This window comes from Amphritea sp. 1_MG-2023, assembly GCF_030547545.1.
Taxonomy (GTDB): Bacteria; Pseudomonadota; Gammaproteobacteria; order Pseudomonadales; family Balneatricaceae; genus Amphritea.
The window spans coordinates 57,672-115,342 of sequence record NZ_JAUOQE010000005.1 but is presented as its reverse complement, the minus strand read 5'-3'; the positions used below and the strand labels follow the sequence as shown (position 1 = coordinate 115,342).

Here is a 57,671-nt window from a genome sequence, read left to right as displayed (position 1 = left end):
ATTTCAAATCCATACATTACTCATCTTCCTTAAATTGAGACACGAGGGCACGGTTAATCAAACACGATGCCAATCTAGTGTTAATAGACGCCAATCATAGGTACACAGCATAACGACACGGAGAATGCCTAGCGAAAAGTCCGCTTTAGTCGTCCCTATAACCACGAAAAGCACCGTTAGCAACATCATTCCGTCTTTAAATACTTCATCATGATCAAGCGATCTTCAGATATCCGTTGCAGTGCCTGTTGTTCCAAATGCCAGTCTTGATTCAATAAACTGTGTTTCAGTAATATTGAGAGTTGTTGCAACTCAAAAAAAGTATCGAATACGCCATTTAACTGATGACGGTAAATATACGCTTTCTGATTGAACAGTGTTTTATCATAGCCTCTTTTGCTGTCAATATACGCGGGAGTCCAATGATTATTGCGAAAAAGAATGAATCCATGCGCATCATCTTCCGCTTTATAGCGCTGATACTGCATCACCAGCTCATCGCTAAGCGTTAGGTATTCGGACACGATATGTCGCACAAACACCTGCGGATTAGCCTTATCAATTAGAACAATGGCGGTATTTTTTTGCTCTTCGGGAGATGGGCTGCAACCAGATAGCACCAACAGAGAGAGGCTCAATAACAAAGTCGACAGGGTAATCATCCACCGCCTCAGTGTGATTTTCATCGTTATGTTCCGTTTATGCCTGCTGCTTGAGCATATGATACGCTTCGTCCTTTACCTGCTCGTTCCTTAAACTCTCACCGATTAACGTTTCAGATTGGAGAAAATCGTGCTGATCTGCTCACTAAGACTTTCCGAGTTACGGCTAGTTTTCATATAGATCCGTAAACCGATCATCTGCACCTGCAAATACTTCCCCAAGATACGTGGATCGGCATGCTCGGCGATTTCACCGCGCTGTTTCGCTTGCAACAGAATATCCGCAAAACGATTCTCAGTGCATTTCAGTAATTCCCGCGTCAATGCCATCAGCTCGGGCTGATCATCATTGATTTCTGTGAGTGTTTTTACCAGCATACAGACCTCGCTGGGATCAGCATCGCATTGAACGATCACTATCGTGCGAAAAAACGCTTCCAAACCAGCCAGCGGAGAGTCGGCATCCGCCACTCGTTGCGCCAACATATCACCCACCTCTTGCGAATAACAGATCAACGCTTCGCGATAGAGCTGCTCTTTGCTGCCAAAAGCCGCATAAATGCTACCTGGGCGCATATCGATCGCCTGTTGAAGATCTCGGGTGGATGTCCCGTTATATCCCTTTTTCCAGAACAATAACATCGCCTTATGAATCACATCAGCACGATTATATTTAGCAACATTAGCCATACTCGGCACCTTTAACTGAACAGACGATCAAAGCTTAACGTGTACAACGACTCAGAATCAAATAATCCAGCAGTAAGACGCTCGATTGGTCGCAACACCCTCTGTGTATTTTAGTCGTTTCGCCCACAAGCACACCCGACTCAGATCATGAAACGAATAAGCCGCTAAGTAAGTCAGCGATAGGCATTGATACAATCAGGAGTGAATCAGCGCTGATGAGAGGTCATCAATGATTCGGTTGATAAAACAGATAGCAAAAGAGCTCAACAAGGACGAGACAGCGCTACATTGTATGATAATCGGGCCGGTCTAATTCAGTCATGACGACCTCAAGCAGCCGACATGCTGCACACTCACACAACAGAGACTACATAACGTTTATAACACGCATAAAAAAGGCCACAATATGTAGCCTTTTCTATTTTCAAGCGTGCGATTCAAACCCATCATTACTTCCTGACATCTTCATTCATCAATTTGCGAATTTTGATGAACGCCCAGATCATGGCGCCAGCCATTGCAGCAACGCCTAGCAGGCTAGGCCAAAGTGTTTCGAACGTATAAAGATCCATAACTGTTACCCTTTCTGTGTTCTATCTTGATGCTTATATTACGCCTGACGTCCTGAAAGAATATTGATATAACTCAATAAGAGCTCGTATTCACTCATATAGTGTTAAGCACCCCTATCGCTCCAGGCTGACATCATCAGTTTTCATAGCTCAGCATCTCTTGATTTCCACCGCGGTCAGTCTTAAACACTTGCACCTTCCCTAACACCGCCATCGCGGTTAAGACCACCAGCAATCAGAATATAATATAAACTCTGCCTTATGATATTTTGAATTATTAAAAATAATTAATGAATAATCATTAGTTATTAATGATAGTTAAAAGCACGATTCAATCCTCTTTACATAGAAAAATACAATCAAATTAAATAGAAAATAAATCCTTTATTATCAACAAGTTATGAAATAAAAATCTTAATTTATACCACCCCAACAGAAACAATAAAAAACCATTTAAAATCAACGTCTTATACGCACTGATAATTCTTTATTAATTTTTGATTATTAATAAAATATTATATAATTATCTTAATTAGATTTTAATATCACAAAAAAAGGTATTGAACATGCAAGAGCGAGAAATAAAACTTCTATTTAAGGCTGGCGTATTTGATTCCTGTCAGGCCGCTCCAGTCTCAATTGCGCGGGGCTGGCAACTAAAGTTCATTACAAAACAGCAAGATGTTCTAACGTTGGATCTACAACGCTCGCGTAAAGAACGCGAGTTTAAGAGTCTCGATGGCGCAGCCGCAGTCGCTCGACGCATCGGCTTTGAATGGCTAAACGTGCAGATTGGCGATATGGAATGGCAAGAAAAAGTTTAAGCATGAAGGCAAAGAGACGTGCGGACGCTTGACCGAAGCGATTATCGACTGATAAAAAACGGGAACCCATCAAGCCACGAGAAAATGGCTGCGGCGATACCCGCACGACCCTATACCGTCGTATGCAGCAGCGGATAATCAGAATATTGAAGACACTAACCGTAGGTGATGATTGATCACCGATCGCTGTGTTTATTTTTGCTCCGTTGTCTATCGGCTCAAGGCATATACCGACCCAATAACCGCCGGCAATCGATCCCCGACGGATAATGGGCGGTAACAGAAAATAATGCTAACAGTCGTCGTATTGTGAGTGTTACTTTTCGCTTTAAATAAGCGTTAAACAAAATTGACCCACAGAGCGGCTAAATCGATTTTCCTCGGGTAGCCTGACGGATAGCTACCCGATGAAGAAGCTCAAATCATTGAGCATCAATACCATCGCGTAGTTCGGCCTCGGTGGCCTCACGTACACGCATCACTTCGACTTCAAAATTCAGTGTTTGACCCGCGAACGGATGATTCGCATCGATCGTTACCTCACCTTCATCCTCATCTATATTGATAATCGTGACTAGTTGAGGCTTGCCATCTTCAGCTTCTACCTGACACAGCAGTCCTTCATGAATATCATCAAAGCCGGCAAAAGACTCTGCATCGATAATGCTGACTCGCGCGTCATCCCGCTCACCGTAGCCGAGTTCTGGCGCGATAGTGAGTGAAAATTTATCACCCGCTGTGCGCCCTTCCAGTGCTTGCTCTAGCCCCGGAATAATATTGCCCTTACCCTGAATATAAGGCAGGGGCTCTGCATCACGCGAGCTATCAACCACCTCTTGCGCCTCGTTATGCAGGGTGTAGTGAATTTCAACATAGCAGTTGTTACAGATATTCATTTAAATAGTTTCCGTGGTTAATAGTGTTGTCAGCCACACACCGATCGCTTCAATTTCATCTAAACACAAACCATGATCAACGGGCCAGCGTTGCCACTGAGGCTTATATTGCCATTGTTGCAATAGCTCATTGGCCTGTAATCCAAGCGACAGCGGTACAACATCATCGGCATCACCATGATGAATCGCCACCGGAATCGATTGATTCGCAACGCTGCGGTGCTGCTCAATCAGTTCTGCGGTAGCGATATAGGTCGACAACGTCAACAAACCCGCCAGCGGCTGTGGAAAACACAGTGCCGTATGATAAGCCACCGCACCACCCTGTGAAAAACCCGCCAAGACAATCTTATTGGCTGGTATCCCTCTGGCTATTTCTCGTTCAATTAACGCATTGATCTGCTGAACGGAAGACAGTAGGCCTGCCACATCAATTTTACGTTCTAACGTCATTTCGAGAATGTCATACCATGCCGGCATCTCCCAGCCACCATTAACGGTCACGGGCTGTATCGGCGCATTAGGAAAGACAAAGCGTACCGGCAAGGAGGCGGGTAACTTCAAAGCCGGAATCACCGCTTCGAAGTCATGACCATCGGCTCCCAAGCCATGTAACCAGATGACACTGGCGCTGGCCGGCTGTGTCGGTTCTACTTCGACACAGGTTAATAATTGTTCAGTCATACCAATAATATCCACTATATCTTAAGGAGAGAGCCGCTCGATCTGCCATTGTCCCTCTTTCAGGGTATAACTGAAGCGATCATGCAAACGGCTTTCACGTCCCTGCCAAAACTCAAAATGCGAAGGAATCAAACGATAGCCTCCCCAAAACTCAGGATAAGGGATATCGCCATCCGGATGCTGCTGTTGCAGCGCGATCACCGCTTGTTCTAGGCTCTCGCGACTATCGACAACCGCACTCTGATGAGAGATAGCCGCACTCAAACGACTGCCAACAGGACGCTCGTTAAAGTATTGACGTCCCTGTTCTGGCGACAGCTTTTCGACCCGTCCCTGAATACGTATCTGTCGTTCTAAACCATACCAATAGAACATCAGTTCTGCTTGCGGGTTTTCGGCGAGCTGTTGTCCTTTGTGGCTACGATAGTCGGTATACCAAGCAAAACCGTCCGCGCCAAAATGTTTCAGTAACACAATACGCGCCGATGGCATGCCTGCCGCATCGGCGGTTGCCAACGTCATCGAGGTCGCATCATCGGGACGATATTCACTGGCCGTTTTCAGCCAATCAGCAAACTGCTGTACTGGATCGATGGCCAGATCTGACCGGTTAAGAGGTTGCGCCACATATTCACGGCGCAGGGCTTTAAAATCACCCTGATCGGATTGATTCATAGATAACCTGAAAATTAACATAGGCTAATGGGATCATCTGTCATACAGCGCGCATATCGCCACCGCATCGCAGATTCTTTAGACGCTATAATACTGCACTCTGTCAATAACATCACGGAGATAAGCCACCATCAAGAGATACCCTGAAACCGCACGCAGGTAGACCGTTATCATGTTTCTCTTGGTATAACCTGGGCTTCTCTTGGTTTGCCTTCATAGATAACCGAGGTTTAAGCTATTCACCCGTCCATCCGCTCGTTTAAGTACACATCACTCACCGTCACACAGTATGAACGATCACATCTTATCATCAATGGACTATGGGTTAAGGGCGTAAATCTGGCATACTCTGAACTCTGTTTTTAGCAACGGTTTATATCGCAATGTCTGGCACACCGGAACAACTGATCGCTTGTCACGAATGTGATCTGCTGATGGAACGGGTCACAAATCAGCCCAATGAGGATGTTATCTGTCCTCGCTGTCATGCTCGACTCTATTACACTACCATCAACAGTATTGAACGCTTGCTGGCACTCTCGATCGCGGGCCTGATTTTATTTATCCCAGCGAATATTTTCCCGATTCTTAGCTTACAAGTGTTTGGTCAGAGTCAGAGTGAGTTGATTCTTCAGAGTGCGTTATCTCTGTTCGAGGGCGGACTCGTATTGGTGGCGATGTTGATTCTGCTATTCGCCATCGTCGTGCCTTTATTTCAATTACTGATACTGTTCTATATTAGCTTTACGCTACATTACCGTCGTCAAGGCCGACTACTGCTACACGCAATGCACAGTTATCAACATCTACGCGGCTGGGGCATGCTCGAAATTTTTTTGCTTGGCGTACTGATTTCCATTATCAAGCTGAAAGATATTGCCGATCTTCACATCGGCCTTGGACTCTATAGTCTGGCGGCACTGATTGTGATTACCACTCTCAGCAGTATTTTTTTCAATCCTCATCAGATCTGGCATCAAATCGACCTTCATCGTGACCAAGGTGTGATCCATGAGCGATAAACAACCGCTTTTTCAGAGCGCCCGGCAACAGGGCTATCTACTCTGTGTCGATTGTGAAAAGCTTCACTTACTGACTCAGGAAGGCCAACATTGTGATCGCTGCGGCGCCCGCCTCCACAGCCGAATCCCCAACTCCATGACGCTCAGTTGGGCCAGCCTCATCGCGGCAATACTCCTATTTTTGCCCGCCAACCTACTGCCGGTGATGACCTTTAAATCCTTTGGACAAGGAGAGCCCAACACTATTTTAGGCGGGATTATCCATCTCTTAGAACAAGATATGCTGCTCATCGGTCTCATCGTACTGATCGCCAGCATTGTTGTCCCGGCATTGAAGATGATCGCCATGATAATTTTACTCTGTACGGTGCAGTTTCGTTTACACACTAACTTACGTCAGAAGGCCCTGATGTTTCGTATCGTAGAATGGATCGGCCGCTGGTCGATGTTGGATATTTTTGTCATCGGCATTCTGGTAGCCCTCGTACAACTAGGTAATATTGCCCACATTGAAGGTAACGATGGTGCCACCGCCTTTGCGGTGGTCGTGTTGCTAACGATGTTTTCTGCTATCGTCTTTGACACACGAATGATTTGGGATAGTAGCGTGGCGGATTTAGCAACCGCTAAGCGTGAACAAAAGGATAATTCATGAGTACCCCCGACACGGATAAAACCACCGTAACACCATTGATTAAACGTCATCGTGCGCCCTCTGTAATCTGGTTGCTACCCTTCCTCGCTGCCCTTATTGCCGGCTGGCTGGTGATCAAAAGCTATCAAGATGCCGGTATCATGATCGAAGTACAGTTTGAAACGGCAGAAGGCCTCGAAGCCGGTGTCACTCGAATTATGTACCGAGGGCTGCCTGCGGGGATGATCAAAACACTCAAGCTCAATGAAGATTTAAAAAGCGTCACCGCCATGATTGAAATGGAGAAAGAGGCCGAAGAAATACTCGTCGAAGGGAGCCGCTTCTGGCTTGTCAAACCGCAGATCTCTCTCAGCGGCGTCAAAGGCTTGGATACACTGCTCTCGGGATATTACATCGAACTGCAACCGGGCAAGGGCAAAGAACGCTTTAGCTTTATCGCCGATAATGAACCGCCGCCCCCGTTAAAAAATCGACAAGGCCTCTACCTTTCGCTCCTCGCCGATTCAGCACAATCGATTCAACGAGGCGCAAAAGTTTATTACCGTCAAATTGAGGTAGGCGAAGTGATTAACTTCGGTCTCACCAACAGTGCAGAACGGATTCGCATTGAGCTATTTATCGAACCGGCCTATCGTCACCTCATCACCGATAACACGCGTTTTTGGAACGCCAGCGGTATTAGCTTGAAAGCCGATCTATCACATATTGATCTACGTTTTGGCTCGTTAGCCGCGATTATCGCGGGTGGCATTAGCTTTTACACCCCACCTGGGGATGAAAGTAAACTCACTCCCGATCAGAAATTCCATCTTTTCCCCGATTTTGAAGCGGCCGAAGATGGTATCGTCGTCAATGTTAAGTTTCCGGCTCGCACCTCGCTGCATAAAGGCACTCGCGTAATCAGTGAAGGCATTCGTATCGGTCGAGTACAACATCTGCGACTCAGCGAAGATTTACAAACCCTCAATGCCCGTCTGTTGATCGATCCCCGCGCGCGCCCCTTGCTACGTGCTGGCAGTCAGTTTTGGTTACCCACCCCTAAAGTGTCACTGAATCGGCTACAAAACATTGGTGATCTGATTCAAGGAGCACCGATCATCTTACAACCCGGCAGCGGTGAACCTCAGTCTGATTTTATCGCCTTGAATAGTCCACCCGCTCACCGACCGAGTATGTCTGGTTTAAATATCCGCCTAGAAAGTGATCAATTAGGCTCGCTCGATTACGGCTCTCCGATCATGTATCGTCAGATTCCCGTGGGTGAAGTGAGTGGCTATGAACTCAGCAGCGATGGTCATAAAGTCCTTATTTATGCCACCATCAAAGAGCAATATGCTTCGTTGATCAAGCATAACAGTCGATTTTGGGAAGAGAGCGGCATCAAAATCAAAGCCGGAGTTGATGGTGTCGAGCTCGATAGCGGTTCATTGAGTAGCATTATCAGTGGAGGCATCGCCTTCTTTACGCCCGATACTCAAGATCAAAAGGCAGTGACTCAGGAGCATCCGTTCCATCTGTTCCGTAACTTTGATAACGCCAGCCAGCAAGGACGACTGTTATATCGAGAAAACGCCGAGAAATTAGCCATTAGAGTCAAGGCCGATCGTCTGGGTTCTATTACCAACGGCGCACCAGTGCTGTATAAACAGCTTGCCGTGGGCGTTGTCAGTCATTATGCGTTATCCGCTGACGACAGTGTGATGATTCACCTATTAATCGACAAACCCTATCGACATCTCATCACCGATCAGAGCCGCTTTTGGAACGTCAGTGGTATTGATGCGAGCCTCAGCCGACAAGGCATTGAAATACACAGCGAATCCGTTCAGACACTCCTGCGCGGCGGCATTGCCTTTGCCAACCTCAACGAAGATGGGCAGGCGGCCAAACCCCGTCAGTTATTTAAGCTATATCCGCAACAGCACAAAGCCCTACAAGGCGGCCCCGATATCACCGTGACCTTCCCACCGGGGCCAGATATCAGCGTCGGTGCCCCCGTCTATTTCAAGGGAGTCACCCTAGGTAAGGTTGAGCAGGTCAGACTTCTCGACAGTCAAGGGACAGCAGAAACCCAGATTGCACTCACCCGCGAAGGCCGCCTACTGGCTCAACAAGGCTCACAGTTTTGGATTGCCGCCGCGCGTATTAATCTGTCTGGTGTTGATTATCCAGAAACGCTACTTGCCGGTAATCATATCGAAGCGTTACCCGGTGACGGTCAGCAGCAACTCCGCTTTAACGGCCTGACGGAAGCACCCGCACAGCGCAACTTAGCCGGGCTTAATATCGAGTTGCAAACAACGCAACTGGGGTCTATTGATATCAATAGCTATATTTACTTTCGCGGGATGCCGGTTGGCTATGTATCAGGCTATGAACTCAGCGATGATCATCAAAGCGTCAAGTTATTCGTCAATATTAAAACCCGTTATCGCAACCTCGTAACTAACGCGAGTCAGTTCTGGAATATTGGTGGCATTGACGCAGAATTTGGCATTTTTAAAGGCTTAAAAGTGGAAACAACCAATTTAGAAAGCTTGGTACAAGGTGGTATCGCGTTTAATACGCCCGCGGGTGATAGTCAGCCCGTCAAGTCAGGCTTTCAGTTTACACTCCATGAGCGGGAGCCCGAGCAGTGAAGCCGATGCACCCCCTAAAAATTGGCATCATTGCGCTACTGCTGCTGCAAACCGGTTGCGCAAACAATTCCGCTGCCAACTTCAAGCTTAGCCATCTCGCTAAAAGCGATATCGATAGTGTCACCGATATGCATATCCAAGAGGTCCGTAAGTTATCTCAAGAGTTGACCATTAAACTCTATAAGCGTAATCCACGAGAGCTGAGCAAAGCGCCGCCCGGTACCACTATCCAAAAGCGTTTAGATCAGATCTTCAGCGATCAGCGCTTACATGGGTATAGCGAACTCAATGGGGTTAAAAGTACCGCAGCGATTACGCTGAGTTTTAATGAAGCCTTCGAGGGAGATCGTGTGTTTGCCTTGATGGCGGGCATTAGTAGCATGCTCTATGCCGCGTATAATTATCAAGATGAGTTTTATATACTCGATGAGATTGATCAGCAAAAGCTTTATAACAGCGCACGGAACTTAGAATCCGTTTCTTGGCAACTGAATAATCGTAAGGATATCAACGGCGAACGCTACATACTCAGTAACGGTATCTCTGCTACCGGCATTCGTAATCTAAGCTATGAACGCCTGTTCGGCAAACTCATTAGCCTACAAGATATGATGGCGCTGTTGATTGCCGATACGACCAATCGCAATATTACTCGCGTCGTTCAAAGCGCCGCCTCGATGACCTTCCTCCCCATTTAAATACGGCGTCTGCCCCCCTCGTGAGATTACCTCGCTGTGGTGCCGTGATGTTACTGCTGCATTGCTTGAATAAACTGATCTGATGCCTGTATCGAGCGCTGCATCTCAGATAACAAACGCTCAATATCGCGCTTAATACCACCGAATTCGCCCTTCAAAGAGCCGATGGCGCGAGCATTCAGGTTATGCTTAAGAAACAGGGTATTATCCTTTAACGCCGCCAGCACCGGCTGCATTTTCGATTCCGCCTTTTTAAGCCGGCTATGCAGCGCCTCATAACGCGCCTGCGTTTGTTGCAGGCTTTGCGCACTTTGACGGCGCAGCTTGTTACTACTGTACTGTTGTAACTCATCTTGCCACTCATCAAACAGCGCTGCAGCGACCTCTTCCACCTGACGAATATGATCACTCACCGATTCGGCGGCCGCGGCACTATCATCATAAGCCGATTGCATATCGTTATAGACGGATTCTAACTCACCGCCCTCAAAATTCACGACTTGCCGGAACTGTTCCAATGCCGAGACGAATTCCTGTTGCGCATCATCTTGAGCACTGCGGGTATCTTCAACACGGTCGACCAAAATCTCCCGCTTATGGATGCCCACCTGCTCCATCGCGGAGTAATAAGCACTCTGACAACCACTCAACAATGGCAGTGATAACACACAGGCAAGCACTAAACGTTTCATCTATTTCCCTTACATCGAGTTAACGCGATTGATTAATACGGATATTAGCGATTTTATGGTTTTCATTCAGCTCTAAACACACATCGGCTCGCGCTGGCATCTCATCTAACATATTGCGGGTGAGCCGTTCATAGTGCTGAATAAAGCGCCGAATTTCCCGCTCATTCATAATCCGTAGATGTTCTGTGGGTTGCTGAGTATCGTAAAAATAACGGACTCGCTCCGCTAGTTTTTTCTCTTGCTGCGAGCGCCATTCAAACACCGACTCCATGCTCGGCACTTTGAGCATAATCAACACATCCATCATATCGAACAACTCTTTATAGCGACCATCGAGCTGTTGATTGACATAGCCACGCCAGAATCCCAGAGGATCTTCGCTACGCTCTAAGTCATTCACCGCTTCAGCCAACATCGCTTGCGGCTGAGCGGAAGCTCCGACACACCAGCCCTCCAGCACAATCACATCGGCTTTGCCATGCCATTCCTGCCATAATACCGGCGGACAGCGATCATCAATCGACTTATCAAACACCGGAATTTTAACATTACGGCCCTCATCGCCAAACTCACCTTTGAGCCCGCGAATCAGTTCAATCCCCAAATCGACATCATGAGTACCAGGCACTCCGCGCGTACTCAGCAGCGGATGAACCGAGTGAGCTAGCGCCTCACGATCCTCACGGGTTTTATACAGATCATCGATCGATAGGCCGACGACCTTGAGATCAAACCCCTCTTCAAGAATAACCTCTAACAAATTGAATAAGGTTGATTTACCGGCCCCCTGAGCGCCGTTAATACCCACCACCAGCGGCCCAACTTGCTGCTGTTGACGCGCCACCAGCCAAGCACCGAGCGGCACATAGATCGATTCCAGTAATTCAACCAGACCAATATCAACTTTCAACGATTCCAAGGTTGAGGCAAACGCCTTCTCAACGCGGCGTACCGCTGCTTTTCTTGCCTGTTCTGACAGACATAACTGATCCGTTGGCCAGCTACAAAGTGTGCTCATAATCCCGCTTCCTAAGAGGTGACTCGATTGTCGCGCAGCCATTGCTGTATCGCCGTGATCTGTTCAGTTTCCATCAGCGATGGCGCATGACTCATGCCCGGTATACGGTAAAGATCGAGATCTGCTCGATGCTGCTGCATCCGCGCCACCGTATCCGCGTTTAATACATCCGACTGATCGCCCCAAATTAATAACTGAGGACATGTTACCTGCCGCCAAAAGGGTTCCAGATCGATATCTTGATCTTGAACTGCCAGGCTTTGTTCGGCAATACGCGGATCGTAATGAAGTGCGTAGGGCTTATCAGCGCTCGATTCATCCATCACCAGACGATGACCAAACTTCACCAGGTGCTGCCATTGCTTATCGTTTAGCCCTCGATAAGCGCTGTAAGTCTGACGCATATACTGCTCGACATCCATCAACGAATGAAAACGATGATCACCTAAATACCGAGCAATCCGCTGCAAAGCGGTTTTATCGATGAAACAACCGATATCATTCAACACCAGTGAACGAATAGGCGAGCCCGGCAAAGCGGCCAAACAGATACCAATGATACCGCCCATGGAAGTGCCAACCCAATCGACCTGCTCAACATCCAAGCGAGCCAGTAACGTCACAATATCATTCATATATCCAGGAATATCATACGCCACCCCTGATGCTAACCAGTCGCTTTCTCCACGACCAGGCATATCCGGACAAACCACCCGATAGTCTCGCGCTAACGTAGCGGCCAAGTCATCGAAATCACGACTGTTACGCGCCAGCCCATGTACACACATCAAGACTCGATCGTTATCGACACTGCCCCACTCATGATACACCACTCGATGGAAGCCAGAGGCATCCAGCGCCATAACGGAGCGCGTTCGCATAAGTTTCTCCTGTCATCTAAAACGCCGCCAATGACGTAACGCTAACATCTACTGAAAAATTGTAAAGTGCAGCATAATGCTACTTACTCAACCAAACCGATGTATTATGATCACAGAGTCGATAACCACCGCTAACAACAGATGGACAAATCATGGCGCAACAGCAAGCACAAACTCGCGATCACAATGTTAAGCGTTGGCTCTTCCCGCTGTTGATATTGCTCGCTGCCGTGGCGATCTTTATGATTTTGAAAATAACCAAGCCCACCGCGCCATCAAAACCACCGACGGAGAAGGTTTGGACCGTCAAAGCGATTTCCGCAACGCCCGCGAGTTATGCACCGCAACTGTCACTCTATGGTCGTATCGAATCACCGGACAGTAGTACTCTCTCGGCATCGATCAATGCATTTGTCGAACAACGCTGGGTCGCCGAAGGGGATAGCGTCAAAGCTGGACAGCCGTTAGTCCAGCTCGATAACCGTGATGCCGTGCTCCTGCTAGCCCAGAGACAAGCCGACGTTGATAGAATCAAAGCCCTAATCGCTGCTGAAACCATCAACTATCAAGCCAATATTAAAGCCCTTAAAATAGAACAACAGCTCGTCAATCTGACACAACGGACGCTGAACCGCTATCAAGACCTGAGTCAGCGTAACTTAGCCAGTCAAAACCAACTCGATGACGCTCGACGCACGCAACAACAGCAAGCCTTATCACTCAATAATCGACAAAAATTGATTGATGATCACCCTAATCAATTGGCTCAGCTACAGGCACAATTAAATCAAGCCGTAGCCCTACGTGATAGCGCCGCGCTGGATCTTGAACGCAGTCAAATTCGCGCGCCTTTTAGCGGCCGCATTGCCGACATTCATGTGTCGGCCGGTGAGCGTGTCCGCAGTGGCGATACACTGCTAACCCTCTACAACACCGATGCCCTTGAAGTGCGTGCGCAAATTCCTAACCGCTATCTGCCACAGTTACATCAACAGCTGAATAAAGGTGAAACAATCACCGCCTCGGCACAACTCGATGGCCAAGCACTCAGCCTAACCCTGTCGCGCTTTGCCGCCGCCGTGAATAGCGGCAGCGCTGGCGTAGATGCACTGTTTCACATTAACAGCGATGATTATCGCGGCGAACCTGGGCGCACTCTCGCGCTCGATCTGACCATGCCAATACAACATAATCTTCTGGCGTTGCCACCGCAGGCTATCTTTGGTACCGACCGCATCTATACCATCGAAGCACAGCGTCTACAGGCTCACACCGTGAGCCGAGTTGGTGATAGACGTAGCCCTGACGGTCAACCTCAAGTCTTGGTTAGCCACCATCAGTTGCAACCCGGTGATCTGATATTAGCGACTCAGTTACCCAATGCCATGACGGGCTTACTCGTCGAGCAGGCGAGTAACACAGCGGTTTCAGCCACTGCAGCAGCGGAGTAAATGATGTCGATTCATCAAGGGCCATTAAAAAACCTGATTAGCCTATTTGCCGAGCATCGGGTTGCCGCCAATCTATTAATGATGCTGATGATACTGGCCGGCATTTGGGGCTTAAAAAAGCTCAATACGCAGTTTTTTCCAACCTTTGAACTGGACATCATCACCGTAGCCGTACCTTGGAGCGGCGCAGCCGCAGAGGACGTTGAGCTTTCTATTATTCTACCGATTGAACGAGAATTAAAATCGGTAAATGGCATCGATACCCTCTACTCAACCGCGACTCAAGGCGCCGCTTCAATCCGTATCGAGCTGGAAGAAAACAGTGATGTTGCTTACATTCTCGATGAGGTCAAACAAAAAATCGATGGCATTACGAATCTACCCGCCGATGCCGAAAAACCGATCGTGCAACAGGTGATTCGCTACGACAATATAGCCAGACTATTAATCACCAGCCCTACCGCTAACCCACAAGAGCTGCGTTCACTGGCGCGGGAGTATGAACGGGAACTACTGCAGCGCGGCATCCGTAAAATTGATTTTGTCGGTTTACCGGAAGAAGAGATTGCCATTCAAATTCCATCCAGTAGCCTCCATGAGCTGAATCTCAGCCTCAGTGACGTCGCCCAGATAATCAATCAGCGCAGCATCGATCTACCCGCCGGCACCGCCGCGCAAGGGGATGGTGCCAGACAGATTCGCAGTCTCAGCCAACAACGAGATGTCACAGGCTTCGCTCAATTACCCTTAATCACCGATACCGAAGGACGCTTACTACGTCTAGGCGATATTGCCACTCTTGATTGGCGCAACCAAGATAATCAGACCTATCTCAGTTATCGAGGTCAGCCCGCTGTTCAGCTCCTATTACGGCGTACAGAAAGTGATGATACGTTGAAAGCCGCAGCGATCATGCGCACATGGTTAGAAGAACGGCGTCCCACGTTACCGCCAGATATCCAACTCATCGCCTTCGATGAGGGTTATGAAGTGATTCAGGACCGCATCAATCTATTGATCAAAAACGGGCTCAGCGGCCTCGTACTCGTCATCGCGATCTTATTTCTGTTCCTTAACGCTCGGGTGGCCTTCTGGGTCACTATCGGCATCCCCGTCTCATTCATGGCCACCTTAGCGGTTTTATACGGTATCGGTGGCAGTATCAATATGATCAGCCTATTCGGCATGATTATGGCACTCGGTATCATTGTCGATGACGCTATTGTCGTCGGCGAAGATACCCTCACCCACCTACAGATGGGAGAATCCGGACTACAAGCAGCCATGGGCGGGGCGCATCGAATGCTCGCACCGGTCATGGCTTCGTCTTTAACCACCATTGCCGCCTTTCTGCCCTTACTCTTAATCGGCGGTATTATTGGTAATATTCTGATCGATATTCCAACGGTGGTTATCTGTGTCATTCTCGCCTCAGTGGTGGAATGCTTTTTAATTCTGCCCGGGCATCTCCATCACAGCCTCAATAAAGCCGCAGATCTGCGCCCCTCCGCCACGCGCAACAAACTGGATAGCGCGTTTAACAACTTTAAGCAGGGGCAGTTTCGTCGTTGGGTTGAAGCAGCCATCGAATTTCGCTGGATAACCATCACCATCGCCTTCGCCGCGTTTATTATTGCGATCGGCTTGGTCAGTAGTGGACGGATTAAATTCAACTTTTTCCCCGCCGTCGAGATGGAAACCCTCAACGCCAACATACAATTCACCTCTGGCAGTAGCCCCCAACAGGTCGATAACTTTCTCCAGCATTTAGATCAAACCCTACGGCAAACAGAACAAGAGCTGGGTGGCAATCTAATCAAAATGGCGCTCCAGATTCATCGTAAAACGAACAGCAGCCGCACCAGTGAAGGTGCCAGCCAAGGCGATGAATTTGGTGCTCTATATGTCCAGTTCACACCGATTGATAGTCGTACTATCAGTAACAGTAAGATCATTAATCAATGGCGTAATAAAATCATCCTGCCTGCGGGTATTGAAAAATTCACGATCGATCTGAATCGCTCAGGTCCCCCCGGAAAGTCACTGGAAGTGAAACTGGTTGGCACCGATGTCGGCAAGCTCAAGGCCGCATCACTCGCCGTGCAAGACGCGCTAAGGCAATACAACGGTGTCAGTAATGTTGATGATGATCTGCCCTTTGGTAAGTCGCAATTAATCTATCAATTGACTCCGGAAGGTAAAACCGCGGGCCTAACCCTGAACTCAGTCGGCCGTCAGCTTAGAGCGTCATTCGATGGTCAGTTAGTGCAAATTTTCAACCTCGGCGAAGACGAAATAGAGGTTCGAGTGGTGCTACCCGATGAGGAACGTGATCGTTTCAGCGCCTTAGAAAATCTACCGATTCTACTGCCAAATGGCGGCAGCGCACCGCTCGCGAATGTGGTTAAGTTCGCCGATAAGCAGGGACTTGATCGTTTACAACGCATTGACGGGCAACTGGCCATTAAAATCACCACCGATCTGGATGAAGCGGTCGCCAATGCCAATGAAATTATTGCTGATTTAAACGCGGGCAAACTGCAACAGATCACCTCAACCTACGGTGTGCAATCAAGCTTTGAAGGGCGCAACAAAAATCAACGAGAAACCCTCGCGGATATGCAGATGGGATTATTAATCGCGCTGCTACTCATTTTTATTATTCTCAGTTGGGTCTTTTCCTCCTATAGCTGGCCCTTCGCCGTCATGTTAGCGATTCCTTTGGGGCTGACTGGCGCGATTGCGGGCCATCTACTGACAGGGCAGAGCTTGACGATTCTATCCCTGTTCGGCTGTTTTGGCTTATCCGGAATCGTCATTAACGATTCCATCGTACTGATCACCTTCTATCAGAAACTGCGTCATAGCGGCATGGCGGTGCATCAAGCGATTGTCGAAGCCGCCTGTCAACGCCTACGTGCGGTGCTACTGACATCATTAACCACAATTGCAGGCTTGACTCCGATTCTGTTTGAAACCTCTCTACAAGCGCAATTCTTGATTCCCATGGCGACCTCGTTGGTATTTGGACTCGCCTTCGGTACCGTGCTGATTTTACTGGTGGTGCCCGCCTTGCTGGTGACACTGGAAAATGGCAAAGCCACACTTAAGAGCGCCATGGGACGTCAATCAGTCACCCCTCAAGCAGACTGAACTCATCGCCGCTAACGATGGAAAAACATAAATACCTTAAACCAAGATATTCAGAGCAACAGATTGAGATCGTTTGCGCTGATTTGTCACCGCAGATAAACAACAATTGCTACCGGGTTTCATTGGCCTGCCGCCTTCCATCCGGTATAATTTCCGCTCTTTTGATAGCGGCTAATTACAAGGCATTTCAATGAATCCAGATCTGCAGAAGCTTCAGCCATACCCATTTGAAAAATTGGCTAAGCTGAAAGCTGGGGTAACCCCACCAACTGAGCTCGACCATATCGCCCTTTCTATCGGTGAACCGAAGCATCCATCACCGGCATTTGTGATCGATGAACTGAGCCGCAATCTGGACAAACTGGCTAATTATCCAACCACCGCCGGCACCCTTGAATTGCGCCAAACCATCGCGACTTGGGCATCTCGCCGCTTTTCACTGAAGCAGGGCAGTTTAACGGGCGAACACAATGTGCTGCCGGTATTGGGCACTCGCGAAGCTATTTTTGCCTTTACCCAGTGCGCCATCGATAGAGCGCCAGCCAACCACGCGACACCGTTGCTACTATCACCCAATCCTTTTTATCAGATTTATGAAGGTGCGGCCTACCTCTCCGGTGCCGAGCCCTATTATCTTAGCTGCGTCGCCGAGAATAACTTCGTCCCCGATTTTGATGCCGTGCCTGAAGCCGTGTGGCAGCGTTGTCAGCTATTGTTCCTCTGCTCACCCAGTAATCCAACTGGGGCCGTCACTGATGCTGAGACATTAGCTAAATTGATCGCTCTCTCGGATCAGTATGATTTTGTGATTGCCTCTGATGAGTGTTATTCCGAAATCTATTTCGATGAAGCTCAACCCCCTGTCGGTTTACTCGAAGTCTGTGCGCAATTGGGCCGAGATGATTATAAAAACTGTATGGTCTTTCACAGCCTCTCCAAACGCTCTAACCTACCGGGTCTGCGATCTGGATTTGTTGCCGGTGATGCCCAGTTAATCAAACCCTTTACCAGCTATCGCACCTATCACGGTTGTGCCATGTCGATTCCAACTCAGTTGGCCAGTATGGCCGCCTGGAATGATGAGGCGCATGTGTTAGAAAACCGTGATAAATATCGCGAAAAATTTGCCGCCGTCGTAGAGATTCTTAAACCGGTGATGGATGTCGATTTTCCTGATGCCGGTTTCTACCTCTGGGCCGCCACACCGATCGCCGATGATCTATTCGCACAGGGACTGTTTGCCCAACAAAACGTTACTGTATTACCCGGCAGCTATGTTTCCAGAGCCGATCAACAAGGAAACCTTCCGGGCGCAGGTCGAGTACGCATGGCGCTGGTTGCCACTCTTGACGAGTGTGTCGAAGCGGCTTGGCGAATTCGTCGTTTCGTTGAATCACTACAAGACTAAAGAGACCTATCATGATCACCCTGTATGGTATTCCTAACTGCGACACCGTAAAAAAAGCGCAGCGTTGGTTAACCGCTAACCATCTCGACTTTAGTTTTCACGATTTGCGTAAAGATGGCTTAAGCGAACGTCAGCTACGCGAATGGGTATCGGCGCTTGGCTGGGAAGCCCTATTGAATAAACGTAGCACCAGCTGGCGCGCACTCAGCGATGAGATTAAAACTAACATCGATGAAGCCGCCGCGATACGTGAAATGCTGGCGACCCCCACGTTAATTAAACGCCCCGTGCTAAGCCACGACGGAAGCCTACTCGTAGGCTTTAAAGAGAGCGACTACGGCACACTGCTGCCCTAAATAAACCGCTTGCCTAACCGGCCTAAAATGACCATCAATCAAGGCAGGTTGGCACACAACAATTACTAAACACCTTACGTTAAGGTGTTACGACAAGTTCTATGGAGTTACACATGAGTACATTTGCATTCGGTCTGGGTATCGGCACGAAATCATCAGACGCTGAGTTACTTGAAGTTTACTACAATAACCCGCTGTTAAACCCCTCCGCCGCGCTGATTGAAGCGGTTACTGAGGCAACAGGTTACAGCGGTGGTAATCAGGCAATTGAACTCTCAGTCGAGCAACTGAGTGCCCTCGAAGCCGCTTTTCTCGCCATCGACGCGGAAGATCAAGCCGAAATTATCGAGATCTGCAAGGGCACTCATCAGCCGATGATTTTGACCATTCTGGCCACCGATACCGATCCGCAATCAACCGCAGAGGTTTACCTTAAGCTAGCCCTGCTATCTCACCGCTTGATTAAGCCTCACGGCCTCAACCTCAACGGTATGTTTGGTAAGCTGCCAAACGTTGCTTGGACTAACGAAGGCGCGATCTCTCTTGGCGACCTACCTAAACGTCAACTAGCGGCGCGCGCTCAGGGTCGTATCATTGATGTTCACTCGGTGGATAAGTTTCCTAAAATGGCGAACTACGTTGTACCTGCCGGCACACGTTTGGCGGCTACTTCGCGCATTCGTCTGGGTGCTCACGTGGGTGAAGGCACCACGGTTATGCACGAAGGTTTCATCAACTTCAATGCCGGCACGTTGGGCGTCAGCATGGTCGAAGGCCGTATTTCCGCGGGTGTTGTCGTCGGTAACGGCTCTGATTTGGGTGGCGGTTGCTCCACCATGGGCACTCTGTCAGGCGGCAATAATGTGGTCATCTCGGTGGGCGAAAACTGTCTGCTGGGTGCCAATGCAGGCTTAGGCCTACCGTTGGGTGATCGCTGCACCATTGAAGCGGGCCTGTACGTTACTTCCAGCTCTAAAGTGACCCTACTGGACGATCAAAATAACGAAGTTGCAACTGTTAAAGCTGCCGAGTTGGCCGGTAAACCCGATCTCCTGTTCCGCCGTAACTCGCAAAGCGGTCGTATCGAAGTGAAGACAAACAAGTCGGCGATCGAACTCAACGAAGAGCTACACGCACACAACTAAGCGCTGTGTGTCTCTGGGTGTTGCCATGAGTAACACCCAATTTATTCTCCTCACTCATTGCTCGACGTTAAGGTAATCCCTATGCCCCAACAATCTCCTACTATCGAACTGGCCACGCAGCTGATCTCACGTCGTTCCGTTACACCCGAGGATGACGGTTGTCAGGAACTGATGATCGAACGTCTGGAAGCGTTGGGCTTTTATATCGAACGCCTCCCGTTTGAGGATGTTAGCAACTTTTGGGCACGCCGTGGCACTCAAGGTCCACTGTTCTGTTTTGCCGGCCATACCGATGTTGTACCGACAGGACCCGAGGATAACTGGAGTCATCCACCATTCGATCCCATTATTGAAGATGGTTTCCTTTGCGGTCGCGGCGCGGCTGATATGAAAGGCAGCTTGGCAGCCTTTATTACTGCCCTAGAACGCTTTATCGCGCATCACCCCGAGCATGACGGTTCGATCGCCCTACTGATTACTAGTGATGAGGAAGGCCCTTTTGTTAACGGTACCACTCGCGTTATCGATCACTTAGAGGCCCGTAACGAAAAGATTGATTGGTGTATCGTTGGCGAGCCCTCTAGCACCGTCAATGTCGGTGATGTGATTAAAAATGGTCGCCGTGGCTCTATCAGTGGAGATCTCATTATTCGCGGGGTTCAAGGCCATGTTGCCTATCCTCATCTAGTGGAAAACCCTATTCATTTGGCGGCCCCTGCTCTACATGATTTAGCCGCTGAACAGTGGGATGAAGGCAATGCATTTTTCCCGCCAACGAGCTTCCAGATCTCCAATATACATGCGGGCACCGGTGCTACCAACGTCGTGCCGGGAGAGATCAAGGTACAGTTTAACCTGCGTTTTTCAACAGAAATCACCGCCGAACAGATAAAACAACGCACCTACGCGATTCTCAATCGCTATGGCCTAAACTTCGATATTAACTGGACCCTCAGCGGCCACCCATTTATTACCGATCGCGGCGATCTGGTCGATGCCTGTGTTGAGGCCATCCACTCTATCACCGGCCTAGACACCGAACTATCCACCTCGGGCGGCACCTCGGATGGACGCTTTATTGCGCCTACCGGTGCACAAGTGGTTGAACTCGGACCGATTAATGCCACCATTCATAAAGTCGATGAACGCGTAAAAGCAGCCGATCTTGATACCCTCTCGTCACTCTATGAAAACATCCTCGCTAAATTGTTAGCACGGTAATCTAAATGCCCTTTGATCTGAATTGCCCCGTCTGCTTGCAACCGTTACAGGGAGACCTGAAGCACCTCGAATGCCCAGAGCATCATAGCTATGATGCCGCCAAGCAAGGCTATTGGAATCTGCTCCTCGCCAATCAGAAGCGCTCCAAGGATCCCGGTGATAATGCCGAGATGGTGCAAGCAAGAGGTCAATTTTTATCCCTTGGCTATTACCAACAACTGGCACAGACCATCGCGCTGCGCTTAACCGAACGGGCGACAGCACATGCCGCCCCACGCATTGTCGATATGGGCTGCGGTGAGGGTTACTACACGCAACAGATGCAGCAACAGCTGCAGCAAAACATCAGTGACTATCAACTGGCCGGCCTGGATATATCCAAGCACGCGATTAAAGCAGCCTGTCGTCATAACAAAGACGTCACTTGGATGGTTGCTTCTGGAGCGCGCATGCCGATCGCCGATGCCTCTATCGACCTAATGACGGTGTTATTCAGTCGCTTGATGCCCGATGAATTCAGTCGCACCCTGAAGCCCGGCGCCGAACTCCTGATCGCCTATCCGGGTGACGATCATCTGATCGAACTGCGTACCCTGATCTACACTGAGGTACGGCACTCCGGTTTCACCCCCGAATCCGTCTTGGGGGAAGCCTTTGAAGCACGGCAGACTGAAACGATTCGTTATACCTTCACGTTAACCAATCAGAGCCAAATCAATGCACTGTTAGCCATGACGCCTCATGGCTGGCGCATTACTCAAGCGGCTCGAGAGCGGCTCGCTGCCTTACAACAGCTGGAACTCACACTGGATGTCTGCCTCGCGCGTTTCCGCCGAGCCTAAAGCATGCGTCACCGCAGCCTAAGACAACGACTCCGCTTACGTCTAATCCATCGCGCCGATAATATTAAGCAAAATTTAGCCATACTCATGAGCGGCCTAGGTCTGTTTATACTCGGTTTTATCACATTAGTGATGGCTCAATTTCTGTTAGCCGACAGCATGCAACGAGAAATTATCGCCTTAATCGGCCTAATTCTATTAATTGGCGGCGCAATTATTGCCGCCTTCGGCTATATTAGCCTGAGCATTCTGAGAGTTTTTCGCTTTCTATTAACCGACATTCAATCCAACAACACAGACGCTCATCATGACTGAAACGCAACGTCACCCCGATATTGAGATCTATATTAAAGACCGCTCACTCGAGCGGATCTGTCAATGGCTGGAGCACACCTGTAGCACATTTAAACGCGAATACGATCAGGGTCAAGTACATCACTTCATTGGCATGATGGATGGCGCAGAAATACCCATCATGATTCACGAAAAAGTCTCAGGCAAGGCCTGGACGAGTGTGTGGTTTAACTCGGATCAAACCCCATGGATCAAAGATCTCGACTGTGCAGAACAAGCAGCCCGTGAATTAGAGACTCAAATTCGCTGTATCGCGAGTGGCTGGACCGCCGGAGAGGATCCCGATGAATGGTGGAAAGTAGAACTCGGCAATGTCGAAAAAATTAATTGGCAAACCTAATGCTTAGGCGTCAATCGGTGATGTAATAGAAAGCCGTTAACAACACTGCTTAAGCCCGAGCACTCAACTGTCGCCCCGAGCGATCAATCTCTTCCAACATCATTCGCCCTGCCGATGCCAAGCCCATCTTGGCAAAATTATCACTCACGGCAACCGTACGCGAAGGTGTATGTGTTTGGACATCGAGATGACTAAGCAAATACGCCAAGTCCCCTCGCTTCGCCCCCACTACCGCCTGATTTAAACGTTCAGTCAGCGCGTCAGTATACAACGAATCAGGATCAGGATAGGCCGCTGACAGATCCGCCGGCAAACTAAAATCACTGCTCGATACGGTGTTTTTTTGCGTTTGATATTCGGTTGTATTGATCAGACTCAACAACATCGAGAATTGCGCACCCCGTCCCTCATTGACCGCTTGCGTCAATGATGAGGTGTAATTCTCGATTCGCTGTTCTAACTGTTCAAGCCTTTCTATCTGCATCAAACAACCACACATCAGGGTTAAAATAGAGTCTGTTATAGATCGGCTGACAGGCAAAATTCTTTAGGTATTTGTGAGCCTTAATCAGCGTAGAGCCGTCGTGTAGCGATCCCCCTGATAGTGCATCGAATTAATCGCATTTCAATTTCGAACCGGTAGCGACAAAAATTCCATAAACGCCTGCACCAAAGGGTTGCTATGCAGGTCCAAGGGCATCACTACCGACATCTGCCGTGATAATAACAATGGTGTCTGCAAGGCCACCAGCTCACCCCGCTGTAACTCATCAGCAACTGCTAATTGAGACAAACAGCCTAAACCTAATCCCGCTTTCACCGAGCGTTTAATCGCTTCTTGACGATTCAAAGCCATCACCGCCCCGATATGAGCGCCCGCCTGATGCATCGCCCGATCGAACACCGCTCGCGTGCCCGACCCTTGCTCGCGTAAAATCCAACGCTGCTGACTCATGGCCTCAATGGTTAAAATACCCTCCTGCGCTAAGGGATGAGAACTGCCGCAAAACACCTGTAGATGGTCTCGCTGCCAAGGAATGATCTGTAACTGATGATGCGACACAGGCCCTTCGATCAGACCGATATGCGCCTGACCTTTCTCTAATCGCGCAATCACCCCCTGAGTATTAGCGATCTGCAGATCGGGTTCAACATCGGCATAGCAAGCTAAGAAATCTGACATGAGCTGAGGAAACAAATAACAGGCAATCGTGACACTCGCAGCCACTCTTAAGGGGCCACTCACCCCGCTACTATAAGGTGTTTTCAGGCTATTGATATTAGCCAAGATATCTCGCACGCGCGGTAACACTAGCTCTCCGGCATCGGTTATCTCTAACTCACGACCGATACGACTAAACAGTCGATACTCGAGCATCGATTCTAACTCTTTTAACGCCTGACTCGCCGCTGACTGACTCAACGCCTGCTCATCGGCTGCCGCCGTGAGGCGTCCCAGTCGAGCAGTTGCTTCAAATATTTTTAATTGCCTTAATGAAATCGCCATTGTTCGGTTTTTCTTATATCTAATGTTAAAAACATCCATTTTACTAAACATTAATAACATTAGAAGATAGCCCTGTCACTCATCAAGATGGTCTGCAACCATGCCACGCATTATTTTACTACCTCTCATTGCCGCTCTTGCCCTCGGTCTTGCCAGCTTAGATCCCATTGCACAACTCGGCCTAAGCGCCCTTCCCTTGGCCATCTTGATGGGTATGGTCTGGGGCCACTTTGATCATCGCCCTCAAAGCCATAACGATCGACGTGTTAGCCTTTTTTGTCAGCAACGCCTACTACGAGTGGGTATCATTTTATTTGGTTTCAGCCTGAGCCTAGAACAGATCTTTGCCGTAGGCTGGCAGGCACTGCTGTTAGATGCACTCATGATCATGACGATTTTCTGTCTCGGCACCTGGGTCGGCATCAAGGTTTTCAAACTGCACCGAGATGTCGCCATGCTCACCTCGGTCGGTAGCGCTATCTGTGGTGCTGCCGCAGTGCTGGCGACCGAATCTGTCCTCAAACCAAAACAGCAACATGTCACCATCGCCGTCGCTACCGTGGTGCTATTTGGCACATTGGCGATGTTTAGTTATCCACTGATCTATCAGTTTGCTGGAATGAGCGAGCAAGCATTTGGTATCTATATCGGCAGCACCGTGCATGAAGTAGCTCAAGCCGTAGCGGCAGGGGAATCAATCAGTCCTGAAACCCTGCAAACCGCGGTGGTGGTGAAATTGATTCGCGTCATGATGCTCGCCCCCTTTATTTTACTGCTCAGCTCGCGCCTAAGTAGCCTCGGTGGCGATCTAACAAGCAAAGGGAAAGTCGTCATTCCATGGTTTGTGTTCGGCTTTATTGCAGCCACCGCCGTCAACAGCCTCATGATACTGCCTGATGCGGTTATCAATGTGCTAAAACTGACGAGCCAATTCAGCTTAGCCCTAGCGATGGCGGCATTGGGATTACAAACCCGTTGGCTGACGATTAAGCAAGCAGGCCCTAAACCGATGCTGCTGGCTTTCATTTTATTTATCGTATTAATATTAGGTGGTTATGCGCTAAATCGACTACTGATAGGCCTTTAAAAATGCCCCATAGACGGGTTATCAGTCACCTATCAAAGCGCACTTAAGCATGCCGGTAGTCAATCTGGTTAATATACCAATACGCCTCACCGGCGGGTGTTCGGATGACTACCTCGTCTCCGATGGTTTTTTTCAGTAGACCTCTGGCCATCGGTGAGTCGATAGAGATGTAATCCTTACGTTCAAAAATCTCATCGTAGCCCACAATGCGAAAACGTTTAACGTCACCCGCATCATTCTCAATCTCAACCCATGCACCGAAGAAGACCTTACCCTCTTGCTCTGGGGCATAATGTACAACCCCTAACTCATCAATACATTTACGTAGATAGCGAACCCGACGGTCGATCTCCCTTAAACGCTTTTTATTATATTGATAGTCCGCATTTTCACTACGATCACCCAAGCTTGCCGCCCAAGTCACTTTTTGCGTCACCTCTGGGCGCTCTGTACGCCACAAATAATCGAGTTCGGCTTTCAGCTTATCATAGCCTTCCGGTGTGATTAATCGTGCTTTCATCTACCAACATACCCTCGCCATCGCTGATCTACTCACAATAAACAATCTCTATGTTTGCTACGCTACCTGAAACGGCATGGGGCCCCATCGCGCGCCCAGCAGAGAGTGTTATCAACTGCAAAAGTTAATTAACCGCCGTTAGCATGTTATCCACAGCAGGGATAACCTGAGGTCGATTAAATCACGCTATTTGAGCAACGGGCCTAACGAAGATGGCGGTAATTGATCCAACGGTAGCGTCCGATATTTTTGCAATAATCGTCTTTTATCATTCAACTCGGGGGGCATCACCGTCAGCTCGATCAGATTAAGATAACGATCGACCATTTTCAGCCGCCCTTCTCGCCGCTCATGATCATCTCGCGCGGTTTCCAAAAACAGCTGAGCCAAATTCAATACCGCCGCGTGATTATTAAAATCAAAATCAACCGCCGCACCAAATGATTTAATCGCTAAACCCAGTTTGCCTGACAAGTAATGCTTAATCCCCAGACGATTGGCTTTATCGCTCATATCAGGGTTGAGCTGTTTAACCTCAGCATCTTCCTGATGAGCAATAGGCTGAGCTTTCTCCAGCACCGGCAGCGCTTCGCCCGACATCACTAGCTGTTCACGATCAAGATCAATTGGGTTTTCCAACTCACGATTAATTAATTTCGCATCACGCAGGAAGCGCTCTTTCTCTTGATCATCCCCTAAATCTTCGGCTAACTGACTGCGAATCAAAAAAGCCCGCACCTCCGCTTGTCGGTCTGCAGGAAACTGTTTGCGCGCATTAATCAGCAGACCATCGATTTCACGATCAATCTGTTCACGGGTAGCGACATCACTGCTTTTTACTTCCATCCGCCGCAGGTTGGCCAACTTAAGATACGGCTCGGCCGAACGATAACAACTATGTTGCCCCAATGAGATGGAGCGTCGATAGGCGCCTTTGGCTAAATCTAGCGCTTGTGTCTGAACCGCTACACGGCCTAACTCCATCTGCCGAGGGACGGCCAAAGGCGCACGAGTCGTCGCTTCTTTCAGCGTTTCCCGTGCCTGAACCAGATCCCCCATTTTCTCATGCACCACCGCTAACAGATCATACGCGGCGATCAATAAGGGGTTATCGGTAATCAGTTCTTGCAGCAGTTGCTCTGCCGCGCTGAGATCATCCAAACCACAGTATGCCCTGCACAGATACAGCCCCGCTTCTTTATCTCTCGACTGCCAATAAATACTATCCAGCAGCTCGCGAGCCTTCTCATACTCACCTAAATCAAGCAGTAAGCTGCCACGCACTTTTTGCAGATGATTATATTCAGGATGTTGTCGATCAATCAGCGCTTCACAAATCTGCAAAGCTTGATATTTGGCGTCCGACTCAATCGCCAAATCGACAGGACGTAGCGCCTGCTTACGTCGCATAATTTGATCGAGTCGATATTTCAGTTCTTCAATCGAAAAAGGCTTGCTAATCAAATCATCGGGGTGACTATCGATCGCATGGAGAACCACTTCTTGAGAGGAATCACTCGTCATACAGACCCACGCGGCACTGGGTTTAATGTAGCCACGAAAGCGAGCCTCTTCCAATATCTGTATTCCCGTGACACTATCACTGGCATTATGACCCAGCAGAATGATATCAAAATCACTTTGAGCGATAAGCGGGATAACCTTTTTATTAATGGTCACCGCTTTCACATTGTTAATACCCAACTCACGCAACATATAATAAATTGTTGCACGCATATTTCCGCTACTATCGATTAACAGAACATGCTTTTCTGAATAATCAATTTGGCTACCAGTTGAATTATTGCGGACAGCGACCACGACTTACCTTGTATAAAAAAAGAGTTGAATCAAGTATAAAAGCCACGTCGCTATGGAGGAAGGAAAAACACACAAAAAAGGGATCTGTTTTCGTCAGACAAAAAAAAAGCACCGAGCGTAGGGTGAAACACGCGGTGCCAAATACAGTTCTATGCTGTGACAAACATAGTATAGACTTCCATCCAGAGAGTTACTGACCTAGGTCAACGCTCACTCAGGTTAGTATTTATTACCTACAACTTTTGACTAAGCGCTGCCGCAGTGTTATTCCAGTAAACTTACTATAAATAAAAGAATCTGATCTGCTATGACTACCGCATTTATTACTCATCATGACCACGGGCTGCACAATATGGGGCCGGAACATCCCGACAGTCCTATCCGCCTGCTAGCCATTCAGAAAGTGCTACAGAAAACCGGATTGATTGAGCAGCTTAGGCAGATGGAATCGGTCCATGTCACTCCTGAACAGATCCAACTGGCACATGCCAATCTGCATCAAAAGCGCCTAGAAATGAAGCTACCAACGGAGGGCGTTTTCTATGCCGATGACGATACCGCGCTCTGTCCCGATTCACTACATGCCGCCAGCCTGGCGGCCGGATCAGCCATCTTAGCCACCAATCAGGTACTCGCCGAAAAAGTCGATAATGCCTTCTGTGCCGTGCGTCCGCCTGGCCATCATGCCGAACACAATGCCGCCATGGGGTTTTGCTTTTTCAATAATGTCGCTATCGGGGCCATGCATGCGTTGTTACAACCCAATGTCAATCGCGTTGCCATTGTCGATTTCGATGTCCATCACTGTAATGGCACGGTGGATATCTTCAAAGACAAGCCCGAAGTACTGGTGTGTTCTACCTTCCAACACCCCTATTACCCCGAACGCTATTGCAATATTCAACGTGATAACATCATTAATTGCCCGATTGAAGCGCATACTCGAGCCGCGGTGTTCCGTGATAAATTAGAAAAAATATGGCTACCTGCCATTCAAAAACATAAACCCGATATTCTATTTATCTCAGCAGGCTTCGATGCTCATCATGAAGACCCGATGGCCGACCTTAATCTCACAGAAGAAGATTACCGCTGGGCAACTCAACTACTAGTGGATGCCGCCCGCACCACCTGCGGTGGCCGTGTCGTATCGGTGTTAGAGGGAGGCTATAATCCAGTTGCCCTCGCCTTTAGCGTACAGGCGCATATCGAAGTGCTGGCGGGGTATTAAGGGCAGCAGCTATATAGCCATAGGGAAAACTAACAAAACCGCCTGAAGGCGGTTTTGTTAATCTAACAGCAACAAAAAAGGCCACCCATCATAGGCAGCCTTTTTTACTTTCGCAGCACTTAGCCGACGAACTTGATCATCACACCCGCGGCAACCGCAGAGCCAATAACCCCAGCGACGTTAGGTCCCATCGCATGCATCAACAGGAAGTTCTGTGAATTAGATTCCAGACCCAACTTGTTAGAAACACGTGCAGCCATCGGCACCGCCGATACACCCGCAGAACCAATCAATGGATTGATAGCATTACCACCCGCCATCTTATTCATTACCTTCGCCATCAGTACACCACATGCCGTACCGATACCAAATGCAACCACACCCAATACCAAAATACCTAACGTTTGAATATCTAGGAATTTATCCGCTGAGAGTTTAGAGCCAACTGATAGCCCCAAGAAGATAGTGACAATGTTAATCAGTGCATTCTGAGCGGTATCGCTCAAACGATCCACCACACCACACTCACGCATCAGGTTACCAAAACAGAACATACCCAGCAGCGGCGCCGCATCAGGCAGCAGTAACGCCACCAAAATCAGCAATACAATCGGGAACATGATCTTTTCAGTCTTAGGCACATGACGCAACTGAACCATCGAAATCTTACGTTCAGCTTCCGACGTCAGCGCCCGCATGATAGGCGGCTGAATCATGGGTACCAACGCCATATACGAATATGCCGCTACCGCGATAGCACCTAAGAGATCAGGGGCTAACAAAGACGCCACATAGATCGCCGTCGGACCATCCGCACCACCAATAATACCGATAGCCGCCGCATCTTGAATGGTAAAGTCCATCAAGCCTAGCGTGGTCAGACCCACCGCGCCGAGTACGGTTGCAAAGATACCAAACTGAGCAGCAGCACCTAAAAACAGTGTCTTAGGATTAGCCAACAACGGACCAAAGTCCGTCATCGCACCAACGCCCATAAAGATCAGCAGAGGCGCAACACCCGATGCAATCGCAACGGAGTAGAAGTTATACATCATGCCGTTGTGGAAGCCATGATCATTAGCTGCATAAACCGCTGCCGTATGCGTTGCTGCATCAGCCACGTTATAAGCATGCTTAATCGCTTCTGGTTCGGTACTACTGATATTCAATGCTGCCGCCAAGTTTTGCAACATTTCTGGGCCACCCAAGTGGATAGCGTTCTCAACCGCCGAGAAGGCAAGACCCGCTTCTGGGATGTTGGCCATAATGCCACCGAAACCGATCGGTACTAACAACAGAGGCTCGAAGTTCTTGCGGATCGCAAGAAACAACAACAGAAGGCCGATCAGAATCATAAAGACCTGACCTGACGATATATTATATATCCCTGACGCGTGCCAGAGATCCATTAGCTTATCCATTTAGAATCCGCCCTTACACCAGAGTCAGCAGACTGTCACCAACCTGAACTGTGTCGCCTTCTTTAACATCGATGCTAGAAACAGAACCGGCACGCGCTGCGCGGATCTCAGTTTCCATTTTCATCGCTTCCAAAATAACCAGCACATCGCCCTCTTGTACAGACTGACCCGGAGAAACAATCACCTTCCAGATATTGCCCGCTAGCGGCGCAGGCACCGATTCAGCAGGACCTGCCGGTGTTGCAGCAGCAACAGGTGCCGCAGCCGATGCTGCCGGAGCAGCAGCGGTAATATCACCACCTTCAGAAACCTGAACAACGTAGTTCTGACCGTTAACATTAATCGTGTAAGTCTGTGGACCAGTATTCTTAGGTGCAGCCATTGCTAGGGCGTCCTCTAATGTAGGTGCGGGTTCAAATGCGTCAGGGTTACCGCGATTTTCCAGGAATTTAAGACCAATTTGTGGGAACAGAGCGTAAGTCAGAACGTCATCAATGGTGTTCTCACCAGCGGCAAGGGTAATGCCCTTTTCAGTCGCCAGCGCTTGCAGTTCAGCCACCAACTTATCCATTTCAGGCTCAAGCAGATCGGCAGGACGACAGGTAATCGCTTCTCCGCCATCCAATACGCGTGCTTGCAATTCAGCGTTGTAAGGTGCTGGCGCAGCGCCATATTCACCTTTAAGAACACCCTGAACTTCTTTAGAAATGGTTTTATAGCGTTCGCCCATCAAGACGTTGATCACTGCCTGAGTACCGACAATCTGAGAGGTCGGCGTAACCAGTGGAATCAGACCCAAATCTTCTCGAACGCGTGGAATTTCAGCTAACACTTCATCAAACTTATCCGAAGCACCCTGCTCACGCAGCTGGCTTTCCATATTTGTTAACATGCCACCCGGTACTTGAGCAACCAAGATACGGGAATCGGTTCCACGTAAAGAGCCTTCAAATTTTGCGTACTTTTTCCGAACTTCACGGAAATAAGCCGCAATCTCTTCCAGCTGAGAGAGGTCCAGCCCTGTATCGCGGTCAGTACCCGCCAACGCAGCAACAACAGACTCCGTTGCCGTATGACCATAAGTCATCGACATCGAGGAGATCGCTGTATCAACCCGATCAATACCCGCTTCAACCGCTTTCAAAATGGTCATATCAGACAGACCGGAGGTCGCATGGGCATGCAACTGAACTTCTAGATCGGTTTGTGCTTTCAGACGAGAAACCAGATCGAAGGCATCATAAGGCGTCAGGATACCAGACATATCCTTAATCGCGATCGACTCAGCCCCCATATCTTCTAGCGTCTTAGCAAACTCAACCCACATATCCGTGGTGTGAACAACACTCTTCGTATAAGAGAGTGTGCCTTGAGCATGCATACCGCTATTTTTAACCGCTTTAATAGCGGTTTCAAAATTACGTGGATCATTCATCGCATCGAAGATACGGAATACATCAACACCGTTGGTGGCAGCACGCTCAACAAACTTACTGACAACATCATCGGCATAGTGACGATAGCCCAACAGGTTCTGACCACGCAGCAACATCTGTTGTTTAGTATTGGGCATCGCTTTTTTCAATTCGCGGATACGATCCCAAGGATCTTCACCAATATAACGGATACAGGAATCAAACGTCGCTCCACCCCAGCTTTCTAGGGACCAGAAACCAACTTTATCCAGTTTCTCAGCGATTGGCAGCATATCATCAATGCGCATGCGGGTAGCAAACAGAGACTGATGCCCGTCCCGAAGTACGACATCGGTAATGCCAAGAGGTTTTTTATCAGACATGGATATAGGCCTTTTGTCGATTAATGCTCTTTAAATAAATTATTGATTTCAGCTATAGATTCAGTGCTTACGGTACTGATGTACAGCGGCCGTCATAACGGCAATGAGTTCATCACCCTCCGACGCGGGTGCTGCAGCGACTGCCGTATTTTGCTTAACAGGCTGAGGCGGGGCCTCAGGCGCAACCTTTGCAATCAGCTTAGACATAAAGCCTGTCGCAAAAACCAATAAGGTTAGGAATACGAAAACGAATCCCATACCAAAGACCATCAAACTCAGGCCTTCTGACATTAGATTATCCATCTAACGGGTGCTCCTTCTTTGTACGAAACCCATATGTCCGTTGCTAGCTTGTGGCCGTAGACTCTCAGCATCGAGAACCCAACTGCAACAGAACAGATGAACAGTTAATAAACGGTCATCAATTAAACCTGAATAATGCTTATCAGGCAACCACTTAAAGAAGAATTCATTGATAAAAAGTGCTGCCAACGTCTGTAAATAAACTACAAAAAACAGCTAAAATCTGTCATTTCGCACAACTTAACGCACCTGCACAAAACCTCCTTTTACGCCTCTGGACGATAGACTTTAACGTTAAGATAACCCTTATCTTGCAGGTTCTGAGCATGCATCTGACTCATCACACCCTTATCACAGTACAATAGATATTCACTACCCTGATCAAGTTCTTGAAATTTTGTTTCAAGATCAAAGAACGGAATCGTCAACACTTCAGCCTTAGGCATATTCAATGGCTTACGTTCTTGTTCGCGACTATGACGAATATCAATAATTTTTTGATTTTCACCGACCCGAGTTAACGCCTCGATGGTTGTATGCACATTAATGTCTTCAACAATCTTATCAATTGAGATCACCTGCGTATTTTCCAATGCCGCAGCCAACACATCGTCATCAAAATTAGCCTCTTCTTCTTCAATCCGCTCAAGCTTCGCATTGGTGGTCGGACGATCAGAAATCACACCACAGTATTCTGGAATATTCTTGGCAAAATCATAAGCACCAATAGTCTTGGTAATATCGATAATATCTTGCTTATCCATGGTCACCAACGGCCGCACAATCAACTTAGAGGTAACCGAATCAATCACCTGTAAATTTACCAATGTCTGACTCGACACCTGGGCGATGCTTTCACCCGTGACCAGTGCCGGTAGCTGCATGCGATCGGCGACTTTTTCTGCCGCGCGCATCATCATCCGCTTTAAAACCACGCCCATATGGGTGTGATGAACATTCTGCAGTATCTCCCCCACCACCTCATCGAACGGTACCGAGATAAATTTCACTCGCGAAGCGCTGCCATACTTCTGCCACAGATGCAGTGCAATCTGCTTGACGCCAATTTCATGAGCTCGACCGCCCAAGTTAAAAAATAGAAAATGGGTTTTACTGCCACGGCGCATCGTCATATAACTGGCTACCACAGAATCGAAGCCTCCAGAAATCAACGATACAACAGCCTCCTGCGTGCCCAGAGGGTAACCGCCAAGCCCCTTATGCTGATGTGAAATCAAGAATAAGTGCTCATCACGAATCTCTAGTTTCACCGTGACTTCCGGATCATGTAAATCTACCCCCTTCGTCTCACAGTGCTGTAATAAGCCTCCGCCAATGTAACGCTCAAGATCAACCGATTTGAATGCATGCTTACCCGCCCGCTTCACGCGAACAACAAACGACTTACCTTTAACCTGTTCAGCATAGACCGCCTTGGTCACCTGAAAGACATCTTCAAACTCACCCAGCGGATATTGATCAACCTCAAGAATATGCTGAATGCCCGGCGTACAGGTCATTAATTCAATCGCTTGCGCTCTTAATTCGGCATCGGCGGAAGGTAACTCCACTTCAACGCGATCCCATAATCCCCGCACCTTAATATCATTATTAATACGTTTCAGTGTGACTTGCAGGTTAGATTGCAAACGCTGAATAAAGCGCTTACGCACCGGTTTGCTCTTAATGGTGATTTCAGGGAAGAGTTTGACAATAAATTTCATGAGTTACATCTGCACAGGATTAGAAGGCCGGCTATTATACATTGCTAGCAAGAGGGGACAAAATTCATACAACGACGCTAACGGATAACACCCAAAAATAGCGCAACACGGCATTGTTAGAACAGAGGGCATCGTACAACAGCGCTGACCAATAGGTAGTGATGCTCAGTTAATCAACACACCTGGCCCTATTCAGAATAGAGATCAGCCATGCCTAAGACGAACACAGGGTTCGTAACTAACAAGCTTAAATGTGGAATCGTTGAGATCGAAACAAGAAGGTAAAACTCGCAGAGGATGAAACAATATTAGCTGGTGCGCCCGGCACGATTCGAACGTGCGACCGCCTGGTTCGTAGCCAGGTACTCTATCCAGCTGAGCTACGGGCGCGTACAGGTAATATAAAGCAGGTCAAACAATCAAGCAGATGAAACTACACATATTTTTAGGTGGTGCGCCCGGCACGATTCGAACGTGCGACCGCCTGGTTCGTAGCCAGGTACTCTATCCAGCTGAGCTACGGGCGCTTACCTAAAAATTGTCTTTCCATTTAAAAAAACCACATTCAACAATCATTATTAACGATATGAAGAGTGGTGCGCCCGGCACGATTCGAACGTGCGACCGCCTGGTTCGTAGCCAGGTACTCTATCCAGCTGAGCTACGGGCGCTAAATGGCGGTGAGAGAGGGATTCGAACCCTCGATAGAGTTTCCCCTATACGCCCTTAGCAGGGGCGCGCCTTCAGCCACTCGGCCATCTCACCTTAAGACGGCGCGTATAATACAAGATTCATTTTAAAATGCAAAGGGTTAAACACAAAAAAGAGCAATTATTCACTGTCTTGCTCTTTTTCTTTTTGAATCCGCTGATAAATCTCTTCACGGTGAACGGAAACGTCTTTCGGCGCATTAACACCGATGCGAACTTGATTTCCTTTAACACCTAACACGGTAACAGTAACGTCATCACCAACCATTAAAGTTTCGCCAACACGACGAGTAAGAATAAGCATAATAAATCTCCTTATGTAACAAACAAGTACTACAGTCCTGACCTCTCCTGTTTGCGTTATTGCGAAACAATGGGCTGCCGCAGGGTGACCTTGCATTAAACACTATATGTATACAACAGTAGCCTAATAACTAAGCCACTGTTACTAAAATTACTCACTAACGGTATCAGCAGCGTCCAGATCGAAAGCCGAGTGCAAACCACGCACTGCCAGCTCTAAATATTTTTCAGCAATAACAACAGACACCTTAATTTCAGAGGTTGAGATCATCTGAATATTAATATTGTCATCCGCTAATGTATCAAACATCTTACTCGCGACGCCGGAATGAGAACGCATACCCACGCCCACAATAGACACCTTAGCAATCTTATTGTTCCCAATAACCTCTCGAGCTCCCAACTCATCCTTAACTTTCTGAAGGATCTCTTGAGCCATCGCGAAATCGTTACGATGCACGGTGAAGGTAAAATCAGTTGAATTATCAGCCGCGACATTCTGAAGAATCATATCAACTTCAATATTCGCACGACTAATAGGCCCCAGAATACGAGAAGCAACACCTGGAATATCTGGCACACCCAGAACGGTTAGTTTCGCTTCATCGCGGTTAAATGCAATACCTGAGATGACCGGTTTTTCCACTGTACTGTCTTCCTCTGTTGTTATAAGTGTACCTGAGCCATCCTGAAAGCTATGCAGAACCCTTAGTGGCACATTATATTTACCCGCAAATTCGACGGCTCGAATCTGCAGCACCTTTGACCCAAGGCTGGCCATTTCCAGCATCTCTTCAAAGGTGATCTTATCCATACGTCGCGCGCCTTCCACAACCCTTGGGTCTGTTGTGTATACGCCATCGACATCCGTATAGATTTGACACTCGTCCGCTTTTAACGCGGCGGCTAGCGCAACCCCCGTGGTATCGGAGCCTCCACGCCCTAACGTGGTGATATTACCGTCAGGATCAACCCCCTGAAAACCGGCGACAACAACGACTCGGCCTTGCTGTAAGTCAGCACGCATGCCATCAACTTCAATATCCTGAATACGTGCTTTCATATGCACATCATCAGTGAGAATCTTAACCTGCCCACCCGTATAGGAACGCGCACTAACGCCTCGTGCTTCTAGCGCCATACATAACAGCGCAATCGTCACCTGCTCACCGGTAGACACCAGTACATCCATCTCACGAGGAGTAGGCTTGTCCTGCATCTCTTTTGCTAGACCAATCAAACGGTTGGTCTCACCGCTCATAGCGGAAACCACCACCACAATATCATGCCCAGCTTCACGGAACCCTTTAACCTTATCGGCTACCCCTTGAATACGCTCAACGGTACCGACCGAGGTTCCTCCATACTTCTGTACATATAGGGCCATACTTATCTATTCCCTTTATCAGCCTCACGGCCATCATCATTACAAATAGTCTTCAACCAACGATTGCACTGTTTCCAGCACCTTGGGGAGCGCGTCAGTATCGGTGCCACCACCCTGAGCAAAATCAGGACGACCACCACCCTTGCCACCTAACGCAGCGGTCAGGTTACGCACCAGATCACCCGCTTTCACTTGCTTGGTTAAATCCTTCGTCACGCCAGCGGCTAAGCTCACTTTACCGTCAGCAACCGTTGCCAGAACAACAACCCCGCTACCCAGCTTATTCTTTAACTGATCAATCGTGTCACGCAGCGCTTTAGGATCGACACCGTCAAGTTGCTCTGCCAGCACCTTAATCCCTTTCACGTTCACCGCATTACCCAGCAGATCGGCACCTTTGGCTGCCGCCAACTGAGTCTTCATCTGCTCAACTACTTTTTCCAGTTGACGGGTCTTATCTACCTGCTCTTGCAGCTTGGCTTCTAATTGCTCCGCTGAGGCATTGATATAAGCCAGCGCCTTAGCACCGGTTAGCGCTTCAATTCGACGCACACCCGCAGCAATCCCCCCTTCTGAGGTGATTTTTAGCAGTGCGATATCGCCAGTACGATTAGCATGCGTTCCACCACAGAGCTCAACGGAAAAACCGTCCCCCATGGTCAACACTCGCACGGTATCTTCATACTTCTCACCAAACAGAGCCGCAGCTCCCGTTTGTTTTGCCGTTTCAAGATCCATAATATCGGTTTGAACGACACTATTGAGACGGATTTGCTCATTACAAATTTGTTCGATTTGCTGTAACTCTGCCGGCTTGACAGCCTCAAAGTGGGAGAAATCAAATCGTAGTCGCTCAGCATCGCAGAGCGATCCTTTTTGCTGTACATGATCGCCCAACACTTGCCGCAATGCTTCATGCAGAATGTGAGTTGCCGAATGATTGACCGCGGTGGCACGACGCTTAGCCGCATTCACCTGCGGCATCACCGTATCACCCACCGCTAAACATCCCTGAGTCAACACCCCGTGATGCAGATGATTTTTAGCCTCTTTGGTACAATCATCGACGCGGAATTCAACAGCCGCTGCCGTTAGCACACCGGTATCACCCACTTGACCGCCCGACTCACCATAAAATGGCGTCTGATCCAGCACCACCATGCCGTTATCACCAGCGTTTAACTGTTCAACCGCGACCCCATTACAGAACAGCGCTACCACCTTGGCAGCCCCCTCCAATTGAGTATAACCGGTAAATTCAGTCTGACCTTCAAGCTGCAGCGTAGCGTTATAATCGACATTAAACTTGCCCGCGGCACGGGCGCGATTACGCTGTTCTTCCATCGCGCGATCGAAACCATCCATATCAACCGTGAATTGATGTTCACGCGCAACATCAGCCGTCAGATCGACCGGAAAACCGTAGGTATCATAGAGTTTAAACACCGTCTCTCCCGGTATTTCCGTCCCCGTTAGAGTCGCAATAACCTCTTCTAACAAACGCAAGCCATGATCCAGCGTCTTAGCAAACTGCTCTTCTTCTTTTAACAGAACTCGTTCGACTTGAGCCTGCTTTTGTTGTAGCTCAGGGTAAGCATCGCCCATTTCATGGGTTAGCGCGGCAACCAGTGTATGGAAAAAGGCCCCTGTAGCACCCAACTTATTACCATGACGCACCGCTCGACGGATAATCCGACGCAACACATAACCTGCGCCTTCATTCGAAGGAATAACATCATCACAAATCAAGAAAGCACAGCTACGAATATGATCCGCAATAACGCGCAACGACTGAGTATCGGTTTCTTGACAGCCAACCGCTACCGAAGCCGCCTTTAACAAATTCTGAAACAGATCAATTTCATAGTTTGAATGCACGCCTTGCAAGACAGCCGCAATACGTTCAAGCCCCATACCCGTATCAACCGAAGGCTTAGGCAGCGGCGCCATTACCCCATCAGCAGAACGATTAAACTGCATAAATACTAGATTCCAGATTTCGATATAACGATCTCCGTCCTCCTCAGGGCTTCCAGGAGGTCCGCCCCACACATCGGCACCGTGATCATAAAAGATCTCACTCGATGGACCACAAGGGCCGGTATCACCCATCGACCAGAAGTTATCTTCATCCAGCTTTGAGAAGCGCTCTGGATCGATCCCCATCTCATCTTTCCAGATCTTTTCCGCTTCATCATCTGAGATATGCACGGTGACCCAGAGTTTCTCTTTCGGCAGTTCCAGAACCTCTGTTAGAAAGTGCCAAGCAAACTGAATCGCCTCACGCTTAAAGTAATCGCCAAAGCTAAAATTACCCAACATTTCAAAAAAGGTATGGTGACGCGCCGTATAACCAACATTATCCAGATCATTATGCTTACCGCCGGCACGAACACAGCGTTGACTAGTGGTGGCGCGACTATAAGCACGTTTATCACTACCGAGGAACACATCTTTAAACTGCACCATACCAGCATTGGTAAACATCAGGGTTGGGTCATTCGCTGGAATCAGTGAACTACTTTCTACAATTTCATGCCCCTGAGACTGGAAATATCCCAGAAAGGCCTGACGCAGTTCAGCACTTGTCATATTTTTCATGGATTTAATCGCTCGCAATACCTAACCGTTACCATCACTGTTTCCGATACAAATCAGAAGCTTAGAAACAGACGTAAAAAACACTCTAAAAATGGCGAAGTAGTATATAACGAGACGCTTAAATCTACGAATTTTTTTATTTCAACGCGTTTTTAGCCGGAAAATCATGGCCGCGGCTTAAGCCGGACGACCCATCATTATTCGTTTGTAGTAGCAGACTCTATCGCAAAGTTTATCTGCGCCGCATTAAAGCCTCTTTGTGACATAAAACGCATCCTTTTGGCTTTCTCTTTATAATCATTAGCCGCCAAGATGGCTAGATATTTACGCCGATATAGATCCGCCGCCAAATCGAACCAATCGATATCCGCCGCTTCAAAGGTACTTAAGATTAACTCGTTATCGACCCCTTTGCGTTGCAACTCGAAGCGAATTTTAATCAATCCTTGCCCTTGCCCTACTCGCATACGCACAAAACTTTCAGCAAAACGTTGATCAGACTGATATCCCTTGTCGCTTAGTTCATCAAGCACTGCTTCGAGATCGATCGATTCACATCGTGCTGATAACTTATTCCGCAACTCCTGACGCGAATGTTCACGTCGAGCTAATAAGCCAATAGCCGCGTTTTTTGCCTCAGACTGAGTCTCGTACATTCGACCTCCCTCTCAATACAGTTGATTAACAGCCACTAAAAAAGGAGCCAAACGGCTCCTTTATTTAATAGTTGATGCTTAAATCTGACCCATCGTTATAGATCTAACTGAGGTTCAGCTTCTTTTTTATCGTCTTTATCTTTTGCTGCCGGCACGGCCAACAGTTTTTCACGAATAGCCGTTTCAACCTCAACGGCGATCTCAGGATGTTCTTCTAGGTATTTTGCTGCATTAGCTTTACCCTGACCAATCTTGGTGCCTTGATAAGCATACCAAGCGCCAGACTTATCCACGAAGCCTTGTTTAACCCCCAGATCTATCACCTCACCCATATGATAGATGCCGCGGCCATACATAATCTGAAATTCAGCTTCACGGAACGGCGGCGATACCTTATTTTTAACCACCTTAACGCGCGTTTCGTTACCGACGATTTCATCACCCTGCTTCACCGCGCCGATCCGACGGATATCCAAACGTACAGATGCATAAAACTTAAGCGCATTACCACCGGTTGTGGTTTCCGGTGAACCAAACATAACACCAATTTTCATACGGATCTGGTTAATAAAAATAACCAACGTATTGGCACTCTTAACATTACCGGTCAGTTTACGCAGCGCCTGAGACATCAAACGAGCCTGTAGACCCATATGGGAATCACCCATTTCGCCTTCAATCTCAGCCTTAGGTGTCAATGCAGCAACCGAGTCAACAACTAACACATCCACCGCATTAGAACGCACTAGCATATCGGTAATTTCTAATGCCTGCTCTCCGGTATCAGGCTGCGACACCAACATGTCATCGACATTCACACCCAGTTTTTCGGCATAACCCGGATCTAACGCATGCTCTGCATCGATAAAGGCACAGGTTTTACCCATTTTCTGCGCTTCGGCGATCACCTGTAGCGTTAGCGTCGTCTTACCTGATGATTCCGGCCCATAGATTTCAACAATACGCCCCGTTGGTAACCCACCAATGCCGAGTGCAATATCTAGCCCCAGCGAACCTGTCGAGATGGCAGGAATCGCTTCCCGAGGATGATCCCCCATCTTCATCACCGCACCTTTACCAAATTGACGTTCAATCTGACTCAGGGCAGCATCAAGTGCTTTCTGTCTATTTGCATCCATTATAATGACCTATCTCTGCAGCGCAGTTAAAATACTGTATGTTTGACCAGCATTATTATCATTGCCGTCTCTGTTTGCAAGTAAAAAATCTGTTTTTTTATACAGTACTTTTACTTAATTGTTTTACAAGCCCTTTTAGCGCTTCATCGATCGCCGCCGAACGAATCGTCTGTCGATCACCGCTGAAATGGAAACAGTGCGCCTCAGTCTGACAGCCTGCCATCGACCAAGCTAGCCACACCGTGCCCACCGGTTTTTCCGCTGTTCCACCGGCGGGACCCGCCACGCCACTGATGGCAACACTCAGGCTTGCCGCACTCTTCGCCAGCGCACCTTCAGCCATTGCCACGACAACTGCTTCACTGACCGCGCCATCACTCACAAAGAGTTCTTTCGGCACGCCCAGCATTTGAGTCTTAGCTTCATTACTATAGGTCACAAAGCTACACTCAAACCAGACAGAACTACCCGCTAATGCAGTGATCTCCTGCGCCACCCCGCCTCCGGTGCAGGATTCCGCAGTCGCAATTTTAATGCCTTTGCTTTGCGCCAACTTGGCCAACATTTTTACCAACGCTATGGTTTCCATTCAGCCTCCCATAAAATCATTATATCAACTCAAGCAATTTCAGTACCCAAAGGCTTTAACTCACAGCACGCCTCAAAGTCACATCAAAACATAGCCGCATGACTGAATCAAAACCCATCGGTGATACAAATGACACTAAGTGTAGGCACCGCTAGCCATGATCACGAATATAACCACCTAAATATCTAAAACCGCTATTAATTGCTAGCGACATCTATCGATAAACGATATCAGCATTTGTTGCTAGTTTTGCTACACTAGGCCTCCTTAAAATGAGGTGCAGCACCTGCCCTGTATCGAGTGATGAATAGATTCAACCTCATGCGTTATCTGAGATCGATATAGACCCGCAAGCTAACACCATCATAACGCCCAAACACATCCATAAAATACTGTTTTATATAGATATAACTAGAATTTAAATGAGAAATAAAAACGACACGATAAAAGCGACAAAATCCGACCATACGCCAATGATGCATAGGTGTTTATACATTGATTAATATAGATTTTTTACAAAAAAAACAATAAAACCTATACTACAGACTACACTAAAAACCAGATAGCACCCAGAGATATGCTAAGAAACCTTAACCAAATAATACAAACATCTGTCGCACGTCCTCATTTGCAGTCAACGCTAAACCACCATTTTTACCGCTCATGCCGCTGCGATAAACTCGAACGCTCCTTAATGACCAAAGATGAGGAAATAAGATAGAGCCCCCTTCAAACGAAACTTCAAGCCTAAGCGGCTGTTTCTTTTCCCCCACTAACCAATGCTCACTTATTAATTGTTTCACTAGATTGCGCGACACAGTCTCACCTAGGCCGGCAATTCTGATCATTAATGATCTCCTCTCTGATTGCTGCCAGGTTCCATTTACTCTATGCCTCTTTAAGCAGGGCATGCAACACTTCTGCATGGCCAGGTTCTGAGACCAAGTTATGCTGCTCAAGTGAATCGTCATCTAAGTTGAATAGTAGTGCCAGTGCATTTTCGCTGAAAATAAATTTATATGGATCGCAGATCATTGCGACCTAAGAGGTAGTCAGAGCCCTCAGCCAGGTATTCCGCTCGAGGCAGTGGTAGCTTGGCCCTCGATTGGATCTCCAAATAAGGAAGCAAGCGGACACTATCGAGAGGCAGTCGATGATAGTCGGCGCCAGCCATCTCCATCAAGGTAGAGAATAGATCTAGATGAGATACGCTGTTTTTCACTCTAGCTGGTTGATGACTAAACGGAGTCCAAATAAGTAGAGGCACGCGCAAAGACCACTCGTAGAAGTTCTTTTTATACCACATGTCTCTTTCGCCCATCATATCGCCATGGTCAGAGGTAAAATTTAGTGACTCAGGATTTGTAGCGAACTAGAGCATCACAAGAACCTAGAATACAATACAAATGTAGAGAGGATTACGCTTTCTCCAAGAACGAACAAAAATAGCGAAAGCCAAGAGATTGGAAGCTTTTTATTTTGACTTCCACTTCCAAATAAAGCACTAAAAGACCAAAAGGAAGTCAAATTATGACTTCCTTTTGGTCTTTTTTCCTATATAATCTATAAAACACCTTTCGCACTAAAGTACGCAGGATGCAACGCTCATGGCCAAGACATTGCTCAAAGAATATAGCCACACTTTTCCAGCAGTTCGTGGTGTTCAAGCGGGTAGGCCCTGCTATACAGCCATGTGCCCAATGCGGCTGATCCCTAAAATTTTCGTATTTGATGAAGAAGAAGTTCCGCCTGAGCTTAGAGCTCAGAGAATTCTTAACCGCTCTCGAATTCCGGAAATGGCTAATTACTTAATCAACAACCCCCAGGGTTACACTTTATCTGCAATCACTGCCTCTATAGACGAGCAGGTTCACTTCGAACCCATGGCTGATACTGGCCCAGGAGTAAACCTCGGAATGCTCACCGTACCTATGGATGCTCAAATACTAATTAACGACGGTCAACACCGCCGCGCAGCCATCGAAGAAGCAATCAAGGAATCCCATGAGCTAGGGCACGACCACATACCAGTATTGTTCTTTGTCGATGAAGACCTTAAGCGCAGCCAGCAGATGTTTGCCGATCTGAATAAATACGCTGTTCGCCCTAATGACTCTCTGAGCACCCTGTATGATCATCGTGACCCGAGTTCGGATCTAGCCCGCCATGTGGTTGCTAATGTTGAGTGCTTCCGCCGACTAACGGAGATGGACAAGTCAAGCCTCTCCAATCGCAGCACTAAGCTCTTCACACTAAGCAGTATAAAGATGGCAAACCGCAGCCTGCTAAGAAAGTCAGCGAAAGATCAGGTAAGCGATGAAGAAAAAACTTTAGCCACTGAATTTTGGACAGAGGTGTGTAAACATATTCCTGACTGGAATGCCGCGCAACATAAGCAAGTAAGCACTTCAGAATTACGACAAAATTATGTTCATTCACACGGCGTAACACTACAAGCACTGGGTAGTGCAGGTGCAGATCTATTGAGCCAGCACCAGGATAAATGGCAAACACACCTTAAAGGCTTGAATGATATCGACTGGTCACGCTCAAATGTCACTATATGGGAAGGTCGTGCATTAATGTACGGTAAACTAAGTAAAGCCCGAGCCAACGTAGCCTTGACCGCCAACCTAATTCGTCAGCATATTGGTGTGACTTTAACCGCCGAGAATCTAACACTAGAAGAGCAATTTAACGCATCATGAGCATCAGAAAGCCACTATACCCCAGCATGGATGAAATGCTGTCGCAGACAACTATTGCTGGTAGACCATTGCTAGACCTCATTCAAGAGATCCAAAACCTATACCTAGAGGATGACAAGCCTTGGGTGATTGGTTTTAGCGGTGGTAAAGACAGTACCACTATTTTGTCGCTAATTTATGTCGCTATAGAAAAGCTGAACGCCGAAGAGCGGCATAAACATGTATACGTGATATCTTCCGACACACTGGTCGAAACCCCTATGGTAGTCCAGATGTTCGAAGGTGTGCTAAAACAAATAAATCTAAAAGCACAAGAGCACAACTTACCATTTTCAGCTCATCAGGTTACTCCTAAGATAGAGCAAACGTTCTGGGCAAACTTACTAGGCAAAGGCTACCCAGCCCCCACACAGAATTTTCGCTGGTGTACTGAGCGAATGAAGATAGATCCGGTCAGCGAATTCATTCTTGACAAGGTCGCTCGCTTTGGTGAAGTAGTCGTAGTACTAGGGGCGCGCAGTGATGAAAGCGCCTCACGGGCGCAGGTCATCGCGAAGCACAAGATTGAAGGATCAACTCTATCTCGCCACTCTTCTCTGCCAGGTGCCTTCACATACATGCCAATCGAGGACTGGAACTTCGATGAGGTCTGGATGTACCTGCTAGGGGCACCAACCCCGTGGGGCGGTGATCACTTCGAGCTGTTTGATCTTTACAAAGGCTCCAGTGCCGGCGAATGTCCACTGGTCATAGACACCAAAACACCATCGTGTGGTAACTCTCGTTTTGGCTGTTGGACCTGTACCGTTGTCACCAAAGATCGGGCAATGGAAGGCCTGATTGAGTCTGGTGAACATTGGCTACAAGAGCTTAAAGATTTCCGCGATCAGCTCTACCGCAGCACCATCCCCGAAAACAAAGAACAGTACCGCAACTTCAAGCGCCGCACGGGCAAGGTGCAGTACGCCCGTAAAGCCATCGATGATGATAGCAACACCGAAGTTAAAACCATCCCCGGTCCCTATTGGATGAAACAGCGCCAAGCTTGGCTCAAAGAGCTACTCACTATCGAGAAGAACCTCAACGACAGCGGTCGAGAAATATCCCTCATCCAGCCGGAAGAGCTCTATGCCATTCGCCGCGAATGGATGTTCGATCCAAATGAACCTGATTGGGCAGATTCATTACCAAAGATTTATAAAGAGGTCTACGGTACTGAACTCAATTGGGCTGATCAAGATTCAGGGACGTTTACTCAAGCCGATGCAGAGTTGCTTAAGAGTCTTGAAGGCGAGCATGAAGTACCACACGAACTTGTCATGAAATTAATTGAGCTAGAGCAATCCATGGATGGCCTCAGTCGCCGTAAAGGCTTGTTCAATAAAATAGGTACTCTTCTCAACCGTGACTGGGGTTCTCTGGAAGAAATTAAAGCTAAACTACATGCCAATCAGCACCAAACTGATCACACGAGCCTAGATGTTGGCTACCAAGAAAAGTTAGATGAACTCACTAAAGAATACGAGACACTGAAAGCATGATACTCAATCAACTCAAGCTAAGAGACTTTGGTGTCTTCAGTGGTGAACACTCGATAGATCTTGCACCACGAGACAAAAGCAACCACAAGCGCCCGATTATATTATTTGGTGGGCTGAATGGTGCAGGAAAAACTACCACTCTTACATCTATACGCTTAGCCCTTTATGGACGTTTAAGTCTTGGCCGGAGTATCACGATTCAAGCATATCACGTGCATTTAAAAGAGCTGATTCATCGCCCTAAGGATGCCATTCTTGCTCCCTATACAGCCTCAGTTGGATTGTCCTTCACCTACGGCAAGCATGGCTCCCTGAATGAGTACAAGGTTGTTCGTAGTTGGGCAGCAAAAGGTGAAAAAGTTATTGAGCATCTAGAAATTCACAAAGACGATGAACTACTAAAAGGCCTTAGCGGTGAGCAGCTTCAAAGTTTTCTTAATGAGCTCATCCCTATCGGCGTAGCAGACCTTTTTTTCTTCGATGGTGAAAAAATTGCTGACCTCGCCGAAGATGAAAACAACGAAGCTCTAGCCGATGCGATCAATCGCTTACTTGGGCTGGATATCATTGACCGCTTACGCGCTGATCTGGGCATTTACCTACGTGACCACACGCAAAGCAAACTGCCTAAAGATATTAGCCAAGAATTAAAAGCCCGCGAAAAACGCTACGAGGCCAGCTACGCTGAATACCAAAATATTCTTACGAGTAACAATGAGCTCAGCACCCAGCTAAGCAGTGTTGAAGTTGATATTGAAGCCATCAACCAGCGCATTAACGATTTAGGTGGCGCATGGGCTAAATCTCGCCAAGGGGAAGAACTTCGAACCGAACTACTGATAAAAGAGCGTAATACAGCGACTAGCGAGATGAAAGAGCTCTTTGCCGATACCATCCCTCTCGCACTGGCTCCAAAAGCAATTGCTAGCTTGCTTACACAATTGAAAACCGAAAAAGACACCAAAGCTCAACTTGTCGCGCGTAAGGCCATTAAAAAGCAGTTAAAAAAACTCAGAAATGAACTTAGCAACCAAATCGCTGGCTCAAACAAAAAAGATATCAACCAGGCCATAGAAAATACTTTTTCAGACCTATTAGACGACAGAACAGATACAATCATTCGCCATGATCTATCTGATAGTGATTATGATCATATTTACAATCTGATCCATAACTCTCTACCTCAACAACAAGTGCGGTTAAAAAAGCTTGGGCAACGCGTGGAAGAGATCGAACAGGAATTAGAAACAGCAGCAACAAATATCGCTCGCGCACCAGAGCAATCTCGTCTTGACGATGTCCTCGCTGAACTAGCTGAGCTACAAGAAAAGAAAGGCGCTCTGAATAAAGAAATCAGCATTAATCTAGACAATGCCAAGCGATCACTTCGTGAAGCAATGGAGCACCTTCGCCGACTTCGCGAACTAAACGATAAATACAGCAAGTCCATGTCCCAAAACCAAGCAATTCAGCTAGCAGTTAATAGCCGTCGCATGCTCAGCGACTTTGGTGAGCGTACCAAACAAAGAAAACTAGCTATTCTCGAGCAGGAGTTCATTAAGAGCTTTAGCAAATTAGCACGTAAAGATGATATGGATCTACAAGCACACATTGACGCTAACACTTTCAATGTTACCTTGACAGATAAGCATGGGAACTCAATTAATAAAAAGAGACTTTCAGCCGGTGAAAAACAGATCTTTGCGATTGCAATGCTCGAAGCCTTAGGCCGCACGTCAGGTCGCAGCCTACCAATTATTATCGATACACCGCTGGGCCGTTTAGATTCTGAACACAGAACTAAGCTGGTGAAAAATTACTTCCCTACCGCCAGCCATCAGGTGTTGATCTTGTCGACCGATACAGAAGTCGACGAAGACTTTTATACAGAGCTTTCGCCGGAGATATCTCATGCCTTCTCCGTTGATTACGATACCAAACAGGGTTGCTCCCAATACAATGAAGGATATTTTTGGCAGCAGTAGACAGTAAATTACAACGATACATAGACAAAATCAAAAAACTTGAAGGCCCCCCCCCTCAGGTTTTAAGTAAAGTATTTTAAGAGAGAACGATGATGCTACCAAACAAGATGAAAATTTCTGAGCGAGCAACTAATGCCCTACGCCGTCTACAAAGCAATACCGGCCTCACCGCAAATATTGGTGCACGCTTGGCCTTTTTCACTTCTTTAGAGAGAGGATTCCGTTTTGATCCAGAAACGGACAGTGTAGAGCACACCGGCCGAGAGCTGGATAAGCATACTTGGCTAGGCGATCACGGAATAATTACTGAGCAATTACTGAAAGAAGCCTACCCAAGCTTCACAAAGCAGCAGTTTCATGATGCTTGGGTGGCGCATGTAGATGATGGAAGCAAAAGAATTGAAACTGTGAAAAACTTAACTGCTCTATCGGACACTTAAGTCATTACAGTTTCTATAAGGTTATAAGTGTCTTAATTAATACCGTAACCAAAAGAAAATATCGACATAATCCGTTTAAACAGCTCTTCCTTTCTAGCAGTTAATTCCTCAACTCCCCAATCCTCATATTCAGATATACCCGATGTAATATTCAGTCTAGAGTTTAAATAAGCATCTTTTTTATGAAGATATGGGGAATTCCCCAGATCAGCGTTTTCACTATCAACCAAGATAGTTAGATTACCCAAAGTATTTTTAAGCGGCTCCAGTTCAGTAGACCTATACTCCCCTTCGGCTGTTTGCGGATAAATATGTTCGATAGTATAAACAAAGCCGTCTGAAGAGAGCTCTTTTGCTTGTTTTGCGTACAAACCAGCCCATCCTTTACGATATTCAGCAACTACCCAAGCATCAGACTCTTCAAGTGCTGTTAATAGATATTTTATATGTCTATTATCACCACCACTCTGAAATTCTAAGGCTGAAAGGTACGATACAACCTCATTTCGAGTAACTTTACTCCTTATTACTCCTACGAGCGCATCAACAAAAATTTTGGTTTGATAAATATCAGCTGAGCTATTAATTGTCTCAATCTGCTCTAGATAGATATTTGTAACAGGTGTAATTCTTTTGTCTAGTGCAACTTTAAATAGGAAAAAGAATTTCTCAAGAAAAAAAACAATCTGGTAGAATTTCTTTTCTGGAAGTTGTAGCGCAGCCAAAAGAAACGGTAAACAGTGTGTATGTTTAAATTTAACAACAAGAGTATAAAGCTTGCTTTTTTGGTATGCTGTAAACTTACTATTCGGATAAGGCCATTCACCTGAAGCTAACAGGTTAAAACTAGTCATCCCCAAATCAAGCGCATTAACTTGCTTAGCAATAGCTTCCGGCTCACTAAAAAATTTGCGATTAAAGTCTTCAAAAAGAGTTGACTTTCTAGCTTTTTTTGCTGTTTTCGATACTAAATACGCCAACAGTCTATTGTCAGTAACGCCACTTCCATCTTTAGTAATAGCATCCCATTTAAATTCTAATTTATCTAAGTCTTGCTCAGAAGCCCCTATAGAATCAACCCCTCCCAAAGATGATGCTCTTAACAAATCGCCAGCAGTAAGAGAACGGCCACGATCATTAATAACCTGGAAGAGCCGATAAGCATCATTTACATCAGACATTTTTATCATTAAAATTTTGCACGACCTAGAAACGACTTTAAATAAAAGATCCAAATTATTCATGGTCTCGTCAGGCTGGTCCCCAATAAAATAATTACTGATAAAAGTATCGAAAAATGAAGCGGCCCCTTTTATCAATTTATGGGATGGGCAAGTAACCTCCAAAGTTCCTGAACCTCTAACGAGATCATCAAAATAGGATTTATCACGCTTTGACAAGCTCAATTTAGCCTGAACAACCTCTTCATTATTTTCCTCTGTAACAACATCAATAAATCTGGATTTATATTTTTTTACTCTTCTGCTGCGCGTGTTCACCTGCTCTGCATTAAGCTCAAGTGAATTAATTTTCTGAATAACTCTAGATATTAATATTACCGTTGTAGACAGGCGCTGTTGACCATCAACAAGTTGATAAACCACTTTATCGTCAAGTGGATCAGCGTTATTTACTTTGACACATACAATTCCTCCAAGAAAGTGCTCAACAACATTATCATCTTTCCTAACTGACTGATAAAGTGCCAACACATCATCTGCAAACTGAATAATATTATCTTTCTGCCATGAATAAGCTCGCTGATATTTCGGAACTTCAAACTTATTATTTTCAGAAAAAACGCTCTCAATTGAACAATAATTCGGTCTAACATCCACAATAAAAATCCTTTATTCAATAAATTCCCAAAACGCTTTATCTTTAATCTTGCTAACCTTCTTATCCCACTTCACATACAAGCTATAATGTGGCTTTAATTCACGACTAGCCTTCATTAGATATTCCTGCTCACACGTATTTATTTTTAAACAGCGGTAGTGGCTTCATCGCTAACCCTGCTCCCCAAAGCCGAAACATGTACTTTTTTAACACCTAGTTCAAGAACCTCATCATCATTTAAATGATAACCAACCGACAAACAATAGCCCTTACTAAGCGAACTCAGCTCTTCTATCCAATGCTGACGTGTCGACCCCTTTACGGTAACTTCTAAGATCTCCGCATATTTTTTAATCTCTGTTTCAGCCGGGGCGAAAAACAACTTATGAGCAGCTTGGAAGAGGCGATCTTGTTCATCTTTCTTTAGGTTACTTAAAGTTTGCGTAGCGAGGATAAGAGATAGGCCGTACTTCCTCCCCTCAGTTAGCATTTTGCCTAAGGGGCTGTCTAAGCGGTGATCTAAATTCTGGACTTCATCTAAAATAACAGGAAGCGGTTTTGATTTATTCCCTGAAGAACAAGCATATGCATACAGATCCCAAAGAATAAACTCCGTAGCCAGCCGCCATACATCACGCGGCAGTGTAGCGAGCTGGATCAATCTTGTTCTAGATTCTTCAGACTTATAAATATTCTCCCAACCAATATCAAGCGTATTCGTAGAAAAAATATTCGCCTTCACCATAGGCATTAACTTATTTGCTAAGGCTTCCCCCACTTTCCCTGCCTCATTAAGATCTGATAGCATCTTCTCGAAACCATAGTCAGCCCCATATAAGTCTAAGCCCTCTTCAATGACACGAATCATCGTTGGCAGCTGTTGCTCACCAATAGTTGAGTAGACCGAGTTAAAAACTGAAGCAATTCGAGCAGCCACATCATGTGACTTATCAGTAAGGTTATATCCTGCAACCATCTGAGATTGACGTTCAAAGGGATTAAGGGCTAGGGGCGCATGAGCAACTAAGTCTGTCTTAGGATTAACCTCCACATTAAATTCAGCCTCCAACTGGTCTGGTAAAAAACCGTTAGTATAGTCCACCACCATAGAGTTCACGTTATTAGAAGCCAGATCCATCAGAAGGCCTTGGATACAATAGGTTTTTCCCTGTCCCGAACGCCCAAATATAATAATATGTCTGTTGGGAAGGTCCTTATGATCAAACTCCCAATACACAGGCTTATCGCCCTGAACGTTAGTACCAATCAAAACACGGCATTCAGCTGCTTCAGTATGAGCCACAATCCCTTCAGACCCAGTCAAATCAGAGGAATCCTCACTCTCCGAAGAAATACCACTTACTAAAATAGGTTTTTTAATAGGCAAATTTAAGCTTTCAGGCGTTGGACCGAGGAAATACCGGCTAGGTATTTTAGCCGCTGAGGTTAATTCAACATCCGAAAGTAATTTTTGAAGTGGTACAGTTATCATTGACGATAAGAAGCCATAAGGACATTCAATTATGAGCACTCCTTCGACCTCATTAACTTTTGTCTCTATATATTGCTTACCTTGTAAATTAGCCACCACAAAACCACGAGGATAATCCACCAGCTCAGCAATGTCATAATCACCTTCTAGCCACCACTCCTTACGATCAAGAAAGGCCGAAAAATAGTTATCAGGGTAAACCGAATAAAGCTCATATTTGTCAATTTGCATTAACGCTTGGCGAATAAATAAGCTTCGATACAATTTACGTGATAGGGCATCTCCACTCAGAACTTCATCAGCAAGGTAACGTGACAACTCCTGTGCTTGCTTAATCGCTTTCTTTTTGTCGTAACTAACACCAGTTTTAACCTCTAACGGCAACAAATAAAGCGACTCACCTTTAAAACCAACAAATAATACATCATCAGAGATCGCACCTGACTTATAACCATTCAGATGACGAGAAAACTCCGACTCAGACATATTTAGACCAATATTTCCTGATACACGCACCATTTCAGCCGCCGACATCGGCACCCAAGTGATATCCGAGTTAGCTAGCAAGCAACTAATCATTTTATAAGCCGCAAGAATCCCCTTACGCTCTTTGCGAATTTTAGGAGGATCGGTGATCATTTTTAATAACCATTCGCCATTAAAGGCATTGAACTCACCGATTAAGCCGCCCTCATCTTTCTCTAGTACTTTGTCATAAAGATCAGTCTGACGTGTCACTGTAATGGCATCATAACTAGCGGAACTGGTGTATTGATCCGAATAATGAATCAATAACATATCTTGGCTATTCTCGAAAAAATCGAGTGTCACTTTTGGATCAATTATCGAGGTCCAAATGGAACTATCATAAGAACGTTCAAGCAAACTTTTGAATTTATCATCTACCGCCAGTGCAATTGCACTATTGTCACGGTATTCAATAGCGGCTTCTCTCGCTGGCTTATACATGCGTCCCAAAATCACAGCAATCTTGACATGCAACAGCTCCTCATAATCAACATTATTGAGACCAAAACCAGTAACATAATTACCTTGTTCGCTAGCAGAAGCCTCGCCATTAATTAGCCCGTGACAACTCACACCAGACAAACGCTCATCTGGGTTAACATCAACCACCTTAACTTTTTGATTATTTCGGAAGAAAGTTAGATGTGCATACACTTGTTCATCTGACTCTTTATGAGCGAATTTACTGTACGTCACACGCGTACGAAGTAAGTCCACAATGGTGTCAGCATGATCTCGTGCTACACCCTTATTTAAACCATAGCACTGCTTAATTTTTTCGTAACTTGCCATCTCGGAAAAACGATCGAATTCACATTCGCTCAAGCTATCATCGTAAATATTGACATGAATATCGAACGTCTTATTTTTATGCTTAGCAACATGCCCAACAATACCAAAAAACAGCTCTCTGTTTTCGTGATTATTCACCGAGTTAATAATCAGTACTGGGCGAGCACTGTCACCTTTTGATAGTTTGAAAAGTGAACTAAATGCTTGTGAAAACTCTGCTATTTTATCTTTTACTAACTTCGTAACAAAGCCGTAGTTAGTCTCTTGATGCGGAACACAGCGCATCCAAAAACAATTATTATCTAAGACTTTCACATACGAAAAGCTATGTTCATCATCATAAATAAAGGGTAATAAGCCTTGTGGGTTTAAGCGTTGTAGTGTGACTTTAGGAAGATAGCGAAAACTATTAGAGGAATCAGCCACCGCCTGTTCGGCTAGCTCTAAGTAATAAGCCAACACTAGGGGATGAAAAGAGGTAATATGATCTTCTCCCGCTACCGTCATCATCCCTAAAGTAAGCACTATTTTCTGTTCGCACTGCAGATATTGTTTATCTGGGACCCCTTCTAGATAACGGTAATAATTACGTACTACCACCGTCACTAACGCACGATACTCCTCACCCCAACCACATAACGAAGGTAATGTTTTTAGACGTGAGTAATAAGCGTAAAGCGCTTCATAAGCATCCCCCAAGCCCGCATCAATCAACTTTAGTGACGCTAGAGTGAAACCTGTACTTACCTCATCATCCACAGATTCGTCATTGATAAAAAGTAATTTTTTATCAATAAAAAGAGATTCTCGGTCTAGAAGCTCAAGATTGCGGGCATCGCTTTTGACCTCTTTATTTTCAATATAAACTCGTCGTTTCAAACGATTATATACGCCGAATAAATCTTCACTAAACATGCTAAAACCGCGACTTTGATCAAACATCAAAGGGAGTGTTAACATTTCAGTAGGAGCAGCTCCTTCAACATCAAACATCAACGAAGCCGGCCCGTTTTTAACAGTAAAACTAATACGATCGACCTCATTTGAAATCTGTTCAAAGTCGATAATATCCTGCTCAACCACGTCAAAGCATTGGCCTATGGTATTCAACCGCGTAACCCGAGTGTCGCAACCATTCAAAGCGATCTTAAGCTCAGTGTCAGGAGTCTGAAGGGTCACTATGCGCTTCGAAGGATTAATCAAAAAACTGTTTTCGAACTCTTCTGTATTGAATTGTCCCTGTTTAACAACTAAGCACTTAAACTTAAACTTTTCAGAGGTTTTAGGACGGTTAAGGCTAAGCATAAAGAAACGGGGGACATCTCGCACCTTTCCTGTTACTAATAAGTCAGTATTAACAGACCCTCCTCTTAATTTTACATTTTCTTTTACCGTTAGTTCTTTACATTTGTCACTCAACCTGACCTCTGAATTAAGAACTTTTCCGCCTTCAAACTTAACGAGAAAATCAAATTCATCTTCACCGTCATCAACGACTAGTAAAATATGTCTCTCTTTTTGAGCTGTTTTACTCTTATTTTTAGAACGTACAATTAACTTGCCTGAAGCTGAGTTTTCATCGACAATTAACAGCTGCTGTTCGCGATTCTTATCCTGCTCTTTACGGTATTCATCGAAACTGACTTTTTGCCAAGCATCTGGGTCATCGGTTCTAAAGTATTTATCGATAAATGCCTTACTAAAATCAGGCAAATTATCTTCTAATTGATCAGGATAGTGCTCTAACACATCGGCGATTTCTTCGCGCAGCTCTCTATTTTTATCAAGTCGTTTTCTGATCTGCTCCGGTTCTCCCTGCATTTGTAAAATTGCGGGATCATTTAGCAAATTGATCTCATGAAAACGTATATTGCCATCAGATATCGCCATATAGAGCGATTCAAAGCCAAACATACTCCCCTTATCTTCGACAATCAGATCAAATTGATAATCTAAAAGGATCCTAGAGACATCCTTGCCCTTTTCAGCATCAGTTTCATCGATCAATGCCTCGAGAGACGTTTTAATATTAATGAGATCGAATACACAGCCTTTTACTGTCAGATCATCTGCGCTATTTATCAAAGTATCTAAAAGACTGTTATGCATGATAAACAAAGCAGAGTTACTAAACACCCCTTGCTGATCAGAGACCTTATCACGTAAATAAGAGATAAAATTCTCGGTGTAACCGACAGCATTGCCTTCCCCATGAATCACGGGAATCAAATTGATATTTCCACAACGTATAAAAGGAAGCTTAACGCCCCTAACATCAAGGAAACCACCAAGATCACCCTCCTTAACAAAAGCTTTGTGAAGTTTAAGGCTGCTGTCAACATTCGGAGACTGGAATTGATAACGAAAGCCTGCAGCAAGACCTGTATTCGCCCATTCTAAGAAATGCCCTACTAAAAATTCTTCAAACTGTCTTACGGACATATACAGCATCTCCACTATCACTCATTCGTTCAACATTACCCACCCGCTCATAAAACCGAATAAGTGACTGCTGCGACTTCTTATCAAAATAAACACCACGAGCTTGGAACTCTTGGAGCAGTTCATGAAATCTCAATTTCTCATGACATTCACCAATCGCCAAGTTAGTAAGTAGCAAGAGATAATCCTGGTTCATTACCAGAACTTTGCCTGCCTGCCCACGACTCTTAACAAAAGGAGAACACAGCTCTAACTCTGTAGATTTAATAAACTTAGCTTGAGCAGCTGCACGAGACTTCCCTTTATCAAACTGTCGAAGAGATGTATCCAAAATAATTTCCAACCAATACAAAGGATCAGGATTATTCAGAATATAAGGGAAATGGTAATCACCATCCTTATTTCTATCTTCGGCGAATGCCTTAGCATAAGACTGCATTACCAACGCATCTTTTTCGGTAAGCTTACCAGCCAATTGCCATAAAGGCAGGCGATGTTGATTCATACTGGCATCTGGCGCCTGCAAGCTCTCAGCCACCGATAAATAAGGAAATATAAATTTCAAATAACGAGCAACTTTTTGATGGCCATTTTTAACAAGATCGGAGCGCTCTTTACTGGCCGTCTCATTCTCCATAATAAAATACAAAGGTTTAGCGCTTGGTTCTACACGCCACCCTTTTATATTTAAAGCCATCTGCGCTGTATATAAATAGGCGTAAAGCTTCAATAACTCTTCAAGGTTATTTATGAGGTAACGTGGATGGGATACTAAAAACCCCAAGTCTTTCTGAAAAAAATCGGTCAAAAATGGCAAATAAGGCTTTTCATTAATTCCTTTTGACATTCGACGACCTTCATAATTCTCTAAAATTTTCTCACTGCGCAAGGTATCAACTACTTGCTGCTCAAGAAAATTTCGTTCTATCCTAGCTGGTTTTTCAACGTAAAAGGCCTGCATAAGACTTGAGAACATATCACCTAAGCGATGTTTAGGTGAGTTAGCAGTTAAACCTGCCAATTTAAATAAAAAACTCTCTGGGGCCACGTGATACACCGCATCACCGCTGAAGTACATTTCATTAATGTAGGCCCACAGTTCGTGCTCATCCAAGCGCTTTTTGAAATCACAGCGACAGGCGTCGCGAAAGCTAGTCAGGCTATGTCCGAGCTTATCGTCGACATTCTTCGCGTCTCGGATCGATTTGACTATATCCTTCTTATAGATATTGCGTATCACAATGCCTCGGGCAACATCCCAGTCAAAAGCCCCCTCACTGCTGTTGGTTCGTATAGGGAAGTAACTGCTTAAATTGTTTGTACTCGAGACCTTAAGGCCTTTCTTCAATACCGACATTTTATAAACCACTCACACGTATTTCATTATCAGAGCTAGCTCTAAGCTTAATACGCTCGCCATCCTTATGAAGAAACAATGTATCAGCAGCACTAGCCTTTTGAGTAATCTTCGTGATCAACTCATCGAGTAACACCACACTATTTTTGTCATATTTATTTGGCCGGTAGCCCTCCACAATATCCATCATCAGCACGAGAAGATTCACACCTATCGGTATTGCCTCAAGCTTCTCCCCATCCACCTCGAGATACATATTAAAAGCCGCTAGGTCTTCGGAGTTATTAGCCTCTATGGACTTATAATCGATGCTTAGCTCTACTTCGGCGGCGAGGTCACAGCCACCGTGAGATGACAGGTAGAACTCATCTTTGGATAGATAAGCTGCATTGCGATTAGCGTATTTGTTGATTGCCTTCAGTACGATTTTGCTATAGAACTCGCGCAGCCACTTTTTGTCGTTACTGTTACCGTCGTAGTTGCGGTGTGCCTCCCACACTTGCTTATACTTCTGCAAAGGCCGCTCATTAAATGAGCCTTTGAAATTACGGTGGTAATTAGAGCCTAAATCGCACTCCTTCAATATGTAGAGCATGCGCACCGTGGATTGCGGGTCGAGGTTATTAGGTAGCCCAAACTTCTTCGTAACAGCTGTCTGAAATGCCCGGTAGTCCTCATCTTGTAGCTCTAAGGTGCGATGCAGAATAAACAGGTCGAGCTTGTGATTACGAATTACACTGGGGTCAAAGTCGATTAGTACTTTCAATAGTTCGTTGTCCCCTCCATTAAACAGATTATCGAATAGATAATTTGGGCCTGTCAGAATGCTGTGAATGAAGTCCAATAGCATGCGAGCGGTCACAAATTGATCT

General features: G+C 46.5%; 49 protein-coding genes, 4 tRNA genes and 1 pseudogene (2 of these 54 cut by a window edge). 20 read left to right on the top strand and 34 right to left on the bottom strand.

From position 1 onward, the window contains the following. The 4 genes from Q4488_RS04785 to Q4488_RS04770 all read right to left on the bottom strand — a co-directional run. Positions 1-17, bottom strand: partial view of an SPFH domain-containing protein gene (locus Q4488_RS04785; protein WP_303579320.1) — the start only. It extends 898 nt beyond the left edge of the window; only the first 17 of its 915 coding nucleotides appear in the window; it begins with the start codon at positions 15-17; its stop codon lies beyond the left edge, outside the window. A 168-nt stretch (positions 18-185) separates the two neighbouring features. After that, positions 186-686 carry a hypothetical protein gene (locus Q4488_RS04780; protein WP_303579319.1) on the bottom strand — a complete coding sequence of 167 codons (501 nt, stop codon included), beginning with the start codon at positions 684-686 and terminating at the stop codon, positions 186-188. 81 nt (positions 687-767) lie between these two features. Beyond that, positions 768-1,352, bottom strand: a complete 585-nt coding sequence (locus tag Q4488_RS04775; protein WP_303579318.1) for a TetR/AcrR family transcriptional regulator — start codon at positions 1,350-1,352, stop codon at positions 768-770. A 449-nt stretch (positions 1,353-1,801) separates the two neighbouring features. Next, entirely contained in the window at positions 1,802-1,924 is a 123-nt protein-coding gene (locus Q4488_RS04770; RefSeq protein WP_303579317.1) for a hypothetical protein, read from the bottom strand. Between the two features lie 566 nt (positions 1,925-2,490). On the opposite strand from Q4488_RS04770, the gene Q4488_RS04765 reads away from it, so the two are divergent. Further along, positions 2,491-2,748 (top strand): hypothetical protein, encoded by a 258-nt coding sequence (locus tag Q4488_RS04765; protein ID WP_303579316.1) that lies wholly within the window; start codon positions 2,491-2,493, stop codon positions 2,746-2,748. A 422-nt stretch (positions 2,749-3,170) separates the two neighbouring features. On the opposite strand, the gene Q4488_RS04760 is transcribed toward Q4488_RS04765, so the two are convergent. Genes Q4488_RS04760 through pdxH form a run of 3 tightly spaced genes read right to left on the bottom strand, consistent with a single transcriptional unit; the run spans position 3,171 to position 5,003 of the window. Then, positions 3,171-3,644, bottom strand: coding sequence for a peptidylprolyl isomerase (locus Q4488_RS04760; protein WP_303579315.1), 474 nt, complete (start codon positions 3,642-3,644; stop codon positions 3,171-3,173). Further along, positions 3,645-4,328 (bottom strand): alpha/beta hydrolase, encoded by a 684-nt coding sequence (locus Q4488_RS04755; protein ID WP_303579314.1) that lies wholly within the window; start codon positions 4,326-4,328, stop codon positions 3,645-3,647. It abuts the gene before it with no gap. Between the two features lie 21 nt (positions 4,329-4,349). Then, a complete protein-coding gene (gene pdxH / locus Q4488_RS04750; protein ID WP_303579313.1) occupies positions 4,350-5,003 on the bottom strand; it encodes a pyridoxamine 5'-phosphate oxidase in 654 nt (217 codons plus the stop codon). Between the two features lie 383 nt (positions 5,004-5,386). On the opposite strand from pdxH, the gene Q4488_RS04745 reads away from it, so the two are divergent. The 4 genes from Q4488_RS04745 to Q4488_RS04730 are packed head-to-tail and all read left to right on the top strand — an operon-like array spanning position 5,387 to position 10,017. After that, the gene (locus Q4488_RS04745) at positions 5,387-6,025 is read left to right on the top strand and encodes a paraquat-inducible protein A (RefSeq protein WP_303579312.1); all 639 of its coding nucleotides are present in this window, start codon (positions 5,387-5,389) and stop codon (positions 6,023-6,025) included. Then, the gene (locus Q4488_RS04740) at positions 6,015-6,680 is read left to right on the top strand and encodes a paraquat-inducible protein A (RefSeq protein WP_303579311.1); all 666 of its coding nucleotides are present in this window, start codon (positions 6,015-6,017) and stop codon (positions 6,678-6,680) included. Before Q4488_RS04745 ends, Q4488_RS04740 begins: the two co-directional genes overlap by 11 nt. After that, positions 6,677-9,319 carry an MlaD family protein gene (locus Q4488_RS04735; RefSeq protein ID WP_303579310.1) on the top strand — a complete coding sequence of 881 codons (2,643 nt, stop codon included), beginning with the start codon at positions 6,677-6,679 and terminating at the stop codon, positions 9,317-9,319. Before Q4488_RS04740 ends, Q4488_RS04735 begins: the two co-directional genes overlap by 4 nt. A 5-nt stretch (positions 9,320-9,324) precedes the next feature. Beyond that, positions 9,325-10,017, top strand: a complete 693-nt coding sequence (locus Q4488_RS04730; RefSeq protein ID WP_303579309.1) for a hypothetical protein — start codon at positions 9,325-9,327, stop codon at positions 10,015-10,017. 50 nt (positions 10,018-10,067) lie between these two features. On the opposite strand, the gene Q4488_RS04725 is transcribed toward Q4488_RS04730, so the two are convergent. The 3 genes from Q4488_RS04725 to Q4488_RS04715 are packed head-to-tail and all read right to left on the bottom strand — an operon-like array spanning position 10,068 to position 12,608. After that, a complete protein-coding gene (locus tag Q4488_RS04725) occupies positions 10,068-10,709 on the bottom strand; it encodes a DUF2959 domain-containing protein (protein WP_303579308.1) in 642 nt (213 codons plus the stop codon). Positions 10,710-10,728: 19 nt separating this feature from the next. Continuing rightward, positions 10,729-11,727 (bottom strand): hypothetical protein, encoded by a 999-nt coding sequence (locus tag Q4488_RS04720; RefSeq protein WP_303579307.1) that lies wholly within the window; start codon positions 11,725-11,727, stop codon positions 10,729-10,731. 11 nt (positions 11,728-11,738) lie between these two features. Next, a complete protein-coding gene (locus Q4488_RS04715; RefSeq protein WP_303579306.1) occupies positions 11,739-12,608 on the bottom strand; it encodes an alpha/beta fold hydrolase in 870 nt (289 codons plus the stop codon). Between the two features lie 152 nt (positions 12,609-12,760). On the opposite strand from Q4488_RS04715, the gene Q4488_RS04710 reads away from it, so the two are divergent. The 9 genes from Q4488_RS04710 to Q4488_RS04670 all read left to right on the top strand — a co-directional run bounded on the left by Q4488_RS04710 (position 12,761) and on the right by Q4488_RS04670 (position 22,878). Further along, positions 12,761-14,059, top strand: coding sequence for an efflux RND transporter periplasmic adaptor subunit (locus tag Q4488_RS04710; protein WP_303579305.1), 1,299 nt, complete (start codon positions 12,761-12,763; stop codon positions 14,057-14,059). Positions 14,060-14,062: 3 nt separating this feature from the next. Continuing rightward, on the top strand, positions 14,063-17,212 hold the full coding sequence (locus Q4488_RS04705; protein ID WP_303579304.1) for an efflux RND transporter permease subunit: 3,150 nt from the start codon (positions 14,063-14,065) through the stop codon (positions 17,210-17,212). 190 nt (positions 17,213-17,402) lie between these two features. Beyond that, complete coding sequence (dapC, locus tag Q4488_RS04700; protein ID WP_303579303.1) at positions 17,403-18,620, top strand: succinyldiaminopimelate transaminase; 1,218 nt, start codon at positions 17,403-17,405, stop codon at positions 18,618-18,620. An 11-nt stretch (positions 18,621-18,631) separates the two neighbouring features. Beyond that, positions 18,632-18,976 carry an ArsC family reductase gene (locus Q4488_RS04695; protein WP_303579302.1) on the top strand — a complete coding sequence of 115 codons (345 nt, stop codon included), beginning with the start codon at positions 18,632-18,634 and terminating at the stop codon, positions 18,974-18,976. A gap of 113 nt (positions 18,977-19,089) precedes the next feature. Next, positions 19,090-20,121: a 2,3,4,5-tetrahydropyridine-2,6-dicarboxylate N-succinyltransferase gene (dapD, locus tag Q4488_RS04690; RefSeq protein ID WP_303579301.1), complete on the top strand. Its 1,032-nt coding sequence runs from the start codon at positions 19,090-19,092 to the stop codon at positions 20,119-20,121. 81 nt (positions 20,122-20,202) lie between these two features. Continuing rightward, on the top strand, positions 20,203-21,342 hold the full coding sequence (dapE, locus tag Q4488_RS04685) for a succinyl-diaminopimelate desuccinylase (protein WP_303579300.1): 1,140 nt from the start codon (positions 20,203-20,205) through the stop codon (positions 21,340-21,342). A gap of 5 nt (positions 21,343-21,347) precedes the next feature. Then, entirely contained in the window at positions 21,348-22,184 is an 837-nt protein-coding gene (locus tag Q4488_RS04680; protein ID WP_303579299.1) for a putative RNA methyltransferase, read from the top strand. A gap of 3 nt (positions 22,185-22,187) precedes the next feature. Then, on the top strand, positions 22,188-22,499 hold the full coding sequence (locus tag Q4488_RS04675) for a hypothetical protein (RefSeq protein ID WP_303579298.1): 312 nt from the start codon (positions 22,188-22,190) through the stop codon (positions 22,497-22,499). Further along, complete coding sequence (locus tag Q4488_RS04670) at positions 22,492-22,878, top strand: hypothetical protein (RefSeq protein WP_303579297.1); 387 nt, start codon at positions 22,492-22,494, stop codon at positions 22,876-22,878. The genes Q4488_RS04675 and Q4488_RS04670 overlap by 8 nt, the downstream gene beginning before the upstream one ends. 49 nt (positions 22,879-22,927) lie before the next feature. Here Q4488_RS04670 and Q4488_RS04665 read toward each other — a convergent pair whose 3' ends face one another. Next, positions 22,928-23,362, bottom strand: coding sequence for a hypothetical protein (locus Q4488_RS04665; RefSeq protein ID WP_303579296.1), 435 nt, complete (start codon positions 23,360-23,362; stop codon positions 22,928-22,930). A 141-nt stretch (positions 23,363-23,503) separates the two neighbouring features. Beyond that, positions 23,504-24,385 (bottom strand): LysR family transcriptional regulator, encoded by an 882-nt coding sequence (locus Q4488_RS04660; protein ID WP_303579295.1) that lies wholly within the window; start codon positions 24,383-24,385, stop codon positions 23,504-23,506. Between the two features lie 100 nt (positions 24,386-24,485). Between Q4488_RS04660 and Q4488_RS04655 the strand changes: the two genes are divergently transcribed. Further along, the gene (locus Q4488_RS04655) at positions 24,486-25,472 is read left to right on the top strand and encodes a YeiH family protein (RefSeq protein WP_303579294.1); all 987 of its coding nucleotides are present in this window, start codon (positions 24,486-24,488) and stop codon (positions 25,470-25,472) included. A gap of 43 nt (positions 25,473-25,515) precedes the next feature. Here the strand turns inward: Q4488_RS04655 and greB are convergent, their stop codons facing one another. Continuing rightward, complete coding sequence (gene greB / locus Q4488_RS04650; protein ID WP_303579293.1) at positions 25,516-25,992, bottom strand: transcription elongation factor GreB; 477 nt, start codon at positions 25,990-25,992, stop codon at positions 25,516-25,518. A gap of 186 nt (positions 25,993-26,178) precedes the next feature. Then, the gene (locus Q4488_RS04645) at positions 26,179-27,813 is read right to left on the bottom strand and encodes a response regulator (protein ID WP_303579292.1); all 1,635 of its coding nucleotides are present in this window, start codon (positions 27,811-27,813) and stop codon (positions 26,179-26,181) included. A gap of 307 nt (positions 27,814-28,120) precedes the next feature. On the opposite strand from Q4488_RS04645, the gene Q4488_RS04640 reads away from it, so the two are divergent. Continuing rightward, positions 28,121-29,044, top strand: a complete 924-nt coding sequence (locus tag Q4488_RS04640) for a histone deacetylase family protein (protein ID WP_303579291.1) — start codon at positions 28,121-28,123, stop codon at positions 29,042-29,044. Between the two features lie 119 nt (positions 29,045-29,163). Here Q4488_RS04640 and Q4488_RS04635 read toward each other — a convergent pair whose 3' ends face one another. From Q4488_RS04635 to Q4488_RS18835, 16 genes and pseudogenes are all read right to left on the bottom strand, one after another. Then, on the bottom strand, positions 29,164-30,465 hold the full coding sequence (locus tag Q4488_RS04635; RefSeq protein WP_303579290.1) for a sodium ion-translocating decarboxylase subunit beta: 1,302 nt from the start codon (positions 30,463-30,465) through the stop codon (positions 29,164-29,166). Between the two features lie 13 nt (positions 30,466-30,478). After that, on the bottom strand, positions 30,479-32,263 hold the full coding sequence (gene oadA / locus Q4488_RS04630; protein WP_303579289.1) for a sodium-extruding oxaloacetate decarboxylase subunit alpha: 1,785 nt from the start codon (positions 32,261-32,263) through the stop codon (positions 30,479-30,481). Positions 32,264-32,323: 60 nt separating this feature from the next. Beyond that, positions 32,324-32,566, bottom strand: a complete 243-nt coding sequence (locus Q4488_RS04625; protein ID WP_303579288.1) for an OadG family protein — start codon at positions 32,564-32,566, stop codon at positions 32,324-32,326. Positions 32,567-32,832: 266 nt separating this feature from the next. After that, complete coding sequence (thiI, locus tag Q4488_RS04620) at positions 32,833-34,290, bottom strand: tRNA uracil 4-sulfurtransferase ThiI (protein WP_303579287.1); 1,458 nt, start codon at positions 34,288-34,290, stop codon at positions 32,833-32,835. 313 nt (positions 34,291-34,603) lie between these two features. Next, positions 34,604-34,680 (bottom strand) — tRNA-Arg (locus Q4488_RS04615). 60 nt (positions 34,681-34,740) lie between these two features. Further along, positions 34,741-34,817, bottom strand: a tRNA-Arg gene (locus tag Q4488_RS04610). Between the two features lie 67 nt (positions 34,818-34,884). Next, positions 34,885-34,961: transfer RNA gene (locus Q4488_RS04605), tRNA-Arg, on the bottom strand. Positions 34,962-34,965: 4 nt separating this feature from the next. Beyond that, a tRNA-Ser gene (locus Q4488_RS04600) sits at positions 34,966-35,055 on the bottom strand. Positions 35,056-35,121: 66 nt separating this feature from the next. Then, the gene (gene csrA / locus Q4488_RS04595) at positions 35,122-35,304 is read right to left on the bottom strand and encodes a carbon storage regulator CsrA (protein WP_019620695.1); all 183 of its coding nucleotides are present in this window, start codon (positions 35,302-35,304) and stop codon (positions 35,122-35,124) included. Positions 35,305-35,454: 150 nt separating this feature from the next. Further along, entirely contained in the window at positions 35,455-36,690 is a 1,236-nt protein-coding gene (locus tag Q4488_RS04590; RefSeq protein WP_303579286.1) for an aspartate kinase, read from the bottom strand. A gap of 39 nt (positions 36,691-36,729) precedes the next feature. After that, a complete protein-coding gene (alaS, locus tag Q4488_RS04585) occupies positions 36,730-39,282 on the bottom strand; it encodes an alanine--tRNA ligase (protein WP_303579353.1) in 2,553 nt (850 codons plus the stop codon). A gap of 206 nt (positions 39,283-39,488) precedes the next feature. Beyond that, positions 39,489-39,947: a regulatory protein RecX gene (locus Q4488_RS04580; protein WP_303579285.1), complete on the bottom strand. Its 459-nt coding sequence runs from the start codon at positions 39,945-39,947 to the stop codon at positions 39,489-39,491. 95 nt (positions 39,948-40,042) lie between these two features. Next, positions 40,043-41,086 carry a recombinase RecA gene (gene recA / locus Q4488_RS04575; protein WP_303579284.1) on the bottom strand — a complete coding sequence of 348 codons (1,044 nt, stop codon included), beginning with the start codon at positions 41,084-41,086 and terminating at the stop codon, positions 40,043-40,045. 97 nt (positions 41,087-41,183) lie between these two features. After that, positions 41,184-41,675 carry a CinA family protein gene (locus Q4488_RS04570; protein ID WP_303579283.1) on the bottom strand — a complete coding sequence of 164 codons (492 nt, stop codon included), beginning with the start codon at positions 41,673-41,675 and terminating at the stop codon, positions 41,184-41,186. Between the two features lie 590 nt (positions 41,676-42,265). Continuing rightward, on the bottom strand, positions 42,266-42,523 hold the full coding sequence (locus tag Q4488_RS04565) for a hypothetical protein (RefSeq protein WP_303579282.1): 258 nt from the start codon (positions 42,521-42,523) through the stop codon (positions 42,266-42,268). Positions 42,524-42,690: 167 nt separating this feature from the next. Continuing rightward, positions 42,691-43,014, bottom strand: a pseudogene (locus Q4488_RS18835) (sulfatase-like hydrolase/transferase); the annotation flags it as partial. 268 nt (positions 43,015-43,282) lie between these two features. On the opposite strand from Q4488_RS18835, the gene dndB reads away from it, so the two are divergent. The 4 genes from dndB (at position 43,283) to dndE (ending at position 48,349) form a co-directional block, all read left to right on the top strand. Then, positions 43,283-44,383: a DNA sulfur modification protein DndB gene (gene dndB, locus Q4488_RS04560; protein WP_303579281.1), complete on the top strand. Its 1,101-nt coding sequence runs from the start codon at positions 43,283-43,285 to the stop codon at positions 44,381-44,383. Beyond that, complete coding sequence (dndC, locus tag Q4488_RS04555; RefSeq protein ID WP_303579280.1) at positions 44,380-45,924, top strand: DNA phosphorothioation system sulfurtransferase DndC; 1,545 nt, start codon at positions 44,380-44,382, stop codon at positions 45,922-45,924. The genes dndB and dndC overlap by 4 nt, the downstream gene beginning before the upstream one ends. Further along, on the top strand, positions 45,921-47,909 hold the full coding sequence (dndD, locus tag Q4488_RS04550; RefSeq protein ID WP_303579279.1) for a DNA sulfur modification protein DndD: 1,989 nt from the start codon (positions 45,921-45,923) through the stop codon (positions 47,907-47,909). The genes dndC and dndD overlap by 4 nt, the downstream gene beginning before the upstream one ends. An 89-nt stretch (positions 47,910-47,998) precedes the next feature. After that, entirely contained in the window at positions 47,999-48,349 is a 351-nt protein-coding gene (gene dndE / locus Q4488_RS04545) for a DNA sulfur modification protein DndE (RefSeq protein WP_303579278.1), read from the top strand. 32 nt (positions 48,350-48,381) lie between these two features. On the opposite strand, the gene Q4488_RS04540 is transcribed toward dndE, so the two are convergent. From Q4488_RS04540 to dptF, 4 genes are all read right to left on the bottom strand, one after another. Continuing rightward, complete coding sequence (locus Q4488_RS04540; RefSeq protein ID WP_303579277.1) at positions 48,382-50,187, bottom strand: DUF262 domain-containing HNH endonuclease family protein; 1,806 nt, start codon at positions 50,185-50,187, stop codon at positions 48,382-48,384. A gap of 146 nt (positions 50,188-50,333) precedes the next feature. Next, positions 50,334-55,442: a DNA phosphorothioation-dependent restriction protein DptH gene (gene dptH / locus Q4488_RS04535; RefSeq protein WP_303579276.1), complete on the bottom strand. Its 5,109-nt coding sequence runs from the start codon at positions 55,440-55,442 to the stop codon at positions 50,334-50,336. After that, positions 55,423-56,799, bottom strand: coding sequence for a DNA phosphorothioation-dependent restriction protein DptG (gene dptG / locus Q4488_RS04530; protein ID WP_303579275.1), 1,377 nt, complete (start codon positions 56,797-56,799; stop codon positions 55,423-55,425). Before dptG ends, dptH begins: the two co-directional genes overlap by 20 nt. A gap of 1 nt (position 56,800) precedes the next feature. Further along, positions 56,801-57,671, bottom strand: partial view of a DNA phosphorothioation-dependent restriction protein DptF gene (dptF, locus tag Q4488_RS04525; RefSeq protein WP_303579352.1) — the 3' portion only. It continues 719 nt past the right edge of the window; 871 of the gene's 1,590 nt are visible here — the last part of the coding sequence; its start codon lies beyond the right edge, outside the window; it ends in the stop codon at positions 56,801-56,803.

Excerpts from the sequence above, each read along its gene's own strand:
- Q4488_RS04625 (WP_303579288.1), bottom strand. The coding sequence starts at position 32,566 with ATGGATAATCTAATGTCAGAAGGCCTGAGTTTGATGGTCTTTGGTATG.
- dptG (WP_303579275.1), bottom strand. The coding sequence starts at position 56,799 with ATGTCGGTATTGAAGAAAGGCCTTAAGGTCTCGAGTACAAACAATTTA.
- Q4488_RS04775 (WP_303579318.1), bottom strand. The coding sequence starts at position 1,352 with ATGGCTAATGTTGCTAAATATAATCGTGCTGATGTGATTCATAAGGCG.
- Q4488_RS04765 (WP_303579316.1), top strand. The coding sequence starts at position 2,491 with ATGCAAGAGCGAGAAATAAAACTTCTATTTAAGGCTGGCGTATTTGAT.
- csrA (WP_019620695.1), bottom strand. The coding sequence starts at position 35,304 with ATGCTTATTCTTACTCGTCGTGTTGGCGAAACTTTAATGGTTGGTGAT.
- Q4488_RS04640 (WP_303579291.1), top strand. The coding sequence starts at position 28,121 with ATGACTACCGCATTTATTACTCATCATGACCACGGGCTGCACAATATG.
- Q4488_RS04675 (WP_303579298.1), top strand. The coding sequence starts at position 22,188 with ATGCGTCACCGCAGCCTAAGACAACGACTCCGCTTACGTCTAATCCAT.
- Q4488_RS04715 (WP_303579306.1), bottom strand. The coding sequence starts at position 12,608 with ATGCGAACGCGCTCCGTTATGGCGCTGGATGCCTCTGGCTTCCATCGA.
- dptH (WP_303579276.1), bottom strand. The coding sequence starts at position 55,442 with ATGTCCGTAAGACAGTTTGAAGAATTTTTAGTAGGGCATTTCTTAGAA.
- pdxH (WP_303579313.1), bottom strand. The coding sequence starts at position 5,003 with ATGAATCAATCCGATCAGGGTGATTTTAAAGCCCTGCGCCGTGAATAT.
- Q4488_RS04680 (WP_303579299.1), top strand. The coding sequence starts at position 21,348 with ATGCCCTTTGATCTGAATTGCCCCGTCTGCTTGCAACCGTTACAGGGA.
- greB (WP_303579293.1), bottom strand. The coding sequence starts at position 25,992 with ATGAAAGCACGATTAATCACACCGGAAGGCTATGATAAGCTGAAAGCC.
- Q4488_RS04710 (WP_303579305.1), top strand. The coding sequence starts at position 12,761 with ATGGCGCAACAGCAAGCACAAACTCGCGATCACAATGTTAAGCGTTGG.
- Q4488_RS04665 (WP_303579296.1), bottom strand. The coding sequence starts at position 23,362 with ATGCAGATAGAAAGGCTTGAACAGTTAGAACAGCGAATCGAGAATTAC.
- Q4488_RS04580 (WP_303579285.1), bottom strand. The coding sequence starts at position 39,947 with ATGTACGAGACTCAGTCTGAGGCAAAAAACGCGGCTATTGGCTTATTA.
- oadA (WP_303579289.1), bottom strand. The coding sequence starts at position 32,263 with ATGTCTGATAAAAAACCTCTTGGCATTACCGATGTCGTACTTCGGGAC.
- Q4488_RS04770 (WP_303579317.1), bottom strand. The coding sequence starts at position 1,924 with ATGGATCTTTATACGTTCGAAACACTTTGGCCTAGCCTGCTAGGCGTT.
- Q4488_RS04725 (WP_303579308.1), bottom strand. The coding sequence starts at position 10,709 with ATGAAACGTTTAGTGCTTGCCTGTGTGTTATCACTGCCATTGTTGAGT.
- dapC (WP_303579303.1), top strand. The coding sequence starts at position 17,403 with ATGAATCCAGATCTGCAGAAGCTTCAGCCATACCCATTTGAAAAATTG.
- dndC (WP_303579280.1), top strand. The coding sequence starts at position 44,380 with ATGAGCATCAGAAAGCCACTATACCCCAGCATGGATGAAATGCTGTCG.
- Q4488_RS04760 (WP_303579315.1), bottom strand. The coding sequence starts at position 3,644 with ATGAATATCTGTAACAACTGCTATGTTGAAATTCACTACACCCTGCAT.
- dapE (WP_303579300.1), top strand. The coding sequence starts at position 20,203 with ATGCCCCAACAATCTCCTACTATCGAACTGGCCACGCAGCTGATCTCA.
- thiI (WP_303579287.1), bottom strand. The coding sequence starts at position 34,290 with ATGAAATTTATTGTCAAACTCTTCCCTGAAATCACCATTAAGAGCAAA.
- Q4488_RS04670 (WP_303579297.1), top strand. The coding sequence starts at position 22,492 with ATGACTGAAACGCAACGTCACCCCGATATTGAGATCTATATTAAAGAC.
- Q4488_RS04655 (WP_303579294.1), top strand. The coding sequence starts at position 24,486 with ATGCCACGCATTATTTTACTACCTCTCATTGCCGCTCTTGCCCTCGGT.
- Q4488_RS04720 (WP_303579307.1), bottom strand. The coding sequence starts at position 11,727 with ATGAGCACACTTTGTAGCTGGCCAACGGATCAGTTATGTCTGTCAGAA.
- dapD (WP_303579301.1), top strand. The coding sequence starts at position 19,090 with ATGAGTACATTTGCATTCGGTCTGGGTATCGGCACGAAATCATCAGAC.
- recA (WP_303579284.1), bottom strand. The coding sequence starts at position 41,086 with ATGGATGCAAATAGACAGAAAGCACTTGATGCTGCCCTGAGTCAGATT.
- dndE (WP_303579278.1), top strand. The coding sequence starts at position 47,999 with ATGATGCTACCAAACAAGATGAAAATTTCTGAGCGAGCAACTAATGCC.
- Q4488_RS04590 (WP_303579286.1), bottom strand. The coding sequence starts at position 36,690 with ATGGCCCTATATGTACAGAAGTATGGAGGAACCTCGGTCGGTACCGTT.
- Q4488_RS04740 (WP_303579311.1), top strand. The coding sequence starts at position 6,015 with ATGAGCGATAAACAACCGCTTTTTCAGAGCGCCCGGCAACAGGGCTAT.
- Q4488_RS04695 (WP_303579302.1), top strand. The coding sequence starts at position 18,632 with ATGATCACCCTGTATGGTATTCCTAACTGCGACACCGTAAAAAAAGCG.
- dndD (WP_303579279.1), top strand. The coding sequence starts at position 45,921 with ATGATACTCAATCAACTCAAGCTAAGAGACTTTGGTGTCTTCAGTGGT.
- Q4488_RS04660 (WP_303579295.1), bottom strand. The coding sequence starts at position 24,385 with ATGGCGATTTCATTAAGGCAATTAAAAATATTTGAAGCAACTGCTCGA.
- Q4488_RS04780 (WP_303579319.1), bottom strand. The coding sequence starts at position 686 with ATGAAAATCACACTGAGGCGGTGGATGATTACCCTGTCGACTTTGTTA.
- Q4488_RS04730 (WP_303579309.1), top strand. The coding sequence starts at position 9,325 with ATGCACCCCCTAAAAATTGGCATCATTGCGCTACTGCTGCTGCAAACC.
- Q4488_RS04570 (WP_303579283.1), bottom strand. The coding sequence starts at position 41,675 with ATGGAAACCATAGCGTTGGTAAAAATGTTGGCCAAGTTGGCGCAAAGC.
- Q4488_RS04755 (WP_303579314.1), bottom strand. The coding sequence starts at position 4,328 with ATGACTGAACAATTATTAACCTGTGTCGAAGTAGAACCGACACAGCCG.
- dndB (WP_303579281.1), top strand. The coding sequence starts at position 43,283 with ATGGCCAAGACATTGCTCAAAGAATATAGCCACACTTTTCCAGCAGTT.
- Q4488_RS04735 (WP_303579310.1), top strand. The coding sequence starts at position 6,677 with ATGAGTACCCCCGACACGGATAAAACCACCGTAACACCATTGATTAAA.
- Q4488_RS04635 (WP_303579290.1), bottom strand. The coding sequence starts at position 30,465 with ATGGATAAGCTAATGGATCTCTGGCACGCGTCAGGGATATATAATATA.
- Q4488_RS04745 (WP_303579312.1), top strand. The coding sequence starts at position 5,387 with ATGTCTGGCACACCGGAACAACTGATCGCTTGTCACGAATGTGATCTG.
- Q4488_RS04565 (WP_303579282.1), bottom strand. The coding sequence starts at position 42,523 with ATGATCAGAATTGCCGGCCTAGGTGAGACTGTGTCGCGCAATCTAGTG.
- Q4488_RS04705 (WP_303579304.1), top strand. The coding sequence starts at position 14,063 with ATGTCGATTCATCAAGGGCCATTAAAAAACCTGATTAGCCTATTTGCC.
- alaS (WP_303579353.1), bottom strand. The coding sequence starts at position 39,282 with ATGACAAGTGCTGAACTGCGTCAGGCCTTTCTGGGATATTTCCAGTCT.